The organism is Pseudomonas fluorescens group sp. (assembly GCF_020093335.1).
GTDB classification, from domain to species: Bacteria; Pseudomonadota; Gammaproteobacteria; order Pseudomonadales; family Pseudomonadaceae; genus Aquipseudomonas; species Aquipseudomonas petroselini.
Map to the genome: position 1 here is coordinate 1 of NZ_JAIOKW010000041.1, position 49056 is coordinate 49056.

General features: G+C 61.4%; 42 protein-coding genes and 1 tRNA gene. 26 read left to right on the forward strand and 17 right to left on the reverse strand.

The window, feature by feature from the left end; genetic code table 11:
- Positions 1-98: 98 nt before the first annotated feature.
- From treC to K7431_RS26395, 4 genes are all read left to right on the forward strand, one after another.
- Complete coding sequence (gene treC, locus K7431_RS26380; RefSeq protein ID WP_015885721.1) at positions 99-1745, forward strand: alpha,alpha-phosphotrehalase; 1647 nt, start codon at positions 99-101, stop codon at positions 1743-1745.
- A 71-nt stretch (positions 1746-1816) separates the two neighbouring features.
- Positions 1817-3037 (forward strand): maltoporin, encoded by a 1221-nt coding sequence (locus tag K7431_RS26385; protein WP_015885720.1) that lies wholly within the window; start codon positions 1817-1819, stop codon positions 3035-3037.
- Between the two features lie 180 nt (positions 3038-3217).
- A complete protein-coding gene (ptsP, locus tag K7431_RS26390; RefSeq protein WP_015885719.1) occupies positions 3218-5734 on the forward strand; it encodes a phosphoenolpyruvate--protein phosphotransferase in 2517 nt (838 codons plus the stop codon).
- A 2-nt stretch (positions 5735-5736) separates the two neighbouring features.
- Positions 5737-6015, forward strand: a complete 279-nt coding sequence (locus K7431_RS26395; RefSeq protein ID WP_043205847.1) for a PTS transporter subunit EIIB — start codon at positions 5737-5739, stop codon at positions 6013-6015.
- Positions 6016-6078: 63 nt separating this feature from the next.
- On the opposite strand, the gene mltF is transcribed toward K7431_RS26395, so the two are convergent.
- The gene (gene mltF, locus K7431_RS26400) at positions 6079-7539 is read right to left on the reverse strand and encodes a membrane-bound lytic murein transglycosylase MltF (RefSeq protein ID WP_015885718.1); all 1461 of its coding nucleotides are present in this window, start codon (positions 7537-7539) and stop codon (positions 6079-6081) included.
- Between the two features lie 287 nt (positions 7540-7826).
- Here mltF and purL point away from each other — a divergent pair, with 287 nt between their 5' ends.
- The 5 genes from purL (at position 7827) to K7431_RS26425 (ending at position 13580) form a co-directional block, all read left to right on the forward strand.
- On the forward strand, positions 7827-11723 hold the full coding sequence (gene purL / locus K7431_RS26405; protein ID WP_015885717.1) for a phosphoribosylformylglycinamidine synthase: 3897 nt from the start codon (positions 7827-7829) through the stop codon (positions 11721-11723).
- Positions 11724-11727: 4 nt separating this feature from the next.
- Complete coding sequence (locus tag K7431_RS26410) at positions 11728-12039, forward strand: NIF3 1 (RefSeq protein ID WP_015885716.1); 312 nt, start codon at positions 11728-11730, stop codon at positions 12037-12039.
- Positions 12040-12370: 331 nt separating this feature from the next.
- The gene (locus tag K7431_RS26415) at positions 12371-12649 is read left to right on the forward strand and encodes a type II toxin-antitoxin system RelE/ParE family toxin (protein ID WP_015885715.1); all 279 of its coding nucleotides are present in this window, start codon (positions 12371-12373) and stop codon (positions 12647-12649) included.
- 14 nt (positions 12650-12663) lie between these two features.
- Positions 12664-12951 carry a HigA family addiction module antitoxin gene (locus K7431_RS26420; RefSeq protein WP_010207958.1) on the forward strand — a complete coding sequence of 96 codons (288 nt, stop codon included), beginning with the start codon at positions 12664-12666 and terminating at the stop codon, positions 12949-12951.
- A gap of 365 nt (positions 12952-13316) precedes the next feature.
- Positions 13317-13580, forward strand: coding sequence for a DUF6124 family protein (locus tag K7431_RS26425; protein ID WP_015885714.1), 264 nt, complete (start codon positions 13317-13319; stop codon positions 13578-13580).
- Positions 13581-14020: 440 nt separating this feature from the next.
- Here the strand turns inward: K7431_RS26425 and nagE are convergent, their stop codons facing one another.
- The 7 genes from nagE to K7431_RS26460 all read right to left on the reverse strand — a co-directional run bounded on the left by nagE (position 14021) and on the right by K7431_RS26460 (position 22526).
- A complete protein-coding gene (nagE, locus tag K7431_RS26430) occupies positions 14021-15718 on the reverse strand; it encodes an N-acetylglucosamine-specific PTS transporter subunit IIBC (RefSeq protein ID WP_015885713.1) in 1698 nt (565 codons plus the stop codon).
- 27 nt (positions 15719-15745) lie between these two features.
- A complete protein-coding gene (gene ptsP, locus K7431_RS26435; RefSeq protein ID WP_043205846.1) occupies positions 15746-18259 on the reverse strand; it encodes a phosphoenolpyruvate--protein phosphotransferase in 2514 nt (837 codons plus the stop codon).
- A gap of 36 nt (positions 18260-18295) precedes the next feature.
- Positions 18296-19306, reverse strand: coding sequence for an SIS domain-containing protein (locus tag K7431_RS26440; protein ID WP_015885711.1), 1011 nt, complete (start codon positions 19304-19306; stop codon positions 18296-18298).
- On the reverse strand, positions 19299-20405 hold the full coding sequence (gene nagA / locus K7431_RS26445) for an N-acetylglucosamine-6-phosphate deacetylase (protein WP_015885710.1): 1107 nt from the start codon (positions 20403-20405) through the stop codon (positions 19299-19301). Before nagA ends, K7431_RS26440 begins: the two co-directional genes overlap by 8 nt.
- Positions 20406-20415: 10 nt before the next feature.
- Complete coding sequence (locus K7431_RS26450; protein ID WP_015885709.1) at positions 20416-21174, reverse strand: GntR family transcriptional regulator; 759 nt, start codon at positions 21172-21174, stop codon at positions 20416-20418.
- A gap of 262 nt (positions 21175-21436) precedes the next feature.
- Positions 21437-21940, reverse strand: coding sequence for a L,D-transpeptidase family protein (locus K7431_RS26455; protein WP_015885708.1), 504 nt, complete (start codon positions 21938-21940; stop codon positions 21437-21439).
- 37 nt (positions 21941-21977) lie between these two features.
- Positions 21978-22526, reverse strand: a complete 549-nt coding sequence (locus K7431_RS26460) for an NUDIX hydrolase (protein ID WP_043205844.1) — start codon at positions 22524-22526, stop codon at positions 21978-21980.
- A 146-nt stretch (positions 22527-22672) separates the two neighbouring features.
- On the opposite strand from K7431_RS26460, the gene K7431_RS26465 reads away from it, so the two are divergent.
- The 5 genes from K7431_RS26465 to purT all read left to right on the forward strand — a co-directional run bounded on the left by K7431_RS26465 (position 22673) and on the right by purT (position 26025).
- Positions 22673-23275, forward strand: coding sequence for a CoA pyrophosphatase (locus tag K7431_RS26465; RefSeq protein ID WP_015885706.1), 603 nt, complete (start codon positions 22673-22675; stop codon positions 23273-23275).
- Between the two features lie 36 nt (positions 23276-23311).
- Positions 23312-23836, forward strand: coding sequence for a gamma carbonic anhydrase family protein (locus K7431_RS26470; protein WP_015885705.1), 525 nt, complete (start codon positions 23312-23314; stop codon positions 23834-23836).
- Entirely contained in the window at positions 23833-24048 is a 216-nt protein-coding gene (locus K7431_RS26475) for a DUF1289 domain-containing protein (RefSeq protein ID WP_015885704.1), read from the forward strand. The genes K7431_RS26470 and K7431_RS26475 overlap by 4 nt, the downstream gene beginning before the upstream one ends.
- 258 nt (positions 24049-24306) lie before the next feature.
- Positions 24307-24774, forward strand: coding sequence for a VUT family protein (locus tag K7431_RS26480; RefSeq protein WP_015885703.1), 468 nt, complete (start codon positions 24307-24309; stop codon positions 24772-24774).
- A gap of 69 nt (positions 24775-24843) precedes the next feature.
- Positions 24844-26025 (forward strand): formate-dependent phosphoribosylglycinamide formyltransferase, encoded by a 1182-nt coding sequence (gene purT / locus K7431_RS26485; RefSeq protein WP_014719785.1) that lies wholly within the window; start codon positions 24844-24846, stop codon positions 26023-26025.
- Positions 26026-26154: 129 nt separating this feature from the next.
- On the opposite strand, the gene K7431_RS26490 is transcribed toward purT, so the two are convergent.
- The 3 genes from K7431_RS26490 to K7431_RS26500 form a co-directional block, all read right to left on the reverse strand.
- Complete coding sequence (locus K7431_RS26490) at positions 26155-27465, reverse strand: MFS transporter (RefSeq protein WP_015885702.1); 1311 nt, start codon at positions 27463-27465, stop codon at positions 26155-26157.
- A 350-nt stretch (positions 27466-27815) separates the two neighbouring features.
- Positions 27816-29054, reverse strand: a complete 1239-nt coding sequence (locus tag K7431_RS26495) for a transporter associated domain-containing protein (protein WP_015885701.1) — start codon at positions 29052-29054, stop codon at positions 27816-27818.
- Between the two features lie 12 nt (positions 29055-29066).
- Positions 29067-29879, reverse strand: a complete 813-nt coding sequence (locus K7431_RS26500) for a cytochrome C assembly family protein (RefSeq protein WP_015885700.1) — start codon at positions 29877-29879, stop codon at positions 29067-29069.
- Positions 29880-30113: 234 nt separating this feature from the next.
- Here K7431_RS26500 and ffh point away from each other — a divergent pair, with 234 nt between their 5' ends.
- The 9 genes from ffh to thrC all read left to right on the forward strand — a co-directional run bounded on the left by ffh (position 30114) and on the right by thrC (position 38741).
- Complete coding sequence (gene ffh, locus K7431_RS26505) at positions 30114-31490, forward strand: signal recognition particle protein (RefSeq protein ID WP_010207982.1); 1377 nt, start codon at positions 30114-30116, stop codon at positions 31488-31490.
- Positions 31491-31741: 251 nt separating this feature from the next.
- On the forward strand, positions 31742-31993 hold the full coding sequence (gene rpsP / locus K7431_RS26510) for a 30S ribosomal protein S16 (RefSeq protein ID WP_003175899.1): 252 nt from the start codon (positions 31742-31744) through the stop codon (positions 31991-31993).
- 5 nt (positions 31994-31998) lie between these two features.
- A complete protein-coding gene (gene rimM / locus K7431_RS26515) occupies positions 31999-32535 on the forward strand; it encodes a ribosome maturation factor RimM (RefSeq protein ID WP_015885699.1) in 537 nt (178 codons plus the stop codon).
- Positions 32517-33290 (forward strand): tRNA (guanosine(37)-N1)-methyltransferase TrmD, encoded by a 774-nt coding sequence (gene trmD / locus K7431_RS26520; RefSeq protein WP_173390389.1) that lies wholly within the window; start codon positions 32517-32519, stop codon positions 33288-33290. The genes rimM and trmD overlap by 19 nt, the downstream gene beginning before the upstream one ends.
- Before the next feature lie 45 nt (positions 33291-33335).
- On the forward strand, positions 33336-33686 hold the full coding sequence (rplS, locus tag K7431_RS26525) for a 50S ribosomal protein L19 (RefSeq protein WP_003175895.1): 351 nt from the start codon (positions 33336-33338) through the stop codon (positions 33684-33686).
- A 374-nt stretch (positions 33687-34060) separates the two neighbouring features.
- Entirely contained in the window at positions 34061-34957 is an 897-nt protein-coding gene (gene xerD / locus K7431_RS26530; RefSeq protein ID WP_015885697.1) for a site-specific tyrosine recombinase XerD, read from the forward strand.
- 141 nt (positions 34958-35098) lie between these two features.
- On the forward strand, positions 35099-35830 hold the full coding sequence (locus K7431_RS26535; RefSeq protein ID WP_015885696.1) for a thioredoxin fold domain-containing protein: 732 nt from the start codon (positions 35099-35101) through the stop codon (positions 35828-35830).
- A 129-nt stretch (positions 35831-35959) separates the two neighbouring features.
- Positions 35960-37264, forward strand: a complete 1305-nt coding sequence (locus K7431_RS26540; protein ID WP_015885695.1) for a homoserine dehydrogenase — start codon at positions 35960-35962, stop codon at positions 37262-37264.
- Between the two features lie 67 nt (positions 37265-37331).
- Positions 37332-38741, forward strand: coding sequence for a threonine synthase (thrC, locus tag K7431_RS26545; RefSeq protein WP_015885694.1), 1410 nt, complete (start codon positions 37332-37334; stop codon positions 38739-38741).
- Positions 38742-38828: 87 nt separating this feature from the next.
- Here the strand turns inward: thrC and K7431_RS26550 are convergent, their stop codons facing one another.
- A complete protein-coding gene (locus tag K7431_RS26550) occupies positions 38829-39029 on the reverse strand; it encodes a hypothetical protein (protein WP_043205840.1) in 201 nt (66 codons plus the stop codon).
- Positions 39030-39346: 317 nt separating this feature from the next.
- Here K7431_RS26550 and K7431_RS26555 point away from each other — a divergent pair, with 317 nt between their 5' ends.
- Positions 39347-39631, forward strand: coding sequence for a DUF3509 domain-containing protein (locus K7431_RS26555; protein ID WP_043205838.1), 285 nt, complete (start codon positions 39347-39349; stop codon positions 39629-39631).
- Positions 39632-39801: 170 nt separating this feature from the next.
- Here K7431_RS26555 and K7431_RS26560 read toward each other — a convergent pair whose 3' ends face one another.
- Complete coding sequence (locus K7431_RS26560) at positions 39802-40674, reverse strand: TIGR02285 family protein (protein ID WP_015885692.1); 873 nt, start codon at positions 40672-40674, stop codon at positions 39802-39804.
- Positions 40674-41873 (reverse strand): CaiB/BaiF CoA transferase family protein, encoded by a 1200-nt coding sequence (locus K7431_RS26565; protein ID WP_015885691.1) that lies wholly within the window; start codon positions 41871-41873, stop codon positions 40674-40676. Before K7431_RS26565 ends, K7431_RS26560 begins: the two co-directional genes overlap by 1 nt.
- Before the next feature lie 148 nt (positions 41874-42021).
- On the opposite strand from K7431_RS26565, the gene K7431_RS26570 reads away from it, so the two are divergent.
- Both K7431_RS26570 and recJ read left to right on the forward strand, forming a co-directional pair.
- Positions 42022-42564, forward strand: coding sequence for a YaeQ family protein (locus K7431_RS26570; protein ID WP_003193952.1), 543 nt, complete (start codon positions 42022-42024; stop codon positions 42562-42564).
- Positions 42565-42720: 156 nt separating this feature from the next.
- Positions 42721-44430: a single-stranded-DNA-specific exonuclease RecJ gene (gene recJ, locus K7431_RS26575; protein WP_015885690.1), complete on the forward strand. Its 1710-nt coding sequence runs from the start codon at positions 42721-42723 to the stop codon at positions 44428-44430.
- 136 nt (positions 44431-44566) lie between these two features.
- On the opposite strand, the gene K7431_RS26580 is transcribed toward recJ, so the two are convergent.
- The 3 genes from K7431_RS26580 to K7431_RS26590 all read right to left on the reverse strand — a co-directional run bounded on the left by K7431_RS26580 (position 44567) and on the right by K7431_RS26590 (position 48851).
- Positions 44567-45853: a virulence factor family protein gene (locus tag K7431_RS26580; protein ID WP_015885689.1), complete on the reverse strand. Its 1287-nt coding sequence runs from the start codon at positions 45851-45853 to the stop codon at positions 44567-44569.
- Entirely contained in the window at positions 45853-48495 is a 2643-nt protein-coding gene (gene mprF / locus K7431_RS26585; RefSeq protein WP_015885688.1) for a bifunctional lysylphosphatidylglycerol flippase/synthetase MprF, read from the reverse strand. Before mprF ends, K7431_RS26580 begins: the two co-directional genes overlap by 1 nt.
- Positions 48496-48774: 279 nt before the next feature.
- Positions 48775-48851: transfer RNA gene (locus tag K7431_RS26590), tRNA-Met, on the reverse strand.
- Positions 48852-49056: the final 205 nt, after the last annotated feature.

A 49056-nucleotide genomic window follows, 5' to 3' on the forward strand; every position in this document is an offset into this window, starting at 1 on the left:
GCCCCCTCCCACATTGAAACGCATTTCAAATGTGGGAGGGGGCTTGCCCCCGATGAGGCCCGAAAGGCCTGCACAAAAATCAACTGAAGGAACCCACCATGCAAAACTGGCAACACTCGGTGATCTACCAGATCTACCCCAAAAGCTTCCACAGCCACGCGGGTAACGCCACCGGTGACCTGCTGGGCATCGTGGACAAACTCGACTACCTCAAATGGCTGGGTGTCGACTGCCTGTGGATCACCCCGTTCCTGCGCTCGCCACAGCGCGACAACGGCTACGACATCAGCGACTACTACGCCATCGACCCCAGCTACGGGACCATGGCCGACTGCGACCTGCTGATCAGCGAAGCGGCCAAGCGTGGCATCAAGCTGATGCTCGATATCGTGGTCAACCACACGTCCATCGAACACGAGTGGTTCCAGCAGGCGCGCAGCAGCCTCGACAACCCGTACCGCGACTTCTACATCTGGCGCGACCAGCCGAACAACTGGGAATCCAAGTTCGGTGGCTCGGCCTGGGAATACGAGGCGCAAACCGGGCAGTACTTCCTGCACTTGTTTGACCACACCCAGGCCGACCTGAATTGGGACAACCCCAAGGTGCGCGCCGAGGTGTTCAAGCTGATGCGCTTCTGGCGCGACAAAGGCGTGGGCGGTTTCCGCCTGGACGTGATCAACCTGATCTCCAAGCCCGCCGATTTCCCCGAAGACAGCAGCGACGGCCGTCGCTTCTACACCGACGGCCCGAACGTGCACGACTACCTGCAGGAAATGCACCGCGAAGTCTTCGAAGGGCACGACCTGATCAACGTCGGCGAGATGTCATCCACCAGCCTTGAACACTGCATCCGCTACTCGCGGCCGGAGTCGAAAGAGCTGTCGATGACCTTCAACTTTCATCACCTGAAAGTCGATTACCCGAACCTTCAGAAGTGGGTGAAGGCCGACTTCGACTTCCTGCAGCTCAAGCAGATCCTCTCGGATTGGCAACTGGGCATGCAGGCCGGTGGCGGCTGGAACGCGCTGTTCTGGTGTAACCACGACCAGCCACGGGTGGTCTCGCGGTTCGGCCATGACGGTGAGCACCGTGTGGTCTCGGCCAAGATGCTGGCGACCGCGCTGCACTTCCTCCAAGGCACGCCATTTGTGTACCAGGGCGAAGAGCTGGGCATGACCAATCCGGGCTTCGACAGGATCGAGCAGTACCGCGATGTGGAGACCCTCAACATCTTCCGGCTCAAGCGCGATGCGGGCGAGTCCGAGGCGTCGAGCATGGCCGCGATCATGCAGAAGTCCCGCGACAACGGCCGCACGCCGATGCAGTGGAATGCCCAGGCGAACGCCGGTTTCAGCAGCGGCGAGCCGTGGATCGGCATCCCGGCCAATGCGGCGCAGATCAACGTCGAGCGCCAGCTGGATGACCCGGATTCAGTGCTGCATCACTACCGTGCGCTGATCGCCTTGCGCCGTCACGAGCCGCTGATCCAGGCCGGTGTTTATCGCCAGTTGCTGCAAGACCATCTGCAGGTCTGGGCCTACCTGCGCGAAGGCCATGGCGAGCAGCTGCTGGTGCTGAACAACTTCTACGGCACGCCCTGCGAAATCCAACTGCCGGACGGCGTCATCAACCCGGCCAGCGAACAACGCCTGCTGATCAGCAACTACCCGGACTGCCCGGTGCGTACGGGCACGGTAGCGCTGCGCCCGTACGAATCGTTTGTGTTGCACCTCAAGGACTGAGGCCCGTTGTAACCCCGTGTGGGAGCACGGGGCGCGTTGAAAAAAACATAATAAAAATATCGGAGTGCTGCATGAAAACAACAATAAAGCTGGGCCTCGTTGCGTCTTGTCTGAGCCTGCCGTTTGGCGCTGAGGCGTTGGAATTCGCCGGTTACTTGCGCAGCGGCGCGGGCACTTCAACGGGCAGCGGCCCACAGCAATGTTTCCAACTGCCGGGGGCACAAACCAAGTACCGTCTGGGTAACGAATGCGAGCAATACGCCGAGCTGGAACTGCGCCAGGACCTGCTCACCCTTGATGACGGCTCGGTGCTCAGCGTCGATGCAATGGCTTCGCTCTACAACAAGTACGATCGTGAGCTGAAATTCCAGGGCGAAAACAACGGCACCGCGCGCATGCCGCAGCTGTATGCACAATGGTCCAACCTGCCCAGCCTCAATGGTGGCTCGCTGTGGGCCGGTCGGCGTTACTACAAACGTAACGACATCCATATCTCCGACTTCTACTACTGGAACCAGAGCGCCACAGGCGGCGGGATTGAGGACGTGCTGATCGGCGACCTCAAATACAGCTACGCCATTTCGCGCAAGGACAATCTGTATCAGAAGGCATACGCCACCCGTCACGACTTCAACGTCGCGGGCTTCAAGACCAACCCCGGCGGTGAGCTGGAACTGGGCCTGAGCTACATCGAAAAAGCCGGCGGGCGTGACACCAACAGCGGCTGGGCGATCACTGCGCAGCATGTGCAAAAACCTTTCCTGGGTGGCAAGAACAAGTTCGCCTTGCAGTACGGCGAAGGCCCCGGCACCGGCCTGGGCTACACCGGCAATACCTTCCTGGACAACAGCAGCAAAAGTTACCGCGCCGTGGAGTTTTTCGACTGGCAGGTGACCCCGCGTTTTGGTGGACAGGTCGAGGCGGTGTACCAGAAGGATATTCGTCCCGGCAGCCAGGACCAGACCTGGATGTCCATCGGTGTGCGCCCGGCGTATGCGATCAGCGAGGAGTTCAAACTGGTCACCGAGCTTGGGCATGATCAGGTCGACGCCACCGGCGGCACACGCAAACTGAGCAAGTTCACCTTCGCCCCGACCTGGTCCCCCAAAGGCCCGGAATTCTGGGCGCGGCCGGAGGTGCGCTTGTACTACACCTATGCAACCTGGAACGAGGCGGCCAAGCGCGCGGCGAATGAATTGGCGGCGGGGTCGGCGTTATCTGATACCGGTTCCTATGGCACGGCGCGGCATGGGTCGAACGTGGGTGTGCAAGTCGAATACTGGTGGAAATAGCGCGAACTCATGTGAATGCGCTTTGTGTGGGAGCTGGCTTGCCTGCGATGCGGGCGACTCGGTCTTTCAGTAAAACCGAGGCGATGCTATCGCAGGCAAGCCAGCTCCCACATTGGATCGTCGTCATCTTGGGGTTGCATCACCCAATGATTTTTACAGAACAAAACAGCAGGTGAAGTCATGACCCCATCTAAACCCCTGGAACTGCTGGCGCCCCTATCCGGTGTGCTGCTGGCACTGGACAAGGTCCCCGACCCGGTATTCTCCAGTCGCGTGATCGGCGACGGCCTGTGCATCGACCCGACCTCGCAGACCTTGTGTGCCCCGTTGGCTGGGGTGATCAGCAATATCCAGGACAGCGGGCATGCCGTCAGCATCACCGACGACAACGGCGTCCAAGTGCTGCTGCATATCGGCCTGGACACCGTCAACCTGGCAGGCCAGGGCTTCACCCGGCGGGTGCAGGAAGGCCAGCGGGTGGAGGCCGGGCAGGCGCTGATCGAATTCGATGCCGACTACGTGGCACTCAACGCACGCAGTTTGCTGACCTTGATGCTGGTGGTCAGCGGCGAGCCGTTTAGCGTATTGGCAAGCGGTCTTGTGGCGTCCGGCCAGCCACTGTTGCAGTTATCCCCAAGTGAAGCCATTGACGTGATGGACGAGGAGGAGGGCGAGGCACTGTTTTCCAAGCCGCTGACCTTACCCAACGCCAACGGCCTGCACGCTCGCCCAGCGGCGGTATTCGCCCAGGCGGCGAAGGGTTTCAAGGCCAGCATCTACCTGCACAAGCAAACCCAGAGCGCCAACGCCAAGTCGTTGGTGGCGATCATGGCGTTGCAAACGGTGAAGGGCGACACCCTGCAAGTGAGCGCGGCGGGCGAGGATGCCGAGGCGGCGATCAAGGCACTGGTGGCCTTGTTGGCGCAAGGCTGTGGCGAGGCGGTGGCGACCGTTGCCGAACCGGCCGCGACGGTATTGTCGGCGACGTTGCTTAAAGGCGTGTGCGCCTCACCGGGTTCGGCATTTGGCCAGGTGGTTCAGGTGATCGAGCCCGAACTGGCCATTCCTGAACACGGTACGGATGAAGCGACGGAGCGTGCCGCCCTGGCGCGTGGCTTGCTGGCTGCCACCGAGGCCCTGCGAACGTTGCAAGACAAGGCTTGCGGCAGTGCCCAGGCGGAGATTTTCCGCGCTCATCAGGAATTGCTCGAGGACCCGACCTTGCTCGAACAAGCCCACAGTCTGCTGGCTGACGGCAAGAGCGCCGCCTTTGCCTGGAACCGTGCCACGCTCGCCACAGCCAAGCTGTTCCAGGGTTCAGGCAATGCCCTGTTGGCCGAACGTGCGGCAGACTTGGCGGACGTCGGCCAGCGTGTACTGAAGCTGATCCTGGGGATTCAGGACAGCGCCTGGGACTTGCCGGAACGTGCAATCCTGATCGCCGAGCAACTGACGCCTTCGCAGACTGCCAGCCTGGATACCCGCAAAGTGCTGGGGTTCGTCACCGTCGGCGGCGGCGCGACCAGCCATGTCGCGATCCTCGCCCGTGCCCTTGGCCTGCCGGCCATTTGCGGTGTTTCGGCCGACGTGCTGGGGTTGGCCAATGGCAAACAAGTGCTGCTCGACGCCGACAAAGGCGAGCTGCACCTGGAGCCGAACCTGGCCGAGATCGAACACCTGGAGGCCGCGCGCAAACAGCAGGCGCTGCGCCATCAGCGCGACGTGGCGCAAGCGTCGTTACCGGCCACCACCCGCGACGGCCATCACGTCGAAGTCACCGCCAACGTGGCCTCGTTGCAAGAAGTGGAGCACGCCCTGACCCTCGGCGGCGAAGGTGTCGGCCTGTTGCGTTCGGAGTTCCTCTACCTGGACCGCCACCGCGCGCCGAGCCCCGAGGAGCAAGCCGGCACCTACACCGCGATCGCCCGCGCCCTGGGCTCCGAGCGCAACCTGGTAGTGCGCACCCTGGATGTTGGCGGCGACAAGCCGTTGGCCTATGTGCCCATGGACGCTGAGACCAATCCCTTTCTTGGCCTGCGCGGCATTCGCCTGTGCCTGGAACGTCCTGAGCTGCTGCGCGAACAGTTCCGCGCGATCCTCGCCAGTGCCGGGTTTGCGCGGCTGCACATCATGTTGCCAATGGTCAGCCTGCTGTCGGAGCTGCACCAGGCGCGCAAGATCCTTGAAGAGGAAGCGCTGGCGCTGAAGCTCACCGAGTTGCCGAAGCTGGGCATCATGATTGAAGTGCCGTCGGCGGCGCTGATGGCGGACGTGTTCGCCCCCCATGTGGACTTCTTCTCCATCGGCACCAATGACCTGACCCAGTACACGCTGGCCATGGACCGCGACCACCCGCGATTGGCCAGCCAGGCCGACAGCTTCCACCCGGCGGTGCTGCGCCTGATCGCCACCACGGTCAAGGCCGCCCACGCCCATGGCAAATGGGTGGGCGTGTGCGGCGCGTTGGCGTCCGAAGCGCTGGCGGTGCCGGTGCTGATCGGGCTGGGTGTGGACGAGTTGTCGGTCAGCGTGCCGTTGATCCCCACCATCAAGGCCACCGTGCGCGAGCTGGACCTGGCGGACTGCCAGATCATCGCCCGCCAGGTGTTGGGCCTGGAAGAAGCCTCCCAAGTGCGTGAGGCCCTGCGCCAATATCACGCGGCTACCGTTGAAACCTCACCTGTCGTGGAGCACTGAGCATGTTCGAGAAATTACAGCGGGCGTTCTGGAAGGCGCTGACGCCGGATTTGATTGCCGAGACCGTCACTGCGCCAAAGCAAAGTCTGTTGTCGGCCGACATGCTGAGGGCATTGGGTGGCGCGGATAATCTCAAGTCGCAGCAGCGTGTGGCGCTGACGCGGGTGCGGGTGCAGTTGCAGGATGCTGGGCGAGTGGATGAGGCGGCGTTGAGGGCGGCAGGTGTGTCTGGGGTGATGGTGTTGGCGGGCGGCGTAGTGCATCTGCTCACCGGCCTCTAAGCCAGGTGGAGATCCAAATGTGGGAGGGGACAAGCCTCCTCCCACATGGGTTTTGCTGTGTTCTTACAACTGCGGGTTATCTTCCGGCGGCTTAGTCTTGTCCACGCCCGGCACATGCAAGTTGCCTTCGACCACCTGGTTGCCTTCCAACTGCGGCTGGGTCACCCAGGTGAGGATGTCGTAGTAACGCCGGATGTTCGCCACAAAATGCACCGGCTCCCCACCGCGCGCATACCCATAGCGGGTCTTGCTGTACCACTGCTTCTGCGACAGGCGCGGCAGCATCTTCTTCACGTCCAGCCACTTGTTCGGGTTCAGGCCTTCGCGCTTGGCCAAGGTGCGGGCATCTTCCAAGTGGCCGGTGCCGACGTTGTAGGCGGCGAGGGCGAACCAGGTGCGATCCGGCTCGGCGATGCTGTCGTCCAGTTCATCCTTGATCTTGGCCAAGTACTTGGCACCGCCCATGATGCTTTGCTTGGGGTCCAGGCGGTTGGACACGCCCATCGCCTGGGCGGTGTTCTGGGTCAGCATCATCAGGCCGCGCACGCCGGTCTTGGACGTGACGGCCGGCTGCCACAGCGATTCCTGATAGCCAATGGCTGCCAACAGGCGCCAATCGACCTTTTCTTCCTTGGCATAGGCGCGGAAGTGTTTTTCGTACTTGGGCAAACGCTGCTGCAGATGTTGGGCGAAGGTGTAGGCGCCCACATAGCCGAGCACGTCGACGTGGCCGTAGTAGCGGTCTTTCAGACGCTGCAACGTGCCGTTTTTCTCGACTTTATCCAGGTAACTGTTGATCTCGTTGAGCAGGCTGTTGTCGTCACCGGCGGCGACGGCCCAGCTCTGGTTGCTGGCATTGCCGAGGTCGAACGCCACGCGCACGTTGGGGAAGTACACCTGGTTCATCGCCACTTCGTTGGAGTCCACCAGGGTCAGGTCGATTTGGCCCTCGTCCACCATGCGCAGCAAGTCGACGACCTCAACGGCGTCTGATTCTTCGTATTCAATGGCAGGGTTCTGCTTTTTAAGCGCTGCCAGTTGCTCGGCGTGGGTGCTGCCCTTGAGCACCATGATCTTCTTGCCCACCAGGTCCGCCGCATTGGTCGGGCGGGACTGGCCATTGCGATAGATGATCTGCGGGGTGACTTCAAGGTAAGGGTGGGAGAAACGTACCTGCGCCTGGCGCTGTTCACTGCTGACCAGGCCGGCCGCCGCGAGGACCGGGCCGTTGGGCTTGCCCAACTGGCCGAACAGATCGTCGAGGTTGTCGGCGGTCTCGATCTCCAGCTTCACGCCCAGGTCGTCGGCAAAGCGCTTGACCAGTTCGTATTCGAAACCGGTTTCACCGTTGCGGTCCTGGAAATAAGTCGCCGGGCTGTTCCGGGTAACCACCCGCAATACGCCATCCTCCTTGATTCGCTCGAGCGTGCTGGGCTTATCAACACAGGCGCTGAGCATCAGGAAGAGTCCGGTTGCGATGAGCCATTTGGCGCATCGCGGGCGCAAAGCAGTTGGGGAGAACATCTGCGCAGTATACGCAAACGGCCCACGGCGCCATATCTCGACAGCGCGGGACTTGTCTGCTAGCGCCCGCAAAACTGTGCTGTAGCCCGCAGAAACGTGGCTTGGCAGGGGATTGTGACGGTTAAAATAACTGCGCCGAATGCCCACTATGACCCCTCGAAAGGGCTGTAATCCGGCCAACTGACGTTCGGCGCCAGCCACCGGTAGCGTTTCGGGTGCCGTTGGCGACGGTTTACGCTAGAATGCACGGCCTCAAAGCACACCCCCTTCCCGAGGCTGTCCCGAAGATGTTGATCCTGCGCGGCGCTCCTGCCCTTTCTGCCTTTCGCCACAGCAAACTCCTTGAGCAACTGAGCCAGAAGGTTCCAGCGGTTACAGGCCTGTATGCTGAATTTGCTCACTTCGCCGACGTTACCGGCGTGTTGACCGCCGACGAACAGCAAGTGCTGGCGCGCCTTCTGAAGTACGGCCCAAGCGTTCCGGTTCAAGAGCCTAACGGCCGCTTGTTCCTGGTATTGCCGCGGTTCGGCACCATCTCGCCCTGGTCGAGCAAGGCCAGCGATATCGCCCGCAACTGCGGCCTGGACAAAATCCAGCGCCTGGAGCGTGGCATCGCTTTCTACGTCGCCGGCCAGTTCAGCGATGCCGAAGCCGAGCTGATCGCCAGCAGCCTGCACGACCGCATGACCCAGATCATCGTCAGCCAGTTGGAACAGGCTGCCGGCCTGTTCAGCCACGCCGAGCCCAAGCCGCTGACCGCGATTGACGTGCTCGGCGGTGGCCGCGCCGCCCTCGAGAAGGCCAACACCGAGCTGGGCCTGGCCTTGGCCGAAGACGAGATTGACTACCTGGTCAACGCCTTTAACGGCTTGAAGCGCAACCCGCATGACATCGAACTGATGATGTTTGCCCAGGCCAACTCCGAGCACTGCCGTCACAAGATCTTCAACGCCAGTTGGGACATCGACGGCGAAAGCCAGGAAAAAAGCCTGTTCGGCATGATCAAGAACACCTACGTGATGCACAGCGAAGGCGTTCTGTCGGCTTATAAGGACAACGCTTCGGTGATCGTCGGCTCCGTCGCCGGCCGTTTCTTCCCGGACCCTGAAACCCGCCAGTACGGCGCGGTGCAGGAGCCGGTGCACATCCTGATGAAGGTTGAAACCCACAACCACCCGACCGCGATTGCCCCATTCCCAGGCGCAGCCACCGGTTCCGGCGGCGAAATCCGTGACGAAGGTGCAACCGGCCGTGGCGCCAAGCCCAAGGCGGGCCTCACCGGTTTCACCGTGTCCAACCTGCAGATCCCAGGCTTCGAACAGCCGTGGGAAGTGCCGTACGGCAAGCCTGAGCGCATTGTGACCGCGCTGGACATCATGATCGAAGGCCCACTGGGCGGCGCCGCCTTCAACAACGAGTTCGGGCGTCCGGCGCTGACCGGTTACTTCCGTACCTTCGAACAGTCCATCACCACCCCGCGTGGCGATGAAGTGCGCGGTTACCACAAGCCAATCATGTTGGCCGGCGGCATGGGCAACATCCGCGAAGAACACGTCAAGAAAGGCGAGATCCTGGTCGGCTCCAAGCTGATCGTACTCGGCGGCCCGGCGATGTTGATCGGCCTGGGCGGCGGCGCAGCTTCCTCCATGGCCACCGGCACCAGCTCGGCAGACCTGGACTTCGCGTCCGTACAGCGCGAAAACCCTGAGATGGAGCGTCGCTGCCAGGAAGTCATCGACCGCTGCTGGCAGTTGGGTGACAAGAACCCGATCAGCTTCATCCACGACGTCGGCGCCGGTGGTTTGTCCAACGCCTTCCCGGAACTGGTCAACGATGGCGACCGTGGTGGCCGTTTCGAACTGCGCAACATTCCAAACGACGAGCCGGGCATGGCCCCGCACGAAATCTGGAGCAACGAATCCCAGGAACGCTACGTACTGGCCGTCGGCCCTGAAGACTTCGCGCGCTTCCAGGCCATCTGCGAACGCGAGCGCTGCCCGTTTGCCGTGGTCGGCGAAGCCACTGCCGAGCCGCAGTTGACCGTTACCGACAGCCACTTCGGCAACAGCCCGGTGGACATGCCGCTCGAAGTGCTGCTGGGCAAAGCCCCACGCATGCACCGTTCGGCGGTACGTGAAGCCGAATTGGGCGATGACTTCGACCCAAGCACGCTGGAATTGGCCGACAGCATCGAACGTGTGCTGCACCACCCGGCCGTGGCGAGCAAAAGCTTCCTGATCACCATCGGCGACCGCACCATCACCGGCCTGGTGGCCCGTGACCAAATGGTCGGCCCGTGGCAGGTTCCCGTGGCTGACGTTGCCGTCACTGCCACTAGCTTCGACGTCTACACCGGTGAAGCCATGGCCATGGGCGAGCGCACGCCGCTGGCCCTGCTGGACGCTCCGGCGTCGGGCCGGATGGCCATTGGTGAAACCCTCACCAACATCGCCGCGTCGCGCATTGGTAAATTGTCCGACATCAAACTGTCGGCCAACTGGATGTCGGCAGCCGGTCACCCAGGCGAAGATGCACGCCTGTATGACACCGTCAAAGCGGTCGGCATGGAATTGTGCCCTGAGCTGGGTATCACCATTCCGGTGGGCAAGGACTCCATGTCCATGGCCACCCGTTGGAACGAAGACGGCACCGACAAGAGCGTCACTTCGCCGCTGTCGCTGATCGTCACCGGTTTCGCACCGGTTACCGACATCCGCCAGACCCTGACCCCGCAATTGCGCATGGACAAGGGCACCACCGACCTGATCCTGATCGACCTGGGCCGTGGCCAGAACCGCATGGGCGCCTCGATCCTGGCACAGACCCATGGCAAGCTCGGCAAACACGCGCCGGACGTCGATGACGCCGAAGACCTCAAAGCCTTCTTCGCCGTGATCCAGGGCCTCAACGCCGACGGTCACTTGCTGGCCTACCACGACCGTTCCGATGGCGGCTTGCTGACCAGCGTCGTCGAGATGGCCTTCGCCGGTCACTGCGGCCTGAACATCGTGCTCGACAGCGTTGCCGAGGATGCCTCCGAAATCAACGGCATCCTGTTCAACGAAGAGTTGGGCGCAGTGATCCAGGTTCGCCAGGACGCTACCCCGGATGTGCTTGCACAATTCAGCGCCGCTGGCCTGGACGACTGCGTGGCGGTGATCGGCCAGCCGATCAACAACGGCGAGATCAACATCTCGTTCAACGGCGACACCGTGTTTGCCGGCCAGCGCCGCTTGCTGCAACGCCAGTGGGCCGAGACCAGCTACCAGATCCAACGCCTGCGCGACAACGCCGACTGCGCCGAGCAGGAATTCGACGTGATCCTGGAAGAAGACAACCCGGGCCTGAGCACCAAGCTCAGCTTTGACGTCAACCAGGACATCGCCGCGCCTTACATCAAGAAAGGCATTCGCCCACAAGTTGCCGTACTGCGTGAGCAGGGCGTCAATGGCCAGGTGGAAATGGCGGCCGCGTTCGACCGCGCCGGCTTCAATGCGATCGACGTGCACATGAGCGATATCCTCGCCGGTCGCGTTGACCTCAATGAGTTCAAAGGCCTCGTCGCCTGCGGTGGTTTCTCCTACGGCGACGTGCTGGGTGCCGGTGAAGGCTGGGCCAAATCGGCCCTGTTCAACAGCCGTGCCCGTGATGCGTTCCAGGGTTTCTTCGAACGCAACGACAGCTTCACCCTGGGTGTGTGCAACGGTTGCCAGATGATGTCCAACCTCAGCGAACTGATCCCAGGCAGCGAGTTCTGGCCGCACTTTGTGCGCAACCGTTCCGAGCAGTTCGAAGCCCGTGTTGCCATGGTGCAGGTGCAGGAGTCCAACTCGATCTTCCTGCAAGGCATGGCCGGTTCGCGCATGCCAATCGCCATCGCCCACGGTGAAGGCCATGCCGAGTTCGCCAGCGAAGAGGCCCTGCTTGAGGCTGACCTGTCCGGCACCGTTGCCCTGCGTTTCGTCGACAACCACGGCAAGGTCACCGAGACCTACCCGGCCAACCCGAACGGCTCGCCGCGCGGGATCACCGGCCTCACCAGCCGCGACGGTCGCGTGACCATCATGATGCCGCACCCGGAGCGTGTATTCCGCGCCGTGCAGAACTCGTGGCGCCCGGAAGAGTGGGACGAGGACGGCGCCTGGATGCGCATGTTCCGCAACGCCCGCGTGTGGGTGAACTAAGGCCGTGTACAAGCTCAGCTTCTTCGTGCCCGACAGCCACGTGGAGACGGTGAAAACCGCCGTCTTCGCAGCTGGCGGCGGGCGCATCGGCAACTACGACAGCTGCGCCTGGCAAGTGCTGGGCCAGGGCCAATTCCGCGCGTTGGACGGCAGCCAGCCGTTTATTGGGCAGGTGGGCCAGGTTGAAGTGGTTGAGGAATGGAAGGTTGAGCTGGTGGTGGCGGATGAGTTGATTGTGGCTGTCGTGGCTGCACTCAAGCTTAGCCATCCGTATGAGACACCGGCGTATGAGGTGTGGCAGCTGGCGGATTTTTGATCTGTTGGCTGTAGAAACAAGAAACCCGCTGGGCCAGTTTGGTCAGCGGGTTTTTTGTTGGCTGTAAGGGCCAATCGCAGGCAAGCCAGCTCCCACATTCGACCGCGTTTATCCTGAAGGAATGCAGTCGAATGTGGGAGCGGGCTTGCTCGCGAAGGCGTTGGGACAGGCGCGTCAGATCTTTCCCACAGGCCTTTCAGGTTGTCCCTCGGAACCCATCTCCCTAGCCTCCCTGCTTTGCATTTTCTCAGTGGTGGAATGTTATGAGTCTGACGACCAGAACTGATATGCGGCTATTGCATGGCGTGATGTATCACATCACAATCGCGCCATGATCGTTAGTTGGAAACATAAAGGCCTTCGCATCTTTTATGAAACGGGCTCAACGAAAGGGATCAATGCCAACCACGTGAATCGCTTGCGCCGTGTCTTGCTGATTTTAGACAGCGCGATTCATTGGAGCGATCTGGAACTGCCAGGTTGGCGCTTCCATCGCTTGAAGGGGGATCTTGTCGACTACTGGTCAGTGAGCATCAGTGGTAACTGGCGCATCATTTTTCGCATGTATGACGATCAAGTCGAGCTGGTCGACTATCTGGATTACCACTGAGAAGGGGTCTGTTTATGGGTATGCACAATCCTCCTCACCCAGGGGAAATACTGCTTGAGGATGTCATTCCCGGGCTGGGAATGACGATCACTGAAGTTGCTCGCCGCCTGGGTTTCGCTAGGGAAACCTTTTCAAGAATTCTTCATGGGCATGCGCCTGTTAGCCCTGATCTAGCTGTGCGGCTTGAGCGCGCGGGCATCAGCAAGGCCCAGATGTGGCTCTCAATGCAGAGCAGTTATGACCTGTGGCAGGCAGAGCATAGAGAACAGCCTGTTATTGAGCGGTTTGCTCGGATTGAGTAACCGAGATTAAAGCGCCCGGCTTTGGCCGGGTTTTCGTTGCCTGCGATGGCGTCGGTACAGGCGCCTCAGAGATTTCCTACAAGCCTTTCAGGTTGTCCCTCGGAACTCACCTCACTAACCTTTTCCCGTCGCTGCCAATTCAGTGACCGGGACTGCAAGCCCGCCGATAATTTGTTAGTGCTGAACAGCGCACCTATAATCATGCCGCTTTCATAAAGCGGTTATTGATTCATGGTGGCTGTGTGCGGGAGACCCTCGGGTCTGCCGAGGTTCCTAACAACTCGGTCTTGCAGACCCGTACACAGCTGCCACCCATCATCTGCAAGTGATGTCGGTAGCTCCCACTTTTTGTTAGGAGTTTTACCATGATCAAAAACAGTCCAAATCCTCCATCTGATTCTCAGCCCGCCGACCAACTCTTCACTGTACTACCCAACTTGAACAGCGAAACCCTGCTCGCCAATGCTTCCCAAGACCTGGCATCAGTCCAGGCACTGGCGGGCAATCTGGCGTTTGACGTCGACGGCCCCCAGCGTGATGCGGTGCTGGGGATTCATCGAATGGTGGAAGGTATCCAGTTGATGGTCGATCGGGTGTTGGACCTACAGGAAGTGCCGATCAGCAACTGAATACACCACACCCTGTGGCGAGGGAGCTTGCTCCCGTTGGGGTGCGAAGCGCCCCCAAAACCTGCCCAGCGTTCTGTCTGAAAAAAGGGGTGTTCTGAACAAGGGGCTGCTACGCAGCCCAGCGGGAGCAAGCTCCCTCGCCACAGGGGGATCAGGCGTTGATTGGGTGGGTAACCAACCGCTCCAGCGCCTCACTCAACCCGGATGCCTTGTCACCAATCAACAGGTGCCAAACACCGCTTTCCAGCTGGCTCACACCTTGGCAACCCAGTGTCGGTCAGTCACTGAATACACCACACCCTGTGGCGAGGGAGCTTGCTCCCGTTGGGGTGCGAAGCGCCCCCAAAACCTGCCACAGCGTTCTGTCTGAAAAAAGGGGTGTTCTGAACAAGGGGCTGCTACGCAGCCCAGCGGGAGCAAGCTCCCTCGCCACAGGGGGATCAGGCGTTGATTGGGCGGGTCACCAACCGCTCCAGCGCCTCACTCAACCCGGAGGCCTTATCACCAATCAACAGGTGCCAAACACCGCTTTCCAGCTGGCTGACACCTTGGCAACCCAGTGCAGTGAGATCAGCTTCAGACAACCCCGAATCATCCCCCAACTCCACCCGCAACCGGGTCATCGCCACGGCTTCCAGCTGCCGCACATTCCCACGGCCACCCAAGGCGCTCAGCCATTTCTCGGCTTCCTGCACATTCACTGCCAGCGGCTTATCCACAAGCGCAACCGTCATAGGTGTGCTGGCAACAAACGACGGCATGGCCAAGCGAATCTCATCAGCAATGCTGTCGGCCATCGGCCCAACCACCACCTGCAAACTCCCGCCGTTCCCCGGTCGAACCACAGCCATGGCACCCAGTGCTTTCAGCTCCGCATCCACCGCCTTGTTGCGATCCACCATGTCCAACCGCAGGCGTGTGGTGCAGGCGCCAACGCTCAGCAGGTTCTCCGCGCCGCCCAGGGCTTGGATGTATGCCGTGGCCCGCTGGTTATCCGTCATCACCTCAGCCTGCACCACCTGGATATCTTCCCGGCCCGGCGTTTTCAGGTTGAAGCGACGAATGCAGTAGTTGAACACGCTGTAGTAGATCACCGCGTAGGCCAACCCAACCGGGAACACCAGCCAGCCATTGGTGGACTTGCCCCAACCCAGCACCATGTCGATAAACCCACCGGAGAAGGTAAAGCCCAGGTGGATATTCAGCATATTGGTGACAGCCATCGACAGGCCCGTCAGCACGGCGTGAATCAGGTACAAAAACGGCGCAAGAAACATAAACGCAAATTCAATCGGCTCAGTCACCCCGGTCAAGAACGAGGTCAGCGCCATCGACAGGAAAATCCCACCCATCACCTTGCGTCGTTCCGGCAATGCATTGCGGTACATCGCCAAACACGCAGCCGGCAGGCCAAACAGCATCACTGGGAACATGCCGGTCATGAACTGGCCGCCTTTGGGGTCGCCTGCAAAGTAGCGGGTCAGGTCACCGGTCACGACCGCCCCGGTCACCGGGTCGGTAAAGGTGCCAAACACAAACCACGCCATGTTGTTGAGGATATGGTGCAGGCCGGTAACGATCAGCAGGCGGTTGAACACGCCGAACACAAACGCCCCCAGGCTGCCGCTTTCCATCAGCAAGACGCCGAAGCTGTTGATGCCATGCTGGATCGGCGGCCAGATCAAACCAAAAATAACGCCCAAGCCGACCGCCGAAAACCCGGTGACAATCGGCACAAAACGCCGCCCACCAAAGAACGCCAGGTACTCCGGCAGTTTGATGTCCTTGAAGCGGTTATACAGCCCGCCCGCCATCAGGCCGCTGGCGATCCCCGCGAGCATGCCCATGTTGATGGTGGTGTCCATCACCTTGAGCGTGGAGACCATCACCAGGTAACCAATCGCCCCGGCCAGCCCCGCCGTGCCGTTGTTGTCGCGGGCGAAACCCACGGCAATGCCGATGGCGAAGATCAGCGCCAGGTTGGCGAAGATCGTCTGCCCGGCGTCGTGCATCACCGCGATGTTCAGCAGGTCGGTGTCGCCCAGGCGCAGCAGCAGGCCGGCGATCGGCAGGATTGCGATCGGCAGCATCAGCGCGCGGCCGAGGCGTTGCAGGCCTTCAATAAAATGTTGGTACATGGCGTGTCTCCTTTTTTCTTGTTGTTGTCAGCTCAGCGGCCAGTGGTGTTGACAGGCTTGGCGAACGGCCTTGGCGCTGCTCAGGTCGAGCAGGCCCTGGCTCAGTTGCCGGCATTGCGCCGCATCCAGGTGGCGGACGCGGTCCTTGATTTCGCCGATCTGCAGCGGACTGACGGACAGTTCACTGACCCCCAGGCCAACCAGCACCGGTGTGGCCAGCGGGTCGGATGCCAAGGCGCCACACACGCCGACCCAACGCCCGTGTTTCGCAGCGCCCGCGCAGGTTTGGGCGATCAGCCGCAGCAGCGCCGGGTGCAACGCATCGACGCGGGCGGCGAGGCCGGCGTGGTCGCGGTCCATCGCCAGGGTGTACTGGGACAGGTCATTGGTGCCGATGGACAGGAAGTCTGCATACCGCGCAAGCTGCTCGGCCATCAGTGCAGCGGCGGGCACTTCGATCATCACGCCCAATTCGGGGCGCTGGGTCAGTTCCAGCTCCACGCACAGCTCATCCAGGCGTTGGCGGATGTGCAGCAGTTCATCGACCTCGCTGACCATCGGCAGCAGGATCCGGCAGCGCGCCAGCGGACTGACTTGCAGCAGGGCGCGCAGTTGCTGGTCGAGCACGTCAGGGCGCACCTGGGCCAGGCGAATGCCACGCAGGCCCAGCACCGGGTTGGCTTCGACGGGCAGCGGCAGGTAGTCGAGTTGCTTGTCGCCACCCACGTCGATGGTGCGGATGATCACTGACTTGTCACCCATGGCATCCAGCACGGCTTGGTAGGCGTGGCGTTGTTCCTGTTCATCGGGCGCGGTGCGGCGGTCGACGAAGAGAAATTCGGTGCGCAGCAGGCCGACGCCATCGGCACCGTTTTCAAAAGCAACCTGGGCTTCGGCGCTGGAGGCGACATTCGCGGCGACCTCAATGCTCACACCGTCGGTGGTGTGAGCGGGTTGTTGGGCTTGGGCCTGTTGCTGCTGGCGCCGCAACTTTTGCGCGTCGCGAATCTGGTGCACTTCAGCGTGGCGCGCATCGCTGGGGGCCAGTTCCAGGCGACCGTTGGCGGCGTCCAGCACCACGCGTTGGCCCTGGGGCACGTCGAGTACGTCGGCGCCCAACGCCACTACGCAAGGCAGGCCTTTACCCCGAGCCAAAATGGCTACGTGAGAAGTGGCGCCGCCTTCGGCCATGCAGAGGCCGACGGCGTGTTGCGCACTCAGTTGCAGCAGGTCAGACGGCGTCAGTTCATGGGCGCTGACAATCGCCCCGGCCGGCAATTCGAAGTGCCAGGCTTCACCCAGCAATGCGCGCAGCACCCGTTGTTGCAGGTCACGCAGGTCATTGGCGCGCTCGGCGAACAGCGGTTTGCCCAGGGCCAGCAGCACTGCGCATTGCGCCTGGATTGCATCGCGCCAGGCATGGGTAGCCGCGCTGCCTTGTTCAATCGAGCCGGTCGCAGCTTCGAGCAAATTAGGGTCTTCCAGCAGCGCGAGGTGGGCGGCGAAGATGTCCTCTTCCTCGGTGTTCTTGCGCTGGCGGGCGTGGTCGAGGGTGCTGCGGATTTCACTGCGCACTTGCTCCAGGGCCGCGTCCAGACGCTGCAGTTGCTCATCGGCAGAGTGGTTGCCAGTGTCGGCAGGCAGTTCGATGCCGGTCAGGCGGAACAGCGGCCCGCACACCAGGCCCGGCGCAGCACACACGCCTTGCAACACACCGACTTCGGTATTCGCCCGGCGCGGCGCGGCGGCTGCGGCGGGGGCGTGGTGTTCTTCTTTAATGACGGCGGACAAGGCCGCGACCAACGCCTGCAGCGCCGCCTCAGCGTCCTTGCCACGACAGCTCACACGGACCTCATCACCTTCACCAATGCCCAGGCCCATCAAGCCAATCAGGCTGTCGCACGACGCCGACTTGTCGCCAAAATGCAGTTGCGCCTGACTGCTGAAACCCTGCGCGGCCTTGCGCACTAATGCCGCCGGACGCGCATGCAATCCGCCCCGATGGGTAATGCGTACGCTGGCGCTGGCTTCACCTGCCGAGTTATCCACAGGTGTTTCAGCCGACGCCGCCGAACGCGCCACGATCTGCAACAACGGCTCGCCGACCTTGACCGTTCGCCCGGCAAGCGCACGCAATTCGAAGCGCTCGCCATTGGTCAGGATGATCAGGCTGACCAGGCTCTTGCACTGGCGCGCAATCCGGTCCAGGTCAAACTGAACCAGGGCTTGGCCCTGGCTCACCCGCGCGCCGTTCTTCACCAGCAAGGCAAACCCCTCGCCATTCAGTTCCACCGTATCGATGCCCACATGCATCAACACCTCGGCACCGTTCTTGGCGCGGATCGTCAGGGCGTGCCCGGTGCGTGCGACGTGGATGATTTCCCCGTCAAACGGCGCGTGCAGGCAATCATTCAGCGGGTCGATGGCAATGCCGTCGCCCATGGCGCCACTGGCGAACACGTCGTCGGGAACATTGCCCAGGGTCAGTACCGGCCCGCTGAGGGGGGCGCAGAGGGTCAGATCATTATTGTTGTTGGACATGGGCACGGTACTCATCAGGAAAACACGGCACTCGACTCAGTGAGTGCGAGTGACTTTGCTCAGGTGGCGCGGTTGGTCCGGGTCCATGCCCCGGGCGACCGCCAGGCCTGCAGCCATCACGTAGAAACTCTGGATCGCCAGGATCGGGTCCAGGCTCGGGTGTTCGGCGCGGCTCAAAGTCAGGTCGCGCTCGGCGATATCGTCCGGCGCGGCCAGCAACACGCGGGCGCCGCGTTGGCGCATGTCGGCGGCCAGGCTCAGCAGGCCGGCTTGCTCGGCGCCGCGTGGGGCGAATACCAACAGCGGATAGTTATCGCCAATCAACGCCATCGGCCCGTGGCGCACTTCGGCGCTGCTGAACGCTTCGGCCTGGATCGCCGAGGTTTCCTTGAGCTTGAGCGCGGCTTCCTGGGCGATGGCAAAGCCGGCGCCTCGGCCGATGACCATCAATTGCTGGCAATCGCGCAGGGCGTCGATGGCTGTGGTCCAATCCTGCTTGGCGGCTGTACGCAGCTCGTCGGGCAGGGCGCGGCAGGCTTCGAGCAAATCGGCTTCCTGGTTCCAGTGGCCGATCAACAACGCGCTGGCGCTGAGGGTGGCGATAAAGCTTTTGGTGGCGGCCACGCTGTGTTCCGGCCCGGCGCACAGCGGTATATGAAACTCGCAGGCGGCTTCCAAGGGCGAATCTTCGGCGTTGACCAGCGAAACGCTCAAGGCGCCACGTTTACGCAGCAGGCGCAGGCTGTTGACCAGGTCCGGGCTCTGCCCCGATTGGGAGAACCCAAATGCGACCTGGCCGCTGACTTTCATCGGCGCTTGCAACAAGGTCACCACGGACATGGGCAATGACGCGACCGGAATGCCCACATGTTGCATGGCCAAGTACGCGAAGTAGCTGGCGGCATGGTCCGAGCTGCCACGGGCGATGGTCATCGCCACTTGCGGCGGCTGGCGGCGCAGGCGGCCGGCGACTTCCTCCAGCAACGGGTCCAGGCGTTGCAGCTGCGCCGCGACGGCGTCGCAGGAGGCCAGGGCCTCTTCAAGCATTTTTGAAGTCAATGGTTTCTCCTTCGACCATTACGTCGGTGAGTGTCAGGGAGCGGTCCAGGCGCACGCAGTCGGCAAAACTGCCGGGTTGCAGGCGGCCGCGTTCTTCCAGGCCCAAGTAGTCCGCAGGAAATTGCGACAGGCGTTGTGAGGCTTCGCTGATGGGCAGGCCGATCTTCACCAGGTTGCGCAGCGCCTGGTCCATGGTCAGCGTGCTGCCGGCCAGGGTGCCGTCGGCCAGGCGCACACCGCCCAGGCATTTGGTCACGGTGTGGCTGCCCAGCTTGTATTCGCCATCGGGCATGCCGGCGGCGGCGGTGGAGTCGGTGACGCAGTACAGGCAGGGGATCGCGCGCAGTGCCACGCGCATGGCGCCGGGGTGGACGTGCAGCAGGTCGGGGATCAATTCGGCGTACTGGGCGTGCGCCAGCGCGGCGCCGACGATGCCGGGCTCGCGGTGATGCAGCGGGCTCATGGCGTTGTACAAATGGGTGAAGCTGGTGGCACCGGCGGCGAGGGCGGCGACGCCTTCTTCATAGCTGCCCAGGGTGTGGCCGATCTGCATGCGCACGCCGCGTTCGCTGAGGGCGCGGATCAGCGCATCGTGGCCGGCGATTTCCGGCGCGATGGTGATCACCCGGATCGGCGCCAGGCGCAGGTAGGCTTCCACTTCGGCCATCAACGCGGTGTGGGCGAAGTTGGGTTGGGCGCCGAGTTTGCCTGGATTGATGTAGGGACCTTCCAAGTGCACGCCGAGCACACGGGCGCTGCCTGTAGGACGTTGCTCGCAGAAGGTGCCGAGCTGGCCGAGCACGCGGGAGATTTCATCCACCGGTGCCGTCATGGTGGTGGCCAGCAGCGAGGTGGTGCCGAAACGCACGTGGGTGCGGGTGATGGTCTCGAAGGCTTCAACGCCTTCCATGATGTCCTTGCCGCCACCGCCGTGCACATGCAGGTCGATAAAGCCGGGCAGCAAGTAGGGCAAGTCGTTGTCAGCCGGGTCGCACGGCGTGCCTTCGATGGCGACGACCTTGCCGTGCTCGTGCACCAGGCGGCCGCGAATCCAGCCGCTGGGCGTGAGGATGTTGTCTTCGGACATGGGCAGTTCTCTAAATTCGCAGTTCAGCGGAATAGTCATGGCGGCGCAGTTCTGCGACGAAGTCGTAGTAGTCGTTGCGGCAGTAGGTGTCGGTGATTTCAATCGGCGTGTTGTCGGCGGTGTAGCCGACCCGGGTCATCAGCAACATGGCGGTGCCGGGAGCAATACCTACCAGCTTGGCGAACTCATCCGAGGCATTAATGGCCTGGATGTGCTGCAGGGCACGCACCACAGGCTTACCGATGCTTTCCAGGTATTCGTACAGCGAATTGCCGATGGCTTGCGGGTGGGGCAGCACTGAAGCGGGCATGGCGGTCATTTCAATCGCCATGACCGTGTCATCGGCTTTGCGCAGGCGTTTGAGGCGCGCCACTTTGTCGGTGGGCGACAGGCCCAGGCGGATCAGCTCTTCGTGGGTCGGCGGGGTGATATCGCGCTCCAGCCACTGGGAGGTGGGGACAAAACCCTTCAGCCGCAGCATCTCGCTGAAGCCCGACAGGCGTGACAGCGGTTGTTCCAGGCGCGGCGTGATAAACGTGCCGGAGCCTTGGCTGCGGCGGATGAGGCCTTGGGCAAACAGCACTTCCAGCGCTTTACGCGCAGTCACTCGCGAAATACTCAACTGCTCGCTGAGGGCGCGCTCCGACGGCAGTGCCTGTTCGGATTTCCACTGGCCGGCATGGATCGCCGCTTCGAGGTTGCGCGCCAGTTGCAGGTACAGCGGCGTGGATTGTTTGTCGTCGGGACGCAGCGTCAGGATGGGGTTCATCTGTGAGGTTTCCGATGCGGTTATTGGAGTGTTGTCGCCCGGTGTGGGCCGGAAATTAATACCACTTAAATACCATGTCAATGCTGCCAAAACGGTGCAAGCACCGGTTTTAGGGCGCTCTATTGGTGCCTGGTATCAAGTGGTATTAGAGAGGTCTTTATCGCGCGCAGAAGTGCGCAGCCCGCACGGTGAACTGGTATTCACCGGCAGGCGCTGCCAGGGGCAGGAATTATTTTCAGATTATTTTACGAACGGTACGAGATTACGGCCGAATCTCGATCAGGGTGCCGTCTTTGACCAGGGTCCAGACTTCACGCATATCCACATTGCGCATGCCGATGCAGCCGTCGGTCCAGTCCAGGGTGTGGAACCACTGCTCCGGGTAATCCTCGGTGTCGGGGGTGCCGTGGATCATGATCATGCTTCCCGGCTTCACGCCTTCGCGGCGGGCGCGGGCGGCGTCGCTGATATTCGGGTAGGAGATGTGCATGGCCAGGTTGAAGCGCTCGCTGGTCTTGCGCCAGTCGATCCAGTACAGGCCCTCCGGCGTGCGGCGGTCGCCCTCGATCAACTTGTGGCCCTTGGGGTTTTTGCCCAGGGAAATACGGTAGGTCTTAAAGGGCTTGCCGTCGTTGATCAACTGCAGCTGGTGGGCGGACTTGAGCACCAGGACTTTTTCGACGGTTTTACCGCCCAGGGTTTCCACGGTGGAGGCCGATGACAGGGTAACGAACGACAGGCAGATAAGAGCAAGCAACCAACGCATTGAAACGGTATCCCTTTAAAGGCCATCTGCCGGAGTGTTATGGGGTGGGCTTGCCCATTGGCGGCACGGCCTCGCTGCGCACCGGGAACGACTGTTGCCGACGGTCAGCGAAAAAGTATTCTAGGGTACGCCCCACGGTGCGGAAAGCCAGCTCGGACCAAGGGATGTCGGCTTCGTCGAACAACTGCACTTCAAGGCTTTCGGGGCCGGCGGCGTAGTCCAGGTCCACCAGCTCGGCGCGGTAGAAGATATGCACCTGGTTGATGTGCGGCACATCGATCAGCGTGTAGAGGCTCAGGTTGTGCACGCGGGCGCAGGCTTCTTCCAGGGTTTCGCGGGCGGCGGCCTGTTGCACCGTCTCGCCGTTCTCCATAAACCCTGCGGGCAGGGTCCAGTAACCCAGGCGCGGCTCGATGGCGCGGCGGCACAGCAGCACTTTATCGCCCCACACCGGTACGGTGCCGGCGACGATATTGGGGTTCTGGTAGTGGATGGTCGAGCAGTGATCACACACAAAGCGCAGGCGGCCGTCGCCTTCGGGGATGCGTTGGGTAACCGGTTTACCGCACTGGCTGCAGAAATTCATGCTGGGGTTCCTGGAAAGTGCGTCTATCTTGGCGTGACGGGCAGGGCGCTGCAAGTTGTCGTTTAGCGACACTGCGCGGGTTTTGGGGTTGGGCACCCGCACGCTTTGGTGCATGATGCAAGGTAGCCAACAGACCGAGATGACTCATGCTGGACGAGCTACTTCGCCGGGTAAGCAATCACACGCCGCATACGCTGGAAACGGACGGACGTTTCCCCGAGGCCGCTGTATTGGTGCCGATTACCCGCAGTGACGAACCTGAGCTGATCCTGACCCTGCGCGCCAGCGGCCTGTCGACCCATGGTGGCGAAGTGGCCTTCCCCGGCGGGCGCCGCGACCCCGAAGACCCGGACCTGATCTTCACCGCGCTGCGCGAGGCCGAAGAAGAAATTGGCCTGCCGCCTGGGCTGGTCGAAGTGATCGGCCCCCTGAGCCCGTTGATCTCCCTGCATGGCATTCGCGTCACGCCGTATGTGGGCGTTATCCCCGATTACGTCGAATACCTGGCCAACGATGCCGAGATTGCCGCCGTTTTCAGCGTGCCGTTGGACTTCTTCCGACAGGATCCGCGCGAACATACCCATCGGATTGATTACCAGGGCCGCAGTTGGTACGTGCCCAGCTATCGGTTCGGCGAATACAAGATTTGGGGGCTGACGGCAATCATGATCGTCGAGCTGATCAATCTGCTCTATGACGACGCTCAGATCAGCCTGCATCAGCCGCCCAAGAGCTTCATCAATACCTAAGCCATCGCTTGAATGGCAATGCCGTGAGGGAAAACCATGAAATACCGCCTGGGCGACGCCCGTGTCGAGACTCATCCACAGAGCTGGGTGGCACCGAATGCCACACTGGTGGGCAAGGTCAAGCTGGAGGAGGGCGCCAACGTCTGGTTCAACGCGGTGCTGCGTGGCGACAACGAACTGATCCTGATCGGCAAGAACAGTAACGTGCAGGACGGTAGCGTGATGCACACCGACATGGGCTACCCGCTGACCCTGGGCACTGGCGTGACCATTGGTCATAACGCCATGTTGCATGGTTGCACTGTCGACGATTACAGCCTGATCGGCATTAATGCTGTGATCCTCAACGGCGCGAAGATCGGCAAACATTGCATCATCGGCGCCAACTCGCTGATCGGCGAAGGCAAGGAAATCCCGGATGGTTCGCTGGTGATGGGCTCGCCGGGCAAGGTGGTGCGTGAACTGACCGACGCGCAAAAACGCATGCTCGAAGCCAGCGCTGCGCACTATGTGCACAACTCGCAGCGTTATGCGCGTGACCTGGTTGAGCAGGAAGCATGAGCCCCATTGAACGCCCCGTCGCCTCGCCGTGCGTGAGCATTTGCGCGCTGGACGATGACGACATATGCACCGGCTGCCAGCGTACGGTGGATGAGATCACACGTTGGAGCCGCATGGACAATGCCGAGCGCCGGGTGGTGTTGGGGTTGTGCCATGAGCGGGCGGTGGCGAGTGGGTTGGTGTTTATGGTCTCCGGGGAATCCGGTGCCTGATTTGTAGTGAGCGGGCTTGCCCCGCGCTGGGTGGCGAAGCCGCCCCATTTCAGGCACTGAGTTTTTCCAGTTAGAACTGAGTGCCTGGGTTTGGGGCGGCTTCGCCACCCAGCGCGGGGCAAGCCCGCTCACCACAAGAAGCCTGCTCACCACAAGAAGCCTGCTCACCACAGCAAGCCCGTTCACCACAAGAGGTCCGCTCGCTACAAGGGTTGCTGTGAAGTACCCTGTGCGGCATCACCCACAGGTCCGTCCTCCATGCTCTTCCTGATCGCCTACATCAGCAGCGTCGTGCTGATCAACTTCGCCTTCTCCACCGCCCCGCACCTGGACGTCATCTGGTCCGCCTGGGGTGGCCTGGTCTTCATCTTGCGCGACATGGTGCAAACCCGCTTCGGCCACGGTGCAATCATTGCCATGCTGGCGGCGCTGGTGCTGTCGTATGTCACGTCCGACCCGGCCATTGCCCTGGCCAGCGCCACGGCGTTCGCAGTGTCCGAGTGCATCGACTGGCTGGTGTTCAGTATCACCAAGCGCCCGCTGCACGATCGCCTGTGGATAAGTTCAGCACTGAGCATTCCCCTCGACACGTTTATCTTCTTCGGCCTGATCGGCGCGCTCACCCCGGCCGTGGCGGGCACCGCGCTGGTATCGAAATTCGCCGGGGTCACGGTGGTGTGGCTGATCATGGCTTGGCGAATCCGCAAGCGGGCCGTCGCCAACTGAGGCCAATTTTTACAGTTCATGTAAAATGCCCGCCTTTCTCCCCATGATCCGCTCCCCTGAGGACCTGAGATGACCCGAATCGGAACTCCATTGTCGCCAACCGCGACCCGCGTTTTGCTGTGTGGCTGCGGTGAGCTGGGCAAGGAAGTGGTAATCGAACTGCAACGCCTGGGCGTTGAAGTGATTGCCGTGGATCGCTACGCCAACGCGCCGGCCATGCAGGTGGCGCACCGTAGCCACGTGATCAACATGCTCGACGGCGCCGCCCTGCGTGCGGTGATCGAGGCGGAAAAACCGCACTTCATCGTGCCGGAAATCGAAGCCATTGCCACCGCCACCCTGGTGGAACTGGAAGCTGAAGGCTTCACCGTGATCCCGACCGCGCGTGCTACCTCGCTGACCATGAACCGCGAAGGCATCCGCCGCCTGGCCGCCGAAGAGCTGGACCTGCCGACCTCGCCGTACCACTTCGCCGATACCTTCGAAGACTACAGCAAGGCCGTCCAGGACCTGGGCTTCCCGTGCGTGGTCAAGCCGGTGATGAGTTCGTCGGGCAAGGGCCAGAGCCTGCTGCGCAGCACAGACGATGTGCAGAAAGCCTGGGATTACGCCCAGGAAGGCGGTCGTGCCGGTAAAGGCCGCGTGATCATCGAAGGCTTTATCGACTTCGACTACGAAATCACCCTGCTGACCGTGCGTCACATCGGTGGCACCACCTTCTGCGCGCCAGTCGGTCACCGTCAGGAGAAGGGCGACTACCAGGAATCCTGGCAGCCGCAGGCCATGAGCCCGATTGCCCTGGCCGAGTCCGAGCGCGTTGCCAAAGCTGTGACCGAGGCCCTGGGCGGTCGTGGCCTGTTTGGCGTGGAGCTGTTCATCAAGGGTGATCAGGTGTGGTTCAGTGAAGTGTCGCCGCGCCCGCATGACACCGGCCTGGTGACCCTGATTTCCCAAGACCTGTCGCAGTTCGCCTTGCACGCTCGCGCCATCCTGGGCCTGCCGATCCCGTTGATCCGTCAGTTCGGGCCTTCGGCTTCGGCGGTGATTCTGGTGGAAGGGCAGTCGACCCAGACCGCGTTCGCCAACTTGGGCGCCGCGTTGAGCGAGCCGGACACGGCGTTGCGCCTGTTTGGCAAGCCGGAAGTGAATGGCCAGCGTCGCATGGGTGTGGCACTGGCGCGGGATGAGTCGATTGAAGCGGCTCGGGCGAAGGCTACTCGTGCTTCCAAGGCTGTTGTCGTAGAGCTTTAAACCGCGTCGCGCCCATCGCGGGCAAGCCCGGCTCTCACACTTGAATGAGTTCACAAGTCAAAATGTGTGAACCCGATCAAATGTGGGAGCGGGCTTGTCGGGTCGCCGCATGGCTGCGAAGGCGGTCTATCAGGCAACCTTGTTCAGGTCATTATCCCGCGTCTCTTTCAGGCACAGCACAGCAATCAAGCTGAGCAACGCCGCCGCCGACACATACCCGCCGACATAACTCAGCCCACCCATCGCCACCAGCTTGGTCGCGAAGAACGGTGCCGCTGAAGCCCCCACGATCCCACCCAGGTTATACGCCGCCGACGCGCCGGTATAACGCACACGCGTGGGGAACAATTCCGGCAGCATGGCGCCCATGGGCGCAAAGGTCACGCCCATCAGGAACAGCTCCAAGGCCAGGAACAGCGCCACCGCCCAGGTCGAACCGTGGGTCAGTAATGGCTCCATGGTAAAGCCCGACAGGATCGCCAGGATCGCACCGACGATCAGCACAGGCCTGCGCCCGTAACGGTCACTGGCCAAGGCCGCCAGCGGCGTGGCCAGGCCCATGAACAGCACGGCAAAGCACAACAAGCCAAGGAAGGTCTCGCGGCTATAGCCCAAGGTCGAAACGCCGTAGCTCAGTGAAAACGCGGTGGTGATGTAGAACAACGCATAACACACCACCATCGACGCGGCGCCCAGCAATACGGGCAGCCAATGCTGGCTGAACAGTTCCACCAACGGCACTTTTACCGGCGCTTCTTTGGCGACGGCATTGGCGAAGACTGGCGTTTCATGCAGCTTCAAGCGCGCATACAGGCCCACCATCACCAACGCAGCGCTGAGGATGAACGGGATGCGCCAGCCCCAGCTGCGGAACTGCTCGTCGTTCAGGCTCATCGCCAGGATCAGGAACAAGCCATTGGCCGCCAGGAAGCCAATCGAAGGGCCCAGTTGCGGGAACATCCCGAACCAGGCGCGCTTGCCTTTGGGCGCATTCTCGGTCGCCAGCAGTGCCGCGCCGCCCCATTCCCCACCGAGCCCCAAGCCCTGGCCAAACCGCAGTATGCATAACAGGATCGGCGCCCAGGCCCCGATGCTGTCATAACCCGGCAGCAAGCCAATCAGCGTGGTACACACGCCCATCAGCAGCAGCGAAGCCACCAGCGTCGATTTACGCCCGATGCGATCACCGAAGTGGCCGAACAGCGCCGAGCCCAATGGGCGGGCGATGAAGGCGATACCGAAGGTCAGGAACGACGCCAGCATCTGCGCGGTGCCGGAGGTCTGCGGGAAGAACACCGGGCCGATCACCAGCGCAGCTGCCGTGGCGTAGATATAGAAATCGTAGAACTCGATGGCGGTGCCGACGATGCTCGCCGTGGCGACCCGTGCAGTCGAGTTGGTCGGGGCGGCGGTCGCGGCCTCGTTGTAGGTGGTGCTCATGGCGATATCCCTGACGGTCATTGCGCGTTTGGACGCGGATTATTATTGGTCGAACACCCATGGATCAGGGGTGTACGCGGGGTGGCTCGGGATGGGAGCGAACACCGGTCAGACACGATAAAGCGGTGCCTGGACGCGTTGGGTGCGGGTAGCACGCGGTCGGGCGGGGCTTGGATAAGCCGCAGGGATTATAGGAAGGGGTTTGAACAGACAACAAGTCAAAATGTGGGGAGTAGTGAGACGATTCGGCTTGCCCCCGATAGCCGAGTATCAGTCACCTGATGCAGTGACTGACACTCGGCCATCGGGGGCAAGCCCCCTCCCACATTTGATTGTGTTTTGTCTGGAAACTAAGCGGCGACGGGCATTTTGCTGGTGTGCCAGATCAGCACCTTGCTCACCCGGTTGTCTTCAGTCTCGAGGATTTCCAGGCGGTAGCGGCCGATTTTCAGGCACACCGCGCAGTCCGGGATGGTCTCCAGGGCTTCGGTGACCAGGCCGTTGAGGGTCTTGGGGCCATCACTGGGCAGGTGCCAGTTCAGGCTCTTGTTCAGTTCGCGGATCGAGGCGGCGCCGTCGATGATATAGCGGCCATCCGGTTGCGCTTCGATATGCGGGTTGTCTGCACTCTGCTCGCTTTCGAATTCGCCGACGATTTCTTCGAGGATATCTTCCAGGGTGACAATGCCCAGCACTTCGCCGTACTCGTCCACCACCATGCCCAGGCGTCGCTGTTGCTTGTGGAAATTCAGCAATTGCAGTTGCAGGGGCGTGCTTTCGGGGACGAAGTAGGGTTCGTGGCAAGCCGCCAGCAACGCTTCTTTGGTCAGGCTGGCGTCAGGCAGCAGGTGCTGGATCTGCCGTGTGTTGAGTACGGCTTGGACTTGGTTGATATCACTGTGGAACACCGGCAGGCGGGTGCGCTCGGAGGTGCGCAGTTGCTCGATGATCTCTTCGACCGAGTCATCCAGGTTGATGCCGTCCACTTCGCTGCGGGGCACCAGGATGTCGTTGACCGTGATGTTGTCCAGGGCGTGGATGCCTGGCATGCCGGGGGTACGGTTTTCGTCGGCCTCCGGTTCCGGTTCGTCGTCGTGGTCGGGCTGCGGTTCGTCGCTCTTTTTCACCACGCCGGATGTGCGTGCGAACGGGCGCAGCAGCAACAGGCTGATGCCATTGAGCAGCCAGGCCAGGGGGTAGAGGATTTTCAGCGGGACGCCCAGCAGCGTATTGCCAAAGCCCAGCACCGCTTGAGGGTGGCGAGTGGCCAGAGTGCGCGGCAAGTAGTCGGCGAGGATCAGCAGCAGGGCGCAGGAGATCAGCCAGCCGAGCCATGGACCATTCTGCGCCCAGGCGTAGATCGCCAGCAGCGTGCAGAGGATCACCACCGCTGCGCGGCACAGGCTGTTGCACAGGATCAGGCTATGGCGCGGGAAGTTCAGGCGGGCGGCGGCCTTGTCGCCCTGGCGCGTTCCGGGGCGCAGGGCCAGCAGGTGTTGTTGCGCGGCCTCGATGGCGGTAAACAGTGCCGCCCATAACAGCAGCAAGGCAATTACCGCGAGCATCGGCCCCAGGGGCAAGTTGTCCATTTTTGCTGCCCGTCAGATATGCAGGATGTATTCGCGAACCAGCTTGCTGCCGAAATAGGCCAGCATCAGCAGGCAGAAACCGGCCAGCGTCCAGCGGATCGCCTTGTGCCCGCGCCAGCCGAGGCGGTTGCGCCCCCACAGCAAGACGCTGAACACCACCCAGGCCAGGCACGCCAGCAGGGTTTTGTGCACAAGGTGCTGGGCGAACAGGTTTTCGACAAACAGCCAGCCGGAGATCAACGACAACGACAGCAGCGTCCAGCCGGCCCACAGGAAGCCGAACAGCAGGCTCTCCATGGTTTGCAACGGCGGGAAGTTCTTGATCAGCCCGGAGGGGTGCTTGTGCTTGAGCTGGTGGTCCTGCAACAGCAGGAGCAGGGCCTGGAACACCGCGATGGTGAACATGCCGTAGGCCAGGATCGACAGCAGGATGTGCGCGAGGATGCCCGGTTCTTCATCAATCACCTGCACCGTGCCGGTGGGCGCGAATTGCGCCAGCAGCACCGTCAGCACGCCCAGCGGGAATAACAGCACCAGCAGGTTCTCGACGGGAATCCGATAGCAGGCCATCAGGGTCAGTGCGATGACGGCGGCGGCAATCAGGCTGGCGGCGCTGAAAAAATCCAGGCCCAGGCCGACGGGCGTCATCAGGTGGGTAAACAAACTGGCAGCGTGAGCCAGCAGGGCGAGGACGCCAAGGCCCACCAGCAGGCGTTTGTCCGCCTTGGTGCCTTGGGCCAGACGAGTGCCCTGATAGAAAGTCGCAGCGGCATACAAAATGGCGGCGGCGAGGCTGGGTAGCAAACTGGGTGACAAAGGGAGCATAAATCCTGTTAAGCAGGCCCGAAAGGCGCTGAGTTTGGCATACCCCTGCGTAACACGAAAGACTCCCGGACCAGACAGCGGGTGTGCATGGGCGCAGTCTTCGCTATAATCCGCGACCTGCCCACGCCGCAGGCTCGCCGAGCGCTGTTTTTAATAGCGATTTACCGCAGCCTGGGCCGCCATTACCTCGGTCTACCAATGCATTTCGATGAATAGGGCCTGAAAGGATCGCGCATGTTTGAAAACTTGACTGACCGTCTCTCGCAGACGCTGCGCCACGTAACCGGCAAGGCCAAGCTGACCGAGGACAATATTAAAGACACCCTGCGCGAAGTGCGCATGGCGTTGCTGGAAGCCGACGTCGCCTTGCCGGTGGTAAAGGACTTCGTCAACTCGGTCAAAGAGCGCGCAGTGGGCACCGAAGTGTCCCGCAGCCTGACCCCGGGCCAGGCGTTTGTGAAGATCGTCCAGGCCGAACTCGAAAGCCTGATGGGCGCGGCCAACGAAGACTTGAACCTCAGCGCCGTGCCACCGGCCGTCGTGCTGATGGCGGGTCTGCAGGGTGCGGGTAAGACCACCACCGCCGGCAAGCTGGCGCGCTTCCTTAAAGAGCGCAAGAAAAAGTCCGTGATGGTGGTGTCGGCCGACGTATACCGTCCGGCGGCCATCAAGCAGTTGGAAATGCTCGCGGGCGAAGTGGGCGTGACCTTCTTCCCGTCCGACCTGAGCCAGAAGCCGGTCGACATCGCCAACGCTGCTATTAAAGAAGCCAAGCTCAAGTTCATCGACGTGGTCATCGTCGATACCGCCGGTCGCCTGCACATCGACGAAGAGATGATGGGCGAGATCAAGGCGCTGCATGCCGCGATCAACCCGGTCGAGACGCTGTTCGTGGTCGACGCCATGACCGGCCAGGATGCGGCCAACACCGCCAAGGCCTTCGGCGACGCACTGCCACTGACCGGCGTGATCCTGACCAAGGTCGACGGCGATGCCCGTGGCGGTGCGGCGCTGTCGGTGCGTGCCATCACCGGCAAGCCGATCAAGTTCATCGGTATGGGCGAGAAGAGCGACGCGCTCGAGCCGTTCCACCCGGAGCGTATCGCCTCGCGCATCCTCGGCATGGGCGACGTGCTCAGCCTGATCGAACAGGCCGAAGCGACCCTCGACAAGGACAAGGCCGATAAGCTGGCCAAGAAGCTGAAGAAGGGCAAGGGCTTCGACCTCGAAGACTTCCGCGACCAGCTGCAACAAATGAAGAACATGGGCGGCCTCGGCGGCCTGATGGACAAACTGCCGAACATCGGCGGTGTGAACCTGGCGCAAATGGGCAATGCCCAGGGCGCGGCAGAGAAGCAGTTCAAGCAGATGGAAGCCATCATCAACTCCATGACCCCGGCCGAGCGCCGCGACCCTGAGCTGATCAGCGGTTCGCGCAAACGTCGGATCGCCATGGGTTCCGGCACGCAGGTGCAGGACATCGGTCGCTTGATCAAGCAGCACAAGCAGATGCAGAAGATGATGAAGAAGTTCTCCGCAAAAGGCGGAATGGCCAAGATGATGCGCGGCATGGGCGGTATGTTGCCCGGCGGTGGCATGCCTAAAATGTAAAGTATTCGAGCGGGAGCCCGGCTCCTGCTCCGACCCACAGGGATGTGGGATCTCCAGCAAACCCGCCGTTGGCGGGCGCTGACTCGCCGTTTTAACCGACGGCTCTATAGCAGATCTGAATGGCACGCTGATAGGCGCCAGAAAAAGACATTTGCAAAAGTCCGGATATTCCTTAGAATATGCGGCCTTTCGGGCACCTATGCCCGCTGTGCATTTAGATTTGCAGCACCGACTACAGGAACGATGTTCACATGCTAACAATCCGTCTTGCCCTTGGCGGCTCCAAAAAGCGCCCGTTTTACCACTTGACCGTAACCGACAGCCGCAACCCGCGCGACGGTTCGCACAAGGAACAGGTTGGTTTCTTCAACCCTGTTGCTCGTGGTCAAGAAGTTCGTCTGTCCGTGAACCAAGAGCGCGTAGCCTACTGGCTGAGCGTGGGTGCACAGCCATCCGAGCGCGTTGCAAAACTGTTGAAGGACTCGGCTAAGGCCGCAGCCTGAGCAATATGAACGCGACGCCAGCTGTTGCTGATGATTTGATCGTTATCGGCAAGATTTACTCTGTTCATGGCGTTCGCGGCGAAGTGAAGGTGTATTCCTTTACTGATCCGACTGAAAACCTGTTGCAGTACAAGACCTGGACGCTAAAGCGCGAAGGTAGTGTGAAACAGGTCGAGCTGGTCAGTGGACGCGGGAGCGATAAGTTCCTGGTCGCAAAGCTCAAGGGTCTTGATGACCGTGAAGAAGCTCGTCTTCTGGCCGGTTATGAGATCTGCGTGCCGCGCAACCTGTTCCCTGAATTGACCGACGGCGAGTACTACTGGTACCAGCTGGAAGGTCTGAAGGTTATTGATCAACTCGGGCAATTGTTCGGGAAAATCGATCATCTTCTGGAAACCGGCGCCAATGATGTAATGGTGGTCAAGCCTTGCGCTGGCAGCCTGGATGATCGCGAACGCCTGTTGCCTTATACGAAGCAATGCGTGTTGGCTGTCGACCTGGAAGCAGGCGAGATGAAGGTGGAATGGGACGCGGACTTCTAAGCGTGGCTAATTTGCGCATTGAAGTGATCAGTTTGTTTCCCGAGATGTTCTCCGCCATCAGCGAGTACGGCATCACCAGTCGGGCGGTGAAACAGGGGCTGTTGCAGCTTACCTGTTGGAACCCGCGAGACTACACGACGGATCGACATCACACTGTGGACGATCGCCCATTTGGCGGTGGCCCGGGCATGGTGATGAAGATCAAGCCCCTGGAAGACGCGTTGGCTCAGGCCAAGGCCGCCGCCGGGGAGAAGGCGAAGGTAATTTACCTGTCCCCTCAAGGCCGCCAGCTGAAACAGGCTGGGGTGCGCGAACTGGCGAATGAGGAAGCACTGATCCTGATTGCCGGTCGCTATGAAGGCATTGACGAGCGCTTTATTGAGGCTCATGTCGATGAAGAGTGGTCGATTGGGGACTATGTCCTGTCTGGCGGTGAGCTGCCGGCGATGGTCCTGATAGATGCGGTTACACGACTGCTGCCTGGAGCTTTAGGGCATGCGGACTCCGCGGAGGAAGATTCCTTCACGGATGGTTTGCTGGATTGCCCGCACTACACCCGTCCGGAGGTGTATGCGGATCAGCGTGTTCCCGACGTATTGCTAAGTGGCAATCACGCACACATCCGGCGTTGGCGTTTACAGCAGTCCCTTGGTCGGACCTATGAACGACGCGCCGATCTTCTGGAAAGCCGCTCGCTTTCTGGAGAAGAGAAGAAGCTGCTCGAGGAATACATCCTCGCGCGGGACGATAGTTAACAACGTATCGATGGTAGGTCCATTGACTTACCTTAGGAGCACAGCATGACTAACAAAATCATCCTTGCACTCGAAGCAGAGCAGATGACCAAAGAGATCCCTACCTTTGCCCCGGGCGACACTATTGTCGTTCAGGTGAAAGTGAAGGAAGGCGACCGTTCGCGTCTGCAAGCGTTCGAAGGCGTGGTAATCGCCAAGCGTAACCGTGGTGTGAACAGTGCTTTCACTGTTCGTAAAATCTCCAACGGTGTTGGCGTAGAGCGTACTTTCCAGACCTACAGCCCGCAAATCGACAGCATGGCCGTCAAGCGTCGCGGTGACGTACGTAAAGCCAAGCTGTACTACCTGCGTGACCTGTCCGGTAAAGCAGCTCGCATCAAGGAAAAACTGGCTTAAGTCCAGCTTCCCGATGCAGAAAAAAGCAGCCTACGGGCTGCTTTTTTGTGCCTGAAATTTGTTAACTATTCGCCGCTGACACAGCCTGGATGGCTACACATCTTTGTAGTGAGCGGGCTTGCCCCGCGCTGGGCTGCGAAGCGGCCCCAAACCAGGCGAATTGGCTCTATCTGGAGCGCGGCAGTGCTTTTATTGGGGCTGCTTCGCAGCCCAGCGCGGGGCAAGCCCGCTCACTACAGTGTTGTGTATATACCTACGGCTATCGCAGGCTGTGTTGCCTGCCCCCCATGTTGTGACCGACGATGATCCACTGTGGGAACGGGCTTGCCTGCGATAGGATCTGACAGACGCCACATAATTTTGCCTGAGCCCCCATGCCCGCCATTGACCACCCCCTGATCGACCGCTTCCTCGACGCCCTCTGGCTGGAGAAAGGCCTGTCGGACAACACTCGCCAGGCTTATCGCAGCGACCTGGCGCTGTTCAATGGCTGGTTGCAGGAGAAAAACCTCGAACTGATCAACGCCGGCCGCGAGCTGATCCTCGATCACCTGGCCTGGCGCCTGGAGCAGAACTACAAGCCACGCTCCACGGCGCGATTCCTCTCGGGTGTGCGTGGGTTTTATCGCTATCTGCTGCGAGAAAAACTGATCGCCCTCGACCCCACCCTGCAAGTCGAGATGCCGCAACTCGGTAGGCCATTGCCCAAGTCCCTGTCGGAAGCCGACGTGGATGCCTTGCTCGCCGCCCCTGACCTGAGCGAAGCCATCGGCCAGCGTGACCGCGCCATGCTCGAAGTGTTGTATGCCTGCGGGCTGCGGGTGACCGAGCTGATCAGCCTGACCCTGGAGCAAGTGAACCTGCGCCAGGGCGTGCTGCGAGTAATGGGCAAGGGCAGCAAGGAGCGGCTGGTGCCGATGGGTGAGGAGGCGATTGTGTGGGTGGAGCGCTATATGCGCGATGCGCGTGGCGAACTGCTGGGCGGGCGCCCCAGTGATGTGCTGTTCCCCAGCTTGCGCGGCGAGCAGATGACCCGCCAGACCTTCTGGCATCGCATCAAGCACCAGGCCAAGGTCGCTGGAATCGGCAAGGCCCTGTCGCCCCATACCCTGCGGCATGCATTCGCCACCCATTTGCTCAACCACGGCGCCGATTTGCGGGTGGTGCAAATGCTCCTCGGGCACAGCGACTTATCCACAACCCAGATCTACACCCACGTGGCGCGCGCGCGCTTGCAGGATATGCACGCCAAGCACCACCCGCGGGGGTGAAAACCGCCATTTTATCCCGCCACGGGCTGCCCTGCGGCCCAACTGTGGTAGGCTTTGCCGGTTAGCAAAGGGGACGGCCCACACCCGGGTTTCATATCGGCGTACCTGCACCCGTCCTTGCATCTGCCTTCAGGAGTTCCCATGCGCTTGACCCAGATTATTGCCGCCGCAGCCATTGCGTTGGTTTCCACCTTTGTTGTCGCCGATGACGCGGCCGAGCAGACCATTCGCAAGAGCCTGGCCAACTTGGAGCTCGACACGCCGATCGAAAGCATCAGCGCCAGCCCGATGGCCGGCCTGTACGAAGTCAAGCTCAAGGGCAGCCGCGTGCTGTACGCCAGTGCCGACGGCCAGTACATCGTGCAGGGCTACCTGTTCCAGTTGAAGGACGGCAAGCCGGTCAACCTGACCGAGAAGGCCGAGCGCCTGGGCGTGTCCAAGCTGATCAACGGCATCCCGGTGGCTGAAACCGTGGTGTACCCGGCCATCGGCGAGACCAAGACGCACATCACCGTGTTCACCGACACCACCTGCCCGTACTGCCACAAGCTTCACGCCGAAGTGCCTGCGCTGAACAAGCTGGGCGTGGAAGTACGCTATGTAGCGTTCCCGCGCCAGGGCCTGGGTTCGCCGGGTGACGAGCAGTTGCAAGCCGTATGGTGCTCAGCCGACAAGAAGGCGGCCATGGACAAGATGGTCGACGGCAAGGAAATCAAGGCGGCCAAATGCGCCAACCCGGTTTCCAAGCAGTTCGCCCTGGGCCAGTCCATTGGCGTGAACGGTACACCGGCCATCGTTTTGGCTGACGGCCAGGTGATTCCGGGCTACCAGCCGGCACCACAAGTTGCCAAACTGGCGCTGAGTGCCAAATAAACCAGCATCGTCGAACCTTTGACGATCATGGCCCGTGGCTAAGTCGACGGGCCATTAATTGAAAGCCGCAGTTGTGCGGCTGTTTTCCACGGCCGACCTAGCGTCGGCCGTTTCATGGGGAGTTCTTCAGTGAAACCGGTCAAAGTAGGCATCTGTGGGTTAGGGACCGTCGGTGGCGGCACCTTCAACGTACTTCAGCGTAATGCTGAAGAAATTTCCCGTCGCGCAGGCCGCGGGATTGAAGTGGCGCAAATTGCCACGCGTTCGCCAAAGCCTCAGTTCCAAACGACCGGTATTGCGATTACCAACGATGTCTTCGCCGTTGCCACCAACCCTGAAATCGATATCGTCATCGAGCTGGTCGGTGGCTACACCGTGGCCCGCGAGCTGGTGCTCAAGGCCATCGAGAACGGCAAGCACGTGGTCACCGCCAACAAGGCGCTGATCGCCGTGCACGGTAACGAGATCTTCGCCAAGGCGCGCGAGAAGGGCGTGATCGTGGCGTTCGAAGCCGCCGTGGCCGGTGGCATCCCGGTGATCAAGGCGATCCGTGAAGGCCTGTCCGCCAACCGTATCAACTGGGTCGCCGGCATCATCAACGGCACCGGTAACTTCATCCTCACCGAAATGCGCGAGAAGGGCCGTACCTTCGAAGACGTGCTGGCCGAAGCCCAGGCCCTGGGTTATGCCGAAGCCGACCCGACGTTTGACGTGGAAGGCATCGACGCGGCGCACAAACTGACCATCCTGGCGTCCATTGCCTTTGGTATCCCGCTGCAGTTCGACAAGGCCTACACCGAAGGCATCACCAAGCTGACCACCGCCGACGTGAACTACGCCGAAGCCTTGGGTTATCGCATCAAGCACCTGGGCGTGGCGCGCAGCACACCGGCCGGTATCGAGTTGCGTGTACACCCGACGCTGATCCCGGCCGACCGCCTGATCGCCAACGTCAATGGCGTGATGAACGCGGTGATGGTCAACGGTGATGCCGCGGGTTCGACGCTGTTCTACGGCGCCGGTGCCGGCATGGAGCCGACCGCTTCGTCGGTGATCGCCGACCTGGTGGACGTGGTCCGCGCCATGACCAGCGACCCGGAAAACCGCGTGCCGCACCTGGCCTTCCAGCCGGATTCGCTGTCGGCCCACCCGATCCTGCCAATCGAAGCCTGCGAAAGCGCCTACTACCTGCGCATCCAGGCCCAAGACCATCCGGGCGTGTTGGCCCAGGTCGCCAGCATCCTGTCGGAGCGCGGCATCAACATCGAGTCGATCATGCAGAAGGAAGTCGAGGAGCAAAACGGCCAGGTGCCGATGATCCTGCTGACTCACCGCGTGCGCGAACAGCACATCAACGATGCCATCGCCGCGCTGGAAGCCCTGCAGGGCGTCGTCGGGCCGGTGGTGCGGATTCGCGTCGAACACCTGAACTAATGGTTTTGCTGCAAGGGCCCCGCAGGTTCGGCGGCCCTTGTTCAAGAATGCTCTAGAGGAGCCAGTCATGCGTTATATCAGCACCCGCGGCCAGGCACCGGCCCTGAATTTCGAAGATGTCTTGCTGGCAGGCCTTGCCACTGACGGCGGCCTGTATGTGCCGGAAAACCTGCCACGCTTCACCCAGGAAGAAATCGCTTTGTGGGCCGGCCTGCCGTACCACGAGCTGGCCTTCCGGGTGATGCGCCCGTTCGTCACCGGCAGCATTCCCGATGCGGACTTTAAAAAGATTCTGGAAGAGACCTACGGCGTGTTTTCCCACAGCGCCATCGCGCCTCTGCGCCAGCTGAATGGCAACGAGTGGGTGCTTGAACTGTTCCACGGCCCGACCCTGGCGTTCAAGGACTTCGCCCTGCAACTGCTCGGTCGTTTGCTGGATTATGTGCTGGAGAAGCGCGGTGAGCGCGTGGTGATCATTGGCGCCACCTCCGGTGACACTGGTTCGGCCGCCATCGAAGGCTGCAAGCACTGCGAAAACGTCGACATCTTCATCTTGCACCCGCACAAGCGCGTGTCGGAAGTGCAGCGTCGCCAGATGACCACCATTTTTGGCGAGAACATCCACAACATCGCCATCGAAGGCAACTTCGATGACTGCCAGGAAATGGTCAAGAACAGCTTCGCCGACCAGAGCTTCCTGAAAGGCACGCGCCTGGTGGCGGTGAACTCGATCAACTGGGCGCGGATCATGGCCCAGATCGTCTATTACTTCCATGCCTCCCTGCAGTTGGGCGGGCCGGCGCGTTCGGTGTCGTTCTCGGTGCCAACCGGCAACTTCGGCGACATCTTCGCCGGTTACCTGGCGCGCAACATGGGCCTGCCGATCAACCAGTTGATCGTCGCCACCAACCGCAATGACATCCTGCACCGCTTCATGAGCGGCAACCAGTACGTCAAGGAAACCCTGCACGCGACCCTGTCGCCGTCGATGGACATCATGGTTTCTTCGAACTTCGAGCGCCTGCTGTTCGACATGCACGGTCGCAATGGCGCGGCGATTGCCGGCTTGATGGACACCTTCAAGAGCGGTGGCGGTTTCAGCGTTGACGAAGAGCGCTGGACAGAAACCCGCAAGCTGTTCGACTCGCTGGCCGTGGACGACGCACAGACCTGCGAAACCATCGCTGAAGTCTACGCCCAGACCGGCGAGCTGCTCGACCCGCACACCGCCATCGGTGTGAAGGCCGCGCGCGAATGCCGTCGCAGCCTGGACATCCCGATGGTGATACTCGGCACCGCGCACCCGGTGAAATTCCCGGAAGCGGTGGAGAAGGCCGGGGTTGGCAAGGCACTGGAATTGCCGGTGCACCTGGCAAACCTGTTCGAGCGTGAAGAGCGTTGCACCGTATTGGCCAATGACCTGAAGGCTGTGCAGGCGTTTGTGAGCCAGCACGGCAACCGGGGTAAGCCGCTGTAACGCACACCGCGTAGACAAAAACGCCGCTTTCCCTTCCTTGGGTCAGCGGCGTTTTTTGTTTTGGCAGGCCCCACTTGGCGCAAGCGACTAGGTGAGCAGTTTCTGCACGATGGCCAATACGGTGCTGAACGCTGTAAACATGGCCATGACGACCCCTAAGGGATACCAGAAATTCTCACGGGTTATCTTGTGTGTCTCAGCAGTGAGTTTGCGTTGCTCCGCATAAATGCGTGATATGTCGGCGTGAATCTTCTCTAACGCAGCTTGCTCTTTATCGTGTTCCAGCATCGTCTTTATCCTTCGCAATCAACAAGGGCCTTCTGACCTGCGCGTTATCTGCGTGGCGGAGCCACCGGCGCTCACCGAGTATAGGATTCACCTCTGGTCCGAGCCTTCCGCAAACCTCAAAACGGCCCACCATTGCGTAAGCACTTGTGTGCGGCCGTTTTTTGGTTGTCATGTTGCAAGCGCATGCTGGAATCCGTCACCCCCTGACGGCCCCATAAAGACGATAAAGCGAACTTTCCTACGTCACAAACAGTCACTTAGGATAGATGCAGCTCCCGTTGAAACGATTGTTCCCGAACTATTGAGTGGTGATCGAGATGGAAAGTATCAGCCTATTGCTCGAAGAAGCACTGAGCCCTTATCAGGTTACGCTGACCACCTCTGGTGTGCAGGGCGAGTGCCTGGTGACGGTGAAGAATCCTGCTGGCGCTATCGTGGTCGAGCGTGAAGTCGATCGTGCGCAACTGATGGACAAGCGCGTGCTGGTGGATGTGGTGGATTGCCTGTTGCGCGACCTCAAGATTGCCGAAGGGCGCCTGGAACCGTCGGTCATTGCAGCCTTGCGCAACGCTGCCCAGACGCGCAGCCCCGCCGTCGCATGAAGAATTGTTTAACTATGGAAACTTCCTACAACGTGGCCGGTCAGATTTCGTAACAGCAAGAGCGAACATTGTGCTCCGGTGTTTGTGCATTGTTGTGCGGGTCTTTGTAGGCCACGTTTAACCCCGAGGTGTCTCCCCACCCTTCGGGGTTTCTTTTTGCCTGCAATTTGTCATGGTTCGGGTGAGTCCTGGAAAAAGCGCGGGTTGTCGCGCAGGTATTGTTCGCGCATGACCGGATCCAGCCAAGCAGCATAGGACTGCTGCACCTGTTCCTGTGGGATGTCGCGCAGCACTTGGTCGATTCGTTCAATGGCATGACGGCCCAGGGCGGTATCCGAACAGGCGATATGCGTACGTTGGTAGGGCAATGAGCCTTTGATCGGATAAAAGCTCAGGTCGTCCGAAGCAATCCTCTGTTGCAGCGCGTGATAGCGGATTTCCGGCCAATACCCCAACACCGCTTCCAGCCGTCCCCGGCGCTGCATTTGCAACAAGCTGCCAAGGGCGTCGTTGCCGTAATGAAGCGCCAGTGTGCGCGCATCGGCGTGTTTAAGCTGCTCATCGATAACCGGGCCGTAGCTGCGCTCCGCCGTGGCACCCACCCGCGTTCCACGGGCGTCGAGAAAAGCCTGTAGGTCGAACTGGCCGTCCACGATGAACGGCGCCATGGCGTCCTGTTGGCTGCGCCGTATCGCGATGCCATTGCTGGGGGTAACGAACGCCTGGCGAGAAAACACCACGTACTTGGCCCGTTCCGGCGTCCACAGCAGCGATGGATCGCAGGTGAATGAGGGTTCACTCAACATTTGCGTGCCCCGAGCGCGGTTGACGTGCAGCACCTGATGCCGGTATTCCGGCAGGCGCTCGATCAGTATCGGCAATAGTTGATCCAGCGCGCCCTGGCCCTTGCGCGGGCCTTCGAAAATGGTCAAAGGTGGCAAGTCACGCACTAGCCAGATCAGCGTGTCTTCAGCGCTGGCCGGCAGGGGCCAGCCGCAGGCGAACATGACGCTGAGGCCTAGCTGAATAAGCCGACGAGCCATCAGATCGCGCCGTCCTCGCGTAAACGCACAATCGCGGCCGCGTCATAACCCAGGCTGCCCAGCACCGTGCTGTTATGTTCACCCAACTGTGGCCCCACCCATTCACAGCTGCCCGGCGTGTCCGACAGCTTGGGTACGATGCCCGGCATTTTGAACGCCTTGCCGTCGGGAAGTTGGGCCTTGAGGAACATCTCCCTGGCAAGGAATTGCGGGTCGCCCAGCATGTCCTCGGCACTGTAGATCCGGCTGGCAGGCACTTCGGCTTTATTCAGCCGCTCCACCACCTGATCCAGCGGCAGTGAGTTCACCCAGCGATCAATCACCCCATACAGCTCATCGCGACGGCTGTCGCGTCCGTCATTGCTGGCAAGCGAGGGATCGTTGGCCAAGTCCTCACGGCCAATGGCTGACATGAAGCGCTTGAAGATCGCGTCCCCGTTGGCGCCAATCTGCACATGCTTGCCGTCGGCGCTGGTGTGGATCGAGGAGGGCGTAATACCGGGCATGATGTTGCCGGTGCGTTCGCGAATAAAGCCGAACACGTCGAACTCCGGGATCATGCTTTCCATCATGGCGAAGATGGCTTCATACAGCGCCACATCGACCACCTGGCCCAGGCCGCCGTTGACTTCGCGGTGACGCAGCGCCATCAGCGCGCCGATCACCGCCCACAACGCGGCAATCGAATCGCCGATGGAAATGCCGGTACGCACCGGCGGGCGGTCTTCGAACCCGGTGATATAGCGCAAGCCACCCATGGATTCACCCACCGCACCAAACCCAGGCTGGTCTTTCATTGGCCCGGTCTGGCCAAAGCCGGAGAGGCGCACCATCACCAGCTTGGGGTTGAGGGCGTGCAGGGTTTCCCAACTCAGGCCGAGTTTCTCCAGCACGCCGGGGCGGAAGTTCTCGATCAGGATGTCGGCGTTGGCCAACAGCTGTTTGAGGATGGCCAGGCCGTCCGGATGCTTGAGGTTCAGCGTCAGCGATTGCTTGTTGCGCGCCTGCACAAACCACCACAGCGACGTGCCTTCGTACAGCTTGCGCCATTTGCGCAGCGGGTCGCCGCCGTCCGGCGATTCGACCTTGATCACCTCGGCGCCGAATTCCGCGCAGATACGTGAGGCGAACGGGCCGGCGATCAGGGTGCCGAGTTCGATGACTTTCAGGCCGGCAAGCGGTTTGGCATTAAACGACATGAGGATCCTTGTCTGCGCGGGGCGGTGGTGTGATGCCTTTTAACATAGGCGAGCGGCCCAGGGATAAGGATGATGCAGCGCAGGATTCGTTGAATGGCCTCGCCATCGGTTAGACTGGCCGCCTTTCCCTGTCTCTAGAAGTCCGTTCATGGCCCAGCCGTCCACGACCTACAAATTCGAACTCAACCTCACCGACCTTGACCGCTCGGTGTACGAGAGCGTTAAACAGACCATCGCCCGCCACCCTTCGGAAACCGAAGAGCGCATGACCGTACGTCTGCTGGCCTACGCCCTCTGGTACAACGAGCAGTTGGCATTCGGTCGTGGCCTGTCAGATGTAGACGAGCCAGCCCTGTGGGAAAAAAGCCTGGATGACCGGGTTTTGCACTGGATTGAAGTCGGCCAGCCGGATGCCGACCGCCTCACCTGGTGCTCGCGCCGCACCGAACGCACCAGCCTGCTGGCCTACGGCAGCCTGCGGGTGTGGGAAGGCAAGGTGGTGCCTGTGGCGAATAACCTGAAAAACGTGCACATCGCCGCCGTGCCTCAGGAAGTCCTCGAGACGCTGGCCAAGGACATGCCTCGCGTTATCAAGTGGGACGTGATGATCAGCGAAGGCACGATTTTCGTCACCGACGACCGTGGCCAGCATGAAGTCCAACTGCAATGGCTGGTCGGCGAACGCGGTTGAAACGGTGGGAGGGGGCTTGCTCCCGATCGCGGCGTTCAGTCAGCACCACATCGACTGATACACCGTAATCGGGAGCAAGCCCCCTCCCACAATGACCTGTGTCGTTTGTAGCCTTGTTGTTTAACCGTTTTATCAAAGAGAAGCTCCCGTCGCCCCATGCGTATCGATCCTCGCCCGTTGCCTGCCGTCCTGCCGTTTCTCGGTGACTTGCCACCGCTGTTGACCCGTCTCTACGCCGCGCGCGGGGTGCAGTCCGAAGCCGAGCTGGACAAAAGCCTGGCGCGGTTGATTCCCTATCAGCGGCTCAAGGGCATCGACGCAGCGGTGGACTTGCTGGTGACCGCGTTGGAACAGCGCCAGCGTATCCTCATCGTCGGCGACTTCGACGCCGACGGCGCCACTGCCAGCACCGTAGGCACCTTGGGCCTGCGCTTGCTCGGCGCCGCCCATGTCGATTACCTGGTGCCCAACCGCTTCGAGTATGGCTACGGCCTGACCCCGGAAATCGTCGCAGTCGCGCTGCAGCGCGAGCCGCAGTTGCTGATCACTGTGGACAACGGTATCTCCAGCGTCGAAGGCGTGGCGGCGGCGAAAGCGGCCGGGCTGAAGGTGCTGGTGACTGACCACCATTTGCCTGGCGATGAATTGCCGGCGGCGGATGCCATTGTCAACCCGAACCAGCCGGGCTGTGAGTTCCCGAGCAAGGCGCTGGCCGGTGTGGGCGTGATCTTCTACGTGCTGATGGCCCTGCGGGCGCGCCTGCGCAGCTTGGGCTGGTACGAGCATAAGCCTCAACCCAACATCGGCGAACTGCTCGACCTGGTGGCCCTGGGCAGTGTGGCCGACGTAGTGCCCTTGGACGCCAACAACCGCATCCTGGTGCATCAGGGCCTGGAGCGCATCCGCGCCGGTCGCGCACGGCCGGGGATCAAGGCGATCCTTGAAGTGGCCAAGCGCGACGCGGCACGTATCACCTCCACCGACCTGGGCTTTATCCTCGGGCCGCGACTGAATGCCGCCGGGCGCCTGGATGACATGAGCCTGGGCATCGAATGCCTGCTCACCACCGACGTTGCCGCCGCGCGTGAAATGGCCGCGCAACTGGACGGCATGAACCAGGACCGTAAATCCATCGAGCAAGGCATGCAGCGCGAGGCCCTGGCCCAGCTCAAGGACTTGCCGGTGGAGTCGATGCCCTACGGGCTGTGCCTGTTCGACCCGGAATGGCACCAAGGCGTGATCGGCATTCTCGCCTCGCGCATGAAAGAGCGCTATTTCCGCCCGACCATCGCCTTCGCTGATGCCGGAGATGGCCTGCTCAAGGGCTCAGGGCGCTCTGTGCCGGGGTTTCATATCCGCGATGCGCTGGCGGTGGTCGCCAGCCAGCATCCCCACCTGATCGCCAAATACGGCGGCCATGCCATGGCCGCCGGTTTGACGCTGCCCGAAGAAAACTTCCCGCTGTTTGCCGAGGCCTTTGATGCCGAAGTGCGTCGGCAGCTGCGCGAAGAAGACCTGACCGGGCGCCTGCTGTCCGACGGTACTCTGGCAGTGGAAGAGTTTCACCTGGAACTGGCCCGCGCATTGCGGCACGCGGGCCCTTGGGGGCAACACTTTCCCGAGCCGTTGTTTCACGGGGTGTTTCAGTTGGTGGAACAGCGCGTGGTGGGCGAGCGGCACCTGAAAGTGGTGCTCAAGAGCGAATGCGGGTCGGTGAAGCTCGACGGCATTGCGTTTGGGGTGGACCGTGAGGTCTGGCCGAACCCGACGGTGCGTTGGGTGGAGCTGGCCTATAAGCTGGATGTGAACGAGTTTCGCGGGAATGAAACCGTGCAACTGATGATCGCGCACATCGAGCCACGCTAGATCTAAGCAACACCACAAAGCCAATGTGGGAGGGGGCTTGCTCCCGATGGCAGTAGACCAGCCAACTGATCTTTGGCTGACCCACCGCTATCGGGAGCAAGCCCCCTCCCACATTTGGTTTTGCGTATGGCAGAAATTACTCGGCTTTGTCCTTAGCCTGGTGCTTCACGATGATGTCCACCAACCGTTTGGCCAGCGCCGGGTAGTTCTCGTCGAAGTGATGCCCACCTGGCAACTTCAAGGCTTCACCCACGGCGGTCTTGTCCGTGCAGCCGCTCTCGTCGACTTCTTCCGCACCGTAGATGCACACCACTTTCTCAGGCGGCAGCTTGGCCATTTCCGGGCCGGTGGCGGCTTCTTTGCCTGCGTTGCCCAGCCAACCTTCCACTTCAATCTCGAAGCTGCCAGTGCGCGCAAATGCCAGCAGGATGATCGCGTCCACGCGCTGTTGCTCGTTTTCCGGCAGGCGGTTGTAGATGGCCGGCAGTACATCGGCGCCGAACGAGTAACCGGTCAGCACGAAGCGCTTGGTGCCCCACTTCTGCCGGTAGTGCTGCATCAGCTCGGTGAGGTCCTTGGCACTTTGTTCCGGGCTCTTGTGCTGCCAGTAGTAGCGCAGGGTGTCGATGCCCACCACCGGGTAGCCGATCTTGGCCATTTCACCGGCCACGTCGCGGTCCAGGTCACGCCAGCCGCCGTCGCCGGAGAGGAACAGGGTGACGGTGTCCTTGGCTTGGCCCGCCGGTACTTCAACCACTGGAATCGCCAGGCCGCCGTTGTCCGAGCCCACCAGTTGCTTGCGCAGCTCGTTGTTCAGCACTTGCGGGTAATGAATGTCGTAGTCGCTGATGCTGGTCGTGGCACGTGGGGTATCGCGCACGAAACTGGCGGCATCATCCTCAGGGTTGTCGTTCCAGGCCACCAGCCAATTGCCGTGGGCTGAGGTTTTTGGCAAAGGGTCGTTGCAGCCTGGCTGGGTCATGGCGAAACCGACGGAGATGGCGTTGGCCTTGTCGTCGCTTTGTGCCGCCAGCCAGCGCCAGGCCAGGCTTGCGCCAGGGCCGATGCCGCTGACCAGCGTCGCGGGGCCCTTGAGCTGGCCCAGGGCGTTTTGCAGGGCTTGTTCCTGCAGCTTGCAGTCGTCCTTGGGCAGGATCACCTGGACAATCTGCGCCTTGCCGCCTTGGCTCAAGGCAATCAGTTGGCTGTCCGTCAGGGTTTCATCGGCCATCACGGCCACGGCCACACGGGCCTTGGGCGTGCCGTACGGGGTCACGCGGGTCATCACCGAACCGTCGGCCTGGGGCAGTTGCTCCAGGGTCGGCTGCGGGGCAGGGCGGTTCCAGTACCAATAGCCGCCACCCAGGATCAGGGCGAGCAGCACTACAAAGGCCAATACATACCGCCAGGAACGTCGAATCATCAGCGTTTCACCAATCCAGTCAAGCCGCCCGCGATCAGGGCGGCGGTATCGGCCAGTGCCACCAGCGGATCAAGTCCTGCGGGCACGGCCATGTAACGGGGTTCCCAGTCAGGCTGGAACTTGTCTTTGAAGCGGCGCAAACCTTGGAAGTTATACAGTTGCTCGCCACGTCGGAACACCATCGAGCCCAGGCGTTGGGTCAGCGGGGCGCCGCGGCGTGGTTGCAGGCCCGACAACGGCACCATGCCGAGGCTGAAGCGCGCGTAGCCGTGACTCTTATAGTGTTGAATCAGGCCGACCATCATGAACTCCATGGTCAGCTTGGGCGCGTCCGGGTGGGCGCGCATCAGGTCGAGACTGGCCAGGTCATGGTTGTAGGTCTCGAGCAGGTTGGCGAAGGCCACCGGGCGCCCTTCGAAGCGAATGATCGCAATGCGGAAGTGCTTGAGGTAGTCGTCGCTGAAACGTCCCAGGGAAAAGCCTTTTTCCCGCACGTTCTTGCCGGTCAGCCAGGCATCGGAGATGACCTTGAGTTCATCCATCGGCGCCGTGCCCGGTTCAAAGATCTCCAGGGACAGACCGTCCCGGGTGCCGCGGTTCCAGGTGTAGCGCAGGTCCTTCATCTCTTTGCCCTTGGCTTCCAGGTCAAAGCGTTTCAGGTCGACGCGGGCTTCTTCGCCCAGCTTGATCGCGGTGAGGCCGATGTCCATGTAGTACGGCAGGTTCTCCGCGCGGACCTGGTAGAACACCGGGCGCGCGTGGTGGATGTCGCACAGGTCGCGGAACTGCCAGATCATTTCGGCGCGGGGCTGGGTCGGGCCGATTGGGTCGTACAAGGCTACCAGGCTGCGCCCGCGACGGGCGTACATGAGGAAAGCTTCATCATTGGGATGGAACAGCAGCGCCTTGTCACCGGTCAGCGCCAGGCCGCCGTCGGGCTGGGACGAGGCCATCAGGATCTTGCTGGCGCGCTCCAGTTCGTCGGGGGTCGGCAGGTGGATCACCGGGCGCGCGGTGCGCAGCAGCCAGGTGAGCGACACGATCACCAGCAGCACGGCGGCGCCCAGCAGCGAGCGCAAGCCGCGTGGGGCGTTGGCGTCCAGGGTGAACTGCCACCACAGCTGGTGGCTGTAAGGGACGTCTTGGTAAGCGAACAGCAGCAGCCAGATCGAGGCTCCCAGCACGCAGACACTGGCGACCAGGTACAGCGGCGAGAAGGGCAGCTCGGTGAGGCGGCTGGCGCGGTAGAACGAGCGGCGGAAGATTGCCAGCAGGATGGCGGTCATGGTCATCAGGCTGGCTTCTTCCCAATCGAAGCCTTTGAGCAGCGAGAGCAGGGCGCCCACCAGCAGCAGCACCATGGTCAGCATCCAGGCGGCTGACAAGCGTCGACGCAGGCCCTGGGCCAGCAGCAGGCAGAGCACGCCGATCAGGCTGGCGCCGAAGTGCGAGGCGTCAATCAGGCGGTGGGGAATCAGGAAGCCGATGTTTTCCAGGCGTGAGTCGATTTCGGGCGTGGCGCCGGAAAACAGCAGGACCACGCCGGACAAAAAAACCAGTACGGCCAGTACTGGCGCCGCCAGCCCCGAGGCGACCCGCAGGCTTTGCTGGGTCTGGAACAGACGCTGGGCTTCGTTGACCAGCAGGAACACGCAGGCGATCAGCAGCGGCAGCACCACATAGATCATGCGGTACAGCAGCAGGGCAGCAGCCAATGGCGCGGCACCGAGTTTATCGGCGAAGGCCGCCAGCAGGATCGCTTCGAATACCCCCACGCCGCCCGGTACATGGCTGAGCACGCCGGCGGCCAGGGCCAGCAGGTACACGAGCAGGAAGGGCCCGAAGGGCGGCGCTTCCGGCAGCAGCATATAAAGGACGGTGGCGGCAGCGGCGACGTCCAGTGCGGTGATGATCAGTTGCAGGAAGGTCAGGCGGCGACCCGGCAGGCGCAGGGTACGACGGCCGGCTTTGACCAGCAGGTTGTCCGGGTAGGGCTGTTCCGGCAGGCGACGGCGATAAATGCCGATGCACAACACCACCGACAACAGCAGCACTGCGCCGGCGATGCCGCCAAGCAGGCTTTGCGGCAGATGCAGATAGGTGGATGCCGCTGGCAGGTTGCTCAAGGTGGCCAGTGCAGCCAGGGGCGGCAGTGCGCAGCCCAGGGCCAGGCTGGCGAACACCGTCATGTGGGCAACTTCCGACGCCCCGATACCATGGCGTGCATATAAACGGTAACGCACCGAGCCGCCCGAGAGCATCGACAGGCCAATCGCATTGCCAATGGCGAAGGCGGTAAAGCCGCCCAGGGCCAGGGTCTTGGCGGGTAGCTTCACCCCTGCATAGCGCGCACCGGAAAATTCGTAGCCCAATAGGATCACAAAGCCGGCGACGGCCGCGGCAAATGCGCCGAGCAGGGCGGGCTTGGGCACTTCCAGGATCGAGTCGTGGAGGGCGTAAAGGTCCAGCTCCAGCAGCAGGTGTCGGCAAGCGATCAGGGCGATGGCGAACAGCAGCAGCGTGACGGCCAGCCCGATGGGTTGCCGGTACTTGCTCACCAGGTCCAGCCAACGCAAACGCGTTGGCGGGATCGGTTGTTCTGCTGTGACGGTGTCTTGTGGTTCAGACGAGTTGGCGCGCATCAATCACCTCGTGGATTGTGCGCGACAGGATGGAGGTATCCAGCCAAGTTACCAATCCCTATGGACAAAATAATTACAAATATTAACGCGTATCACCGGGGTCGGCGACAGCGGCCATTGGTCGTAGAGGGTAGTGCTTGAGCATTCAGCATAGCTTGCAATGACATGGACTCTACAACCCGTGTGGGGTTTCATGAAAGATGCCATGCCATTGTTTCAGAAGAACTTTTTTACCGGATACAAAAAAGGCCACTCTTTCGAGTAGCCTTTTTTGATGTTTGGTTGCGGGAGCCGGATTTGAACCGACGACCTTCGGGTTATGAGCCCGACGAGCTACCAGACTGCTCCATCCCGCGTCTGTGGGCGGCATTCTACAGCCCAGCGGCGAGGTGTCAACCGTTAATGGGTCGATGGGTCAAATAAGTGTAATTTGACCTGCCAGTCACCCTAAGTACGCGATAGAAAACGCTTTTGTAGTGAGCGGGCTTGCCCCGCGCTGGGTGGCGAAGCCGCCCCAACAAAGACACCGCCGAGCGCCTGATAAACCAAGTCGCCTGGTTT

Excerpts from the sequence above, each read along its gene's own strand:
- treC (WP_015885721.1), top strand. The coding sequence starts at position 99 with ATGCAAAACTGGCAACACTCGGTGATCTACCAGATCTACCCCAAAAGC.
- K7431_RS26385 (WP_015885720.1), top strand. The coding sequence starts at position 1,817 with ATGAAAACAACAATAAAGCTGGGCCTCGTTGCGTCTTGTCTGAGCCTG.
- ptsP (WP_015885719.1), top strand. The coding sequence starts at position 3,218 with ATGACCCCATCTAAACCCCTGGAACTGCTGGCGCCCCTATCCGGTGTG.
- K7431_RS26395 (WP_043205847.1), top strand. The coding sequence starts at position 5,737 with ATGTTCGAGAAATTACAGCGGGCGTTCTGGAAGGCGCTGACGCCGGAT.
- mltF (WP_015885718.1), bottom strand. The coding sequence starts at position 7,539 with ATGTTCTCCCCAACTGCTTTGCGCCCGCGATGCGCCAAATGGCTCATC.
- purL (WP_015885717.1), top strand. The coding sequence starts at position 7,827 with ATGTTGATCCTGCGCGGCGCTCCTGCCCTTTCTGCCTTTCGCCACAGC.
- K7431_RS26415 (WP_015885715.1), top strand. The coding sequence starts at position 12,371 with ATGATCGTTAGTTGGAAACATAAAGGCCTTCGCATCTTTTATGAAACG.
- K7431_RS26420 (WP_010207958.1), top strand. The coding sequence starts at position 12,664 with ATGGGTATGCACAATCCTCCTCACCCAGGGGAAATACTGCTTGAGGAT.
- K7431_RS26425 (WP_015885714.1), top strand. The coding sequence starts at position 13,317 with ATGATCAAAAACAGTCCAAATCCTCCATCTGATTCTCAGCCCGCCGAC.
- nagE (WP_015885713.1), bottom strand. The coding sequence starts at position 15,718 with ATGTACCAACATTTTATTGAAGGCCTGCAACGCCTCGGCCGCGCGCTG.
- ptsP (WP_043205846.1), bottom strand. The coding sequence starts at position 18,259 with ATGTCCAACAACAATAATGATCTGACCCTCTGCGCCCCCCTCAGCGGG.
- K7431_RS26440 (WP_015885711.1), bottom strand. The coding sequence starts at position 19,306 with ATGCTTGAAGAGGCCCTGGCCTCCTGCGACGCCGTCGCGGCGCAGCTG.
- nagA (WP_015885710.1), bottom strand. The coding sequence starts at position 20,405 with ATGTCCGAAGACAACATCCTCACGCCCAGCGGCTGGATTCGCGGCCGC.
- K7431_RS26450 (WP_015885709.1), bottom strand. The coding sequence starts at position 21,174 with ATGAACCCCATCCTGACGCTGCGTCCCGACGACAAACAATCCACGCCG.
- K7431_RS26455 (WP_015885708.1), bottom strand. The coding sequence starts at position 21,940 with ATGCGTTGGTTGCTTGCTCTTATCTGCCTGTCGTTCGTTACCCTGTCA.
- K7431_RS26460 (WP_043205844.1), bottom strand. The coding sequence starts at position 22,526 with ATGAATTTCTGCAGCCAGTGCGGTAAACCGGTTACCCAACGCATCCCC.
- K7431_RS26465 (WP_015885706.1), top strand. The coding sequence starts at position 22,673 with ATGCTGGACGAGCTACTTCGCCGGGTAAGCAATCACACGCCGCATACG.
- K7431_RS26470 (WP_015885705.1), top strand. The coding sequence starts at position 23,312 with ATGAAATACCGCCTGGGCGACGCCCGTGTCGAGACTCATCCACAGAGC.
- K7431_RS26475 (WP_015885704.1), top strand. The coding sequence starts at position 23,833 with ATGAGCCCCATTGAACGCCCCGTCGCCTCGCCGTGCGTGAGCATTTGC.
- K7431_RS26480 (WP_015885703.1), top strand. The coding sequence starts at position 24,307 with ATGCTCTTCCTGATCGCCTACATCAGCAGCGTCGTGCTGATCAACTTC.
- purT (WP_014719785.1), top strand. The coding sequence starts at position 24,844 with ATGACCCGAATCGGAACTCCATTGTCGCCAACCGCGACCCGCGTTTTG.
- K7431_RS26490 (WP_015885702.1), bottom strand. The coding sequence starts at position 27,465 with ATGAGCACCACCTACAACGAGGCCGCGACCGCCGCCCCGACCAACTCG.
- K7431_RS26495 (WP_015885701.1), bottom strand. The coding sequence starts at position 29,054 with ATGGACAACTTGCCCCTGGGGCCGATGCTCGCGGTAATTGCCTTGCTG.
- K7431_RS26500 (WP_015885700.1), bottom strand. The coding sequence starts at position 29,879 with ATGCTCCCTTTGTCACCCAGTTTGCTACCCAGCCTCGCCGCCGCCATT.
- ffh (WP_010207982.1), top strand. The coding sequence starts at position 30,114 with ATGTTTGAAAACTTGACTGACCGTCTCTCGCAGACGCTGCGCCACGTA.
- rpsP (WP_003175899.1), top strand. The coding sequence starts at position 31,742 with ATGCTAACAATCCGTCTTGCCCTTGGCGGCTCCAAAAAGCGCCCGTTT.
- rimM (WP_015885699.1), top strand. The coding sequence starts at position 31,999 with ATGAACGCGACGCCAGCTGTTGCTGATGATTTGATCGTTATCGGCAAG.
- trmD (WP_173390389.1), top strand. The coding sequence starts at position 32,517 with ATGGGACGCGGACTTCTAAGCGTGGCTAATTTGCGCATTGAAGTGATC.
- rplS (WP_003175895.1), top strand. The coding sequence starts at position 33,336 with ATGACTAACAAAATCATCCTTGCACTCGAAGCAGAGCAGATGACCAAA.
- xerD (WP_015885697.1), top strand. The coding sequence starts at position 34,061 with ATGCCCGCCATTGACCACCCCCTGATCGACCGCTTCCTCGACGCCCTC.
- K7431_RS26535 (WP_015885696.1), top strand. The coding sequence starts at position 35,099 with ATGCGCTTGACCCAGATTATTGCCGCCGCAGCCATTGCGTTGGTTTCC.
- thrC (WP_015885694.1), top strand. The coding sequence starts at position 37,332 with ATGCGTTATATCAGCACCCGCGGCCAGGCACCGGCCCTGAATTTCGAA.
- K7431_RS26550 (WP_043205840.1), bottom strand. The coding sequence starts at position 39,029 with ATGCTGGAACACGATAAAGAGCAAGCTGCGTTAGAGAAGATTCACGCC.
- K7431_RS26555 (WP_043205838.1), top strand. The coding sequence starts at position 39,347 with ATGGAAAGTATCAGCCTATTGCTCGAAGAAGCACTGAGCCCTTATCAG.
- K7431_RS26560 (WP_015885692.1), bottom strand. The coding sequence starts at position 40,674 with ATGGCTCGTCGGCTTATTCAGCTAGGCCTCAGCGTCATGTTCGCCTGC.
- K7431_RS26565 (WP_015885691.1), bottom strand. The coding sequence starts at position 41,873 with ATGTCGTTTAATGCCAAACCGCTTGCCGGCCTGAAAGTCATCGAACTC.
- K7431_RS26570 (WP_003193952.1), top strand. The coding sequence starts at position 42,022 with ATGGCCCAGCCGTCCACGACCTACAAATTCGAACTCAACCTCACCGAC.
- recJ (WP_015885690.1), top strand. The coding sequence starts at position 42,721 with ATGCGTATCGATCCTCGCCCGTTGCCTGCCGTCCTGCCGTTTCTCGGT.
- K7431_RS26580 (WP_015885689.1), bottom strand. The coding sequence starts at position 45,853 with ATGATTCGACGTTCCTGGCGGTATGTATTGGCCTTTGTAGTGCTGCTC.
- mprF (WP_015885688.1), bottom strand. The coding sequence starts at position 48,495 with ATGCGCGCCAACTCGTCTGAACCACAAGACACCGTCACAGCAGAACAA.